The organism is Pedobacter sp. GW822-FHT03F06 (assembly GCF_058801365.1).
This window is the reverse complement of the sequence record NZ_JBXANE010000010.1, coordinates 230,687-275,243: the sequence shown is the minus strand read 5'-3', so window position 1 is coordinate 275,243 and position 44,557 is coordinate 230,687. Positions and strand designations below refer to the sequence as shown.

Below are 44,557 nucleotides of genomic sequence, written 5' to 3'. Positions count from 1 at the left end.
CGCTTACCAAGCTTTCTTCTTGTAATACTATTTGAAAGAAGAAAAATCAGTTTGATAAACCAAAGGAGATGACGACTAGCGTATTTTAATTAATTTCAGGGTTCTACTTCAAAAACTCTACATTCCATATTTTCTCTGCTTTTCTGCCTATTAGCCAAAAAGACGCTGCCAGGACCGAAAAAAACAAAGCTTTATGCCAACTGTCCCAGAAGTATTCGAAATAGCGTGTGTAGAGGTTAATAAAGAGAAAAGTAATGCCAAATTCGCGGGCAATGTCATCACGGTATTTTAAACCAAATAAAGTACTCGCTACACAAATGGCTCCTGAAATTAATGCCCAATAAAATAGGCTTAGCTGCCTAACCTTATACCATTCTTCCAAACTGGCAAAATTGCCAAATACGGATAAGGCCCAAAGAGATACAAACAAATAAACCATTCCTGCGATATAAGTAACCTGGAAGAAGTTTTGTGTTTTGGGGAAAGCTTTCATAATGAAAGATGCTGCGGTTAATGCAGCTCCAAAAACCACAAAGCGCAAAGGGTAATTCATGCCAAGGAAGTAATAATTCCATCGGCTTAAATAACCTGTTTCAGTACCAAACCAGGCACCTAAAGATATCAACGCAAAAACCCAGATTAAACGCGAATTGAAGATATAACCTAAGGCACCATAAATAAAAACAGATATTAAAATCAGGATAGAGAAGTTACCAGATCCATTGTCCATCGCCTTTCCGAAATAAGCAATAGCATTCGCCGTGAGTAAAATTGCAGAAAAAACGATAGCCTCATTGCTAAACTTTAAATGGGCCAGCTTCTTCTTCCGATTAAAACCCAGGATGTAAAGCCACGCAGCCAATCCGCCAGAAACAATAGCGATAACAATATTAGGTGTATTGTAAACCCGTTTTAAATAGTTTAAGATCGAATTATCGATGAGGAGCGATCCAAGCGCAATAAAACCGCAAGCCAAAGCTACCCAAAAAGCATACTGTGCCAGGCGTAACCAGTCGAAGTTTTTGGCTTCATAACTTTTACGGAGTTTATCACCAGTTTCATCATTAATTAAGCCGTCACTTTGCCATTGCTCAATCATATCATCAAGAAACTCACTCTTTTCTCTATCGACTTTCATAGGTTAGGTTATACACGAAGATAGGTTTTTTTAGTCCTTAGTCAAAAGTCCTTAGTTAGAAGTCTAAATTGACTAAAGACTACCGGCTAAAGACTCAGGACTATCTATATAACTTCCTTAATCTTCTTGTTATTGCCTACAATCCAAATTACATCACCGTTGTCGAATACAAAGTCTGAAGAAGGATTCAATATCCGATCCGTACCTCTTTCTATACCAACAATTAAGGCCTGTGCTTTTTCGCGGATGCCTGCATTTCTAATACTAAGTCCATAAACAGGCGATTCTGCATGGACAACTACCTTTTGCAAGGTCATTTCTTTATTCGGGAAATTATTTTCTTCAGCTGTTTCTGGAGCATCAACTTCTAAAAGTGCTTTAACAGCCGCCAATTGATCATCAGCACCAATTAATAGCAGTTTATCGTTTGGATAAAGCCGCTCATCTCTTCCAGGTGTTGGAATGTTATTTCTTCCACGCTCTATTAAAGCAATGTTAACCCCATATTTTTCCCTGATCATTAATTCGGTAAGTGTTTTTCCAACTACTTCCGATTCAGGGGAAACAGTGAGTTCAGTTAAGTGGGTATCCCAGGGTAAAATATCAGGTTTTTGATTTTCACGTGCATTTAAATTCAACATGAAACGTCTTTCCAGTTTATCATAAAACGATTGTAGTTTCCTGGAGAAAATAACCATGCCGATGATGATCAAAACCAATGCGATTACAGCTGCAATCCAGGTATCAAAAAACTCGTACATTAAAAAACCTACAAAGAAAATACCTAAGGCTATTCTGAAAAATTCGATCGCAATTAACGGTCCTCGGGTATACTTTTTGTTCAGCCAAAGGTGAGAATAGGCTGTTCGTTGAATCCTTCTGATCGATAAGGCCCATAAAAACGGCGACATTAAAATAAAGGAAACCACTACACTGATAATAATAGAAGTTAAACTATTGGAAATATTGCTCACAATAAAAGGCTGAACGTACCTGTAGGCTAAAAAGATGATCGCAATGATAATTACGGAGTGGATAATGGTATTAAAAATATAAGACCTCAATAAAACCTTCCAATCGCTTAATGTGGTAATTCCTTCGGTACTGGAGCTGTACCTTTCGATTCCATCTAACCATTTTTTAGGTAAAACACGGTTTAAATACTGGTAAAAAGGTTCAGATAGTTTAATCAGATATGGTGTGGTAAATGTAGTGATCGCTGCTGCTGCTACCGCAATAGGATAAAGGAAATCGCTGGTTACTTTAAGGGTTAAGCCTAATGAGGCAATGATGAATGAAAACTCACCAATTTGCGCCAAACTCATGCCTGATTGTACCGAAGTTTTTAACGGCTGACCGGATAACAACGCACCTAAAATGGTAAATATGATTTTCCCGAAGATAATAACCACAGTAGCGGCTAAAATTGGAACCCAATACTTAACCAGCATAGAAGGATCAATCAGCATACCAACCGAAACAAAGAAAACTGCGGCAAATAAGTCTTTTACCGATTTGGTTAAGTGTTCTATTCTTTCTGCCTGTGTGGTTTCGGCTAAAATAGAGCCCATTATAAACGCACCCAAGGCAGGAGAGAAGCCAACCTTATCGGCCAATAATACCATCACCAAACATAAACCTAATGATACCACGAGCATGGTCTCATCATTCATTAATTTTTTGGTTGCTTTAAGGAACGAGGGAATTAAGAATATTCCACCTAAAAACCAAAGCACTAAAAAGAAAGCCAGTTTTAAGATAGAATACAGCATTTCGGTACCAGCTGATTGCTGACTAACCGCCAGGGTAGAGAATAATACCAATAACAAGATGGCCACCAGATCTTCAACAATTAAAACACCAAAAACCAGACCTGCAAACTTTTTATGTTTTAAACCAAGTTCTTCGAAGGCCTTAATGGTAATCATTGTTGATGAGATGGACAAAATTCCCCCCAGAAATAAACTATCCATGTCCTTCCAGCCCATTGCTTTACCAACTAAGTAGCCCGCCAGAATAATAAAAAGGACTTTTACAATCGCTGTGATGGAGGCGGAACCGCCAACTTTAACCAGTTTTTTGAAACTGAACTCTAAGCCAAGACTGAATAAAAGGAAAATTACACCTATCTCGCCCCAAATATTGATACTTTTTGTATCGGTAACAGAAGGGAAAAAATCTAAATGTGAGCCAACCAGCAGGCCGGCCAGTATGTAACCTAAAACCAGGGGTTGTTTAATTCGTTTAAATATGAGGGTAGTTATCCCTGCTGCAGCAAGGATTAATCCTAAATCGGCAATTAAATCGGGTAAATGCATCTATAAAAATGGGTATTGTGATTAAATAATTTATTTCCAAGTATTATTACTCGGCATTTTATTGAAAGCACCACATTTGTGGTTAAAAATGAAATTACTTACCAAAAAACATGTTTTGGATAGAGCATCTTAAACAAATACCAATAATTATGCTTTAATCTCCTGATTACAACTTTTGTATTGATGGTTTTGTTCTTAAAAAAAAGGAACAGCAAAAAAGTGATCAGTACAAATGCACTGGAAGATATTTTTATAATTGAACTGTTAATGAAATCTTTTTGCAGACTTTCACTGTCCTGATTGAAATCAGAATTGGATTTGAATTTTTTTTTGCTTGAAATGAAACTTATTTTGGTGTTTTTTAATGGCACATCATTTCTTTTTTCCTGCGATGCGAAAGCCGCAAAATTAATGGAGATAGAGAGAAAAAAGATGATGTAAAAAAGCCTCATTGCCGCTAATATAACGAAAATGAGGCTTTTTTGAAAGGAAAATTGGATTTAACAGAAATAAATAGCCTTTTGACTTGGATTACTAAAATTGAGTTTGTAAAATCACTCACATCTCGAATTACCGTCATTTCGAGCGGAGTGCAACGAAGTCGAGAACCACGAAGTGCTCAGCGAAGCTAAATCTGTTTAGATAGATCTCTCCATTTCACTGCGTTCCAGTCGAGATGACGATAGCGTTGGATACGCTAAAAATAATTTTACTTGTTAAAATAAGCTAAAGTAGCCTCCTTGTCTTTTTGTAACTGTACAGTTAAAGCTTCTAATCCGGTGAATTTCACGTCATGACGCAGGAATTTCAAAAAGTTCATCTTAATATCCTGTCCATAAATTTCCTGATTAAAATCGAAGATGTTAACCTCAATGTTTCTGGTCATTCCGTTAATGGTTGGGCGTTGCCCGATGTAGGCCATACCTTTGTAAGGTTGGAGGTTTAAGGTTGAGGGTTTAGGGTTTAGGACATCGGACTCCGGACTTCGGACTTCGGACTCCATTTCTACTGTTACTGCGTAAATGCCGTCGCCGGGGATCAGTTTATAAGTTTCTTCTACAAAGATATTGGCTGTTGGGAAACCTATTGTTCTTCCGATTTTATCACCTTTAATTACCCTTCCAAAAATAGAAAAAGGATAGCCAAGGTAGTCGTTAGCTAAACTTACATCTCCAGCGAGTAATGCCTGACGGATTTTGGTAGAGCTTACCGCAACATCATGAATATCCTGCTCCATAATTTCTTCCACACTAAAACCATAATGTAAACCTGCGGCCTTTAAATCGCTTAAATTTCCAGAACGGTCTTTGCCAAAGCGGTGGTCGTAACCAATAATGATATGCTTGGTGCCAATGTTATTCACCAATGTATTTTTGATATAATCTTCAGGCAGTTGATTAGAGAAATCTCTGGTAAATGGTGTGATGATTAAATGATCTACTCCTAAACTTTTTAAAATTTCGGCTTTTTCATTAATGGTATTAATCATCTTCAAATCCTGGTTTTCAGGATCGATAATCATTCTCGGGTGCGGGAAAAAAGTTAATATTACGCTTTCTCCGTTATCGGCTTTTGCTTTTTGTACCAGTTGTTTAATAATTTTTTGGTGTCCGAAATGTACGCCATCAAAAGTGCCAATGGTTACAATGGCGTTATCTAATTTTTTAAAATCCGAAAGGTTATTGTATATCTTCAATGGAATGGAAAATTAATGTAAGGCATGGCGTTTTACTACCCCGCCTTTTAAATCGGCAATCTGTTGTTGTATTACAAAGGCATCCGAATCAATCTGTCGTATAGCGGTTTGTAATTTGCTCATTTCTAGTTTGGTAACAACGGTAAAAATAATATCGATATCTTTCTTTTCTCCGTAACCACCTTCGCCTTTATAGATGGTCACCCCTCGTTTCATTTCGTTAATAATGAATCCCTTTATGGCTTCCTGATGTTCCGAAATAATGGTAACGCCCGTGTATTGTTCTATGCCGTTTACAATGAAATCGATCGTGCTTGATGCCGATAAATACGTTAGAATGGCATACAGTGCCGTTTCGATATTTAAGAAATAAGCTGCGAAGGCGAAAATAATGATATTTAAAATCAGGATGATATTTCCAACGGTTAAAATGCTGTTTTTACTGATGTAAAGCGCTAAAACCTCAGTTCCATCGATTACACAGCCACCGCGCATGGCCAGTCCGATTCCACCGCCTAAAAATAATCCGCCGAAAAATGCGATGAGCAATTTATCGTGGGTAATGGGTTGAAAGGGAAGAAAAATTAAGGCTAACGAGAGCGCAGCAATGGCAATAGCGGTTTTAAGGGCAAAGCCTTTACCAATCTGCCTGTAACCTAAAATTACAAAGGGAATGTTGATAATTACAATAAGGTACGATAAATTCCAGCCTGTTAAGGTGCTTAACAAAAGGGAAATACCTGTAACACCACCATCGATAAAGTGACTGGGCATTAAAAAGCTTTTTAAGCCAAAACATGCCGAAGTTACACCTGCAATAATTAAAAGAATTTCTTTTATAAACCTGATGTTCTTGTTTTTGATGCGGTTCATGCCTCTGCTTCAGTTTTAGCTTCTTCTTTCTTGCTACGAATATAATTAACAAGTTCTAATACCTCAAACGCATCTTTAAGCAAAAAGTTTCCGCTCCGGGTACGGGTAAGTTTAGAAAGATAAGCCCCGCTATTTAAAGTTTTACCAAAATCGGATATTAACGAGCGGATGTAAGTGCCTTTACTGCATACAATCCTAAAATCGATCTCTGGCAATTCGATCCGTGTAATTTCGAATGCTGGAACATTTACAAAACGTTTACGCAGCTCTACCTCTTCACCTAATCTTGCTTTTACGTATAAACGTTCGCCATTTACCTTTACAGCAGAATGTGCAGGCGGATATTGCGCTATATCGCCAATAAATGGTTTGCATGCCGCATATATATCTTCTTCGGTGATGTTGCTGATGTCGAAAGTTTGATCTACTTCCGTTTCCATATCGAACGATGGGGTAGTAGCACCTAAAATCATGGTGCCAGTATATTCTTTCTCTTCAGCCTGAAAAGTATCTATCTGTTTAGTCAGTTTGCCTGTACAGATGATTAACAGCCCTGTAGCAAGTGGGTCTAAAGTGCCGGCATGACCAACCTTAAGCTTTAATGGTTTTAAAGAATTACGGATTTTGCCCACCACATCAAATGAAGTCCACTTGTATGGTTTGTTGATTAAAAGCAATTCGCCTTCAGCAAAATTGAAATCTTTGAATTTTGAATTTTCGGTACTCACAAATCTTTTTTGCGCAAAGATACGGATTCAATGTCGGTTGCTTAAGTTTTTTTTAACCACAGATACAAAGTATAAGGTTATGTCATAATTATAGATTTGTCATCCTGAGCTTGTCGAAGGACTTATTTAAATACCTTTTAAGGTGTTTCGACAGGCTCAACATGACATAATCTTAGAAGGAATTGTTTTTATGATACAACATCATCCGTGTAAATCTGTGGTTAATATTCCTGGACTATATAATCTGTAAGTTGTGTCCGCTCAGCAATAAGATGATAATAATTAAACCAGCAGCAATTCTATACCATCCAAAAACCTTGAAACCATTTTTGTTTAAGTATCCGATAAAACTTTTTATCGCCAAAAGTGCCACTACAAAAGCAACAACATTACCGATAATTAAAAGGTTAGTCTGCTCATGGGTAATAGCGTGCCCTTCTTTATAAAAATCGTAAAGTTTTTTTGCTGTTGCAGCAAACATGGTAGGTACAGCCAAAAAGAATGAAAATTCTGCTGCAACTTTTCTGCTTAATTTCTGACTCATACCACCAACTATAGTGGCTCCCGAGCGCGATACACCCGGTAACATGGCAATACACTGAAAGAAGCCTATTTTCAGTGCCGTTAAATAAGTTACTTCCTCCTCTTCATTAATGGTTGGTTTATTAAACCATTTGTCTACAAATAATAAGATAATACCACCAGCTAATAGCGAAATACCAACAGCCATTGGGCTTTCTAATAATTCGTCTATCTTTTTGCTTAATAACAGACCAAATATGGCAGCTGGGATAAATGCAACCAGTAATTTAATGTAGAAATTTATCGATTTGAAAAATCTTTTGAAATAGAGTACAACCACTGAAAGTATTGCACCCAATTGTATCACAATAGTGAAAAGCTTTACAAATGGTTCTGATGCAATGCCCATAAAAGACGAGGCTATAATCATGTGTCCGGTGCTCGATACAGGCAAAAATTCAGTTAATCCTTCAACAATCGCAAGGACAATGGCTTCAAAAGAGTTCATATTTTTAGAAAAGATAAGAAATAAAGAAAACGCTTAACCAATAAATTAAGCGTTTTAAGTATAGTCCTTTATGATAAAATTATTTTTTTAGGATAGCATAAATGCCAAAAGCAAAACCCGCCAACACCACTATCGGTGCCAATAAGGTTCTTCTGAAGTCATAAATATCACCAGTGGTACCCATCATTAATATAAAACCAACGGCTACAATTGCAATGCTGATTAACAATAACTGATAGTTTTTTTTGGTGAAAACCAATTCGCTTTTAACGTCCTTTACAACCGGACCTGTTTTTTTTTCTGCCATTATCTATAAAGATGATAAGATTTTAAACGTAAATATCTGCTTACTGCAAACCATGTACTAATGCCTGTTATAAAAATACCCACAATTAAAAGGCCTATAAATACGAAGCCAAATTCCTGGTAGTTATTTAAAATAATAATCTCAGGTACCTCTTTGCGGGCATAAATTAAAGTTGCCAATAAAATTATGATGGCAATAAATGCAGCAATTAAGCCATGCAAAGCAGCATACAGTAAGAAAGGACGTCGAATAAAGTTTTTCGTTGCACCAACCAGCTGCATACTTTTAATTAAAAAGCGCTGTGAGTAGATTGCTAGTCTTATTGTGTTGTTAATCAGTGCGATAGAGATGATTAGTAGTAGTGCGGCAAAGGCTAAAATAATTAAGCCAATGGTGCTGATATTTTTGTTCACCATATCAATTAAAGAGCTTTGGTAAACTACTTCTTTAACAACAGGATTTTTAGAAATACTTGCTTTTAAGGCATCGATGCTTTTATTGTTCGCGTATTCTGCTTTTAAATACACATCGAAGGTAGAAGTTAGCGGGTTGTAACCTAAAAAGTTAACAAAATCTTCACCTAAATCCTGTGTTAAATTTCTGGCTGCAAGCTCTTTATTTACATATTGCGTTTGTTTTACAGCAGGGTTGGCATTTAACTCTTTCTGAAACGCTAAAACATCGGCTTCTTTGGCACCTTCATCAACAATAATGTTTAAAACAATGTTTTCTTTAACGTAGTTAGACAGGTTTTTGGCATGTACAAGTACCAAACCAAGCAGCCCCAGCATTAATAAAACCAATGCAATACTGATTATAGTAGAGATATAAACGGTTTTGGTTTTCTTAGATGCATCACTTACTTCGAATTCTTCCATGTATTTCATTTTTGTTTCTGCGAAAATATAAATTATACCTGATAAACACCAATTAATGATTACTAAATGAATATTAACGGAAAGCTTTTGCTTTTAGTTTGAGTATTAATTCTTTAATTAAATTTACTTTTTCTGAAAACGCGGTACGAAATTTGTTGAAACGGCGTTAATTATGGATATCTTAAAACTAAATTTAACTATGAAAAGACAAATTACTATTCTGAGCCTATTCTTACTTATCGCCTCTACAATTATTTCTTGTAAGAAAGATGATACTTCTTTAAAAGCCCAGATGTTAGGGAGATGGACGTTAAATAAAATCGTAACTTCTGGCTACACTGCTGAAGAAACATTGAAAGATCCGAAAAAAATTAATGGAACTGTTACCTATGGTACAACAAGTGATTATGTTGACTACAAATCAAATAACGATGATCAGGTAGAGTTGAGTTTATCTGGTAACAGAACAATCGGAACTTATGTGATCATTTACTCTGATCAGTTCAGTATGGATATTAACGACGGATTGAATTATTGTAAAGTAAATAGCATTACTGCAAATAAATTAGAGTTTACTGCTAAAATTGATAAAACAAACGTTACTAAAGTATATTCTTTATCAAGATAAGATCTTAATCCCCCGATTATTTGCTGCGCCATTGGTTTTTAACATCAATGGCGCATTTTTTTTGTGGTGATGTGGGCGGCTAAATGTGGTGTCAGTTGTTTCCAACTGACACTAAAAAAACATATTCTAAGTATTCCCTTATTTTAAAATAATCGATAGTCAGATGGTAACACCTGACTGCACTATGCATAATCGGAGATAAGAAATTACCAGTAAATCATTTTCGATGGAATAAATTCGCATACAACGATCTCTGTATCCAATTCGATGAAAACAATAATATATTTTTTCTTGTAAGAAATGCATTTAAAGCCCATCAAAATTCTTTGTGGTTCCCTGCAAGTTCTGTATCTTTTTCTGCTGTCTCCTAATTTTTCAATGAAATCATAGATGTCGTCAGCAAATTTTCTGCTGTGGCAGGAAGATCCTCAGATTCTAAATACCAAGAAACTTCTGCAATACTTTCTACAGCAGATTGCTTAATTGTTATTTTTCTGCTGCCCATTTCCTGATTAACTTTTTACTATGAGCCCGCGCTTCATTAATAGAAAATGTTTTTTCAGGATGATGTTTTAAAGCCGCATTTTTTTGTAACTCTTGGTAACTTTCTTCTGGGATGAGTACGTATTTCTTATTTTCAATTGTAAGATGTGTCATAACACTCATTTTTGGTATACGAAGATACTAAATAATAAATTAATGCATTTACTTGGATTTAGTTTCTTTGTGCAGTCAGATGGTAACACCTGACTGCACAAAAAACACCAAATTTTATTCCTAACCTCTTCTGATTCTGTATTTCTGTTGGTAAAATATTATCTTGAATCTGCTTTTTTAAGCCCCTTAATTTCCGTATTTTCGCCCCTTTAAAAATTTAAAACTGGCAATGGATTACCAATTCAAAGAAATAGAACAAAAGTGGCAGAAATTTTGGGCAGATCATCAAACGTTTAAAGCCGAAAGCAATTCTGAAAAACCAAAATATTATGTGTTAGATATGTTTCCTTATCCATCAGGAGCAGGTCTGCACGTTGGTCACCCACTGGGTTACATTGCATCAGATATTTTTTCAAGATATAAACGCCTTAAAGGCTTCAACGTACTGCATCCAATGGGATACGATTCGTTTGGGTTACCTGCAGAGCAATACGCTATACAAACCGGACAGCACCCTGCCATTACCACCGAGGCAAATATTGCAACCTACCGCCGCCAGTTAGACCAAATTGGTTTTTCTTTCGATTGGAGCAGAGAGGTACGCACCAGCGAGCCATCTTATTATAAATGGACACAGTGGATTTTTATGCAATTGTTCAACTCGTGGTACAATATCGAAAACGATAGGGCAGAAGATATTACCACTTTGATCGAAAAATTCAATGCCTCTGGTACAGCTGATGTTAAAGCAGTTTGTGATGAAGATATTAAAGAATTTATGCCGAGCGATTGGGCAACCTTTACCGATGAAGAGAAACAAGTCGAATTGTTAAAATACCGCTTAACTTATCTTCGCGAGAGTACTGTAAACTGGTGTCCGGCTTTAGGAACCGTTTTAGCGAATGATGAGGTAAAAGATGGTTTCTCGGAACGTGGCGGTTTTCCTGTTGAGCAAAAGAAAATGATGCAATGGAGCATGCGGATTACCGCTTATTCTGACAGGCTTTTGCAAGGTTTGGATACCATCGATTGGCCAGAGCCGATTAAAGAAATGCAGCGCAACTGGATCGGTAAAAGTGTTGGAGCATCAGTGAAGTTTGCAGTTGACAATTCACAGTTGACAGTTGAAGAAACTGAAAACTCAAAACTGAAAACTGAAAAATATATAGAAGTTTTTACTACCCGTGTAGATACCATTTTTGGGGTTTCTTACCTGGTTTTGGCTCCGGAGCACGAGTGGGTTGCAGAATTAACTACTCCTGAACAAAAACAGGACATTGCAAACTACATCGCTTTAACTAAAAAGAAATCAGAATTAGACCGTATGGCCGATACCAAAACGGTGTCTGGCGCTTTTACAGGTACCTACGTAATTAATCCTGTAAGTGGCGAACGCGTACAGTTATGGATTGCCGATTATGTGTTGGCAGGTTACGGAACTGGCGCCGTAATGGGGGTTCCGAGTGGCGATCAACGCGATTGGTTATTCGCGAAGCATTTTAATTTGCCAATAATCCAGATTTTGGACGGACAAAAGGATATTGATGTTCAGGCAGATCCAACCAAAGAAGGGAAATACATTAATTCTGGTTTCATAAACGGAATGACTTATAAAGAAGCTGTTCCATTTTTGAACAACTGGTTGGAAGAAGAGAAAGTAGGGAAAGCAAAAGTAAACTTCCGTCAGCGTGATGCGATTTTTGGTCGCCAGCGTTATTGGGGTGAGCCGATTCCGGTTTACTTTAAAGATGGATTGCCTTATTTGGTAAAAGAAGAAGAATTGCCATTGTTACTTCCAGAAATTGATAAATATTTGCCTACCGAAACAGGTGAACCACCTTTGGCCAGGGCTGAAGACTGGGTTCCAAAAGATGGCGGACATTATGAGTTAAGCACCATGCCGGGTTGGGCTGGAAGCAGCTGGTACTGGTACCGTTATATGGATGCCAATAACAATAACGATTTTGCTTCAAAGGAAGCTGTTGAATATTGGAAAGATGTGGATTTGTACATTGGTGGCTCAGAGCATGCAACCGGTCACTTATTGTACAGCCGTTTCTGGAATAAATTTTTGAAAGATTTGGGTTACACCAAGGAAGAAGAACCTTTCAAAAAACTGATTAATCAGGGTATGATCCAGGGGAGAAGTAATTTTGTTTATCGCATTAACGATGAGAACGGAAAACCTACTAATACCTACGTATCAGCTGGATTAAGAAAAGAATACAAAACTTCAGCATTGCACGTTGATGTGAACATTGTTGAAAACGATACTTTAGACATCGCTAAGTTCAAAGCCTGGCGAGAAGAATATGCCAACGTAGAATTTATTCTTGAAGGCGGGAAATACATTTGCGGTGTTGAAGTAGAAAAAATGTCAAAATCAAAATTCAACGTGGTTAATCCCGATGATTTGATTGAACGTTATGGTGCTGATACTTTGCGGATGTACGAAATGTTCTTAGGTCCGTTGGAGCAGAGTAAACCCTGGAATACGAACGGTATTGAAGGTGTATTTAAGTTCTTGCGTAAATTCTGGCGTTTGTTCCATAACGAAGAATGGACTTTCCACGTAAACGATACTGTGCCTACAAAAGCCGAGTTAAAATCGCTGCATAAAATCATAAAAAAGGTGCAGGACGATATCGAGCGTTTCTCGTTCAATACTTCTGTATCGAGTTTCATGATTGCAGTAAACGAGTTAACCGATCTGAAATGCAAAAACCGTCAGATTTTGGAAGATATGGTGATTATTCTTTCGCCTTATGCGCCACATATCTGCGAAGAGCTTTGGGTATTGTTAGGTAACGAAGCCGGAACTTTATCGTATACGGCTTTCCCAACATTTAAACCAGAGTATCTCGTAGAAGATGAGTTCGCCTATCCGGTTTCAATCAACGGTAAAATGAAAATGAACCTGAACTTGAGCTTAACTTTAGCGCAGCCGGAGGTAGAAAGCATTTTATTGGCCGATGAGCAATTCCAGAAATTCTTAGATGGAAAACCAACCAAAAAGATCATTTTCGTTAAAGGAAAGATCATTAATGTAGTGGTGTAGAGCGGTAGAAGGCAGAAGGTAATAGGGTGGAGGGTTTTCCTTGCGCTTGCCTAAGCTAGAAATATAAAAACCCGGGTTACATTTCGTAATCCGGGTTTTTTGTGTTTCTGGGACAGATCCAATAGAACGGTCGTCATCTCGACTGAAACGCAGTGAAATGGAGAGGTCTACTTCGCAGATTTAGCTTCGCTGAGCCTCTTCGGGTTCTCGGCTGCGCTCGAAATGACGAGTGCGTGGATATTATTTTGTAAATAAAATGCTTATTCAGCTATATAATCGTTCAGGATTTTATTGTTAAAGATAAATTAAGCCTCAACCTTCCAGCCCTCAACCTCAAAATCCTATCTTTCTCCCCTTTTTCTGTTCCCGCCAAATCTTCTGTTGTTGCTGGCATTGCGTGGCTTGCCGCTCATATTGCCATCACCACCTTTTTTAGCACCGCCACCGCCTTTAGATTGGGCTTGTGGTTTGCGTTTAACCTGGTTTTTAGCCAGCATACTTTCCCAGCTTAATGGATAAGGATGGTCATCAACAACCGGAAGTGTAATTTTAATCAGTTTTTGAATATCCAATAAATATTCGTTTTCTTCCGCATCACAGAAAGAAATGGCAATCCCGTTTGCACCAGCACGCCCTGTACGGCCAATCCGGTGTACATAAGATTCAGGTATATTTGGCAGTTCGAAATTGAAAACGTGCGATAACTGATCAATATCAATACCACGTGCAGCAATATCGGTAGCTACCAAAACGCGGATTTTCCTGTCCTTAAAATCAGTTAATGCCCTTTGTCTGGCATTTTGCGATTTATTGCCGTGAATGGCAGCGGCCTTAATACCAGCATGGGCCAAATCCTTAACAATGCGGTCTGCACCATGTTTGGTCCGGGTAAAAACCAGCGCCGTTTGGATATTTTTATCTTCTAAAAGATGGATCAATAATTTCTTTTTATCCGGTTTATCAACAAAATAAACCGATTGAACAATTGTTTCGGCAGTAGAAGAAATAGGGGTAACCTCTACTTTTGTCGGACTAGATAAAATCGTATTTGCCAGCTTCTGGATTTCGTCAGGCATGGTTGCCGAGAAAAATAAAGTCTGGCGTTTTGCAGGCAATTTAGCTACAACTCTTTTCACATCGTGAATAAAGCCCATATCGAGCATACGATCGGCCTCATCCAATACGAACAATTCGATGGTATTTAAGCTAATGAAACCCTGGTTCATTAAATCTAATAAACGGCCGGGTGTTGCAACCAAAATATCAACACCTTTTCTTAAAGCTTCTACCTGCGAGTGTTGATTTACACCACCAAAAATTACTAAGTGGCGTAAATTTAAATGACGGCCATAAGCCTTAAAACTCTCTTCAATCTGGATGGCAAGCTCGCGTGTTGGCGTTAAAATTAAAGCCTTTATGTTTTTGGTTGCTTTAGTGTTGACGTGTTTTTCGTGCAATAGCTGCAACATGGGGATGGCAAAGGCAGCGGTTTTTCCGGTGCCGGTTTGTGCGCAGCCTAATAAATCTTTACCTTTTAATATCGTTGGGATGGATTGCTCCTGTATTGGTGTAGGTTGTGTATAACCTTCGGTCTCAAGGGCCTTTAAAATTGGCTCAATGAGGTTTAATTCTTTGAATAACATGTATGTTTCTGTGTAATATTTATCGAAGAAGCTAGAACAATCAATTGTTGAAGGACTAACTTGCGGAGAGAATATGCCATTCAGAATGGCAAGCCCTTATTCCTGCTTCGGCGGCAAAGATACAAAAAATGTATGAGAATTTACTAATTGATAAATGTAACCTCAAATCATTATCTATTATTCATATCTGCTACTGGTCTAATGTATTAATCATTTTAGTTAGTATTTTGTAGTCTGTTTATTTATGTGTTTTTTGTAGTATTATTATTTTTATATGTATATTTAATTTTAATAAAGTGTATGTTATACACTAATTCATTATTTATTTAAAAAATATCATTATGTAAATCATCAATCAAATACCAGCAACCATCTAACCACTTACTTATGAGAAAAAAACTACTACTCTTCGGGAGGAATCCATTCTTCTTGCATGCCTGCCTTTTTTGGTACACTGGCATAATCCGGCAAAAAACTAAACCACTTAACCACGCCGTCATGACTGACGGATATAAACTGAATACTGCTAGTTTATTGACCTAGAAGTACATCAGCCATATTGAGTACGCATTATTTCACCTAATCATTTATAACCTATGAAACAAAATCTATCTTGTATCAAGAGGAGCTTTCTTCTCTTGTGTTTGGGGATGTTATTTGCCCTCGGTGCAATGGCCCAATCAAAAATTACTGGTAAAGTTATCGCCAGTGATGATAAACTGCCTGTAGTTGGCGCCACAATCAAAATTAAAAATGGTAGTGGTGGTACCTCTACTGATGCAAATGGAGCCTTCTCACTGAGCGTAAAACCTACCGATGTGTTGGTTATTTCTTTTGTTGGCTACGGCAGTAAAGAAGTAACCGTGGGTACCCAAACGAACATTTCAATTGTATTACAAGCCAACAATAATAACCTTACAGAGGTTGTAGTGACTGGTTATTCTGCTCAACGGAAGAAAGATTTAACCGGCGCAGTGGCTGTGGTAAGCATGGAACTGTTAAAGGCCCAGCCGGCAGCAAGTGCTGTGGAAGCACTGCAAGGAAAAGCAACAGGTGTACAAATTGTAAATGACGGGGCTCCAGGTTCAACACCACAGATCAGAATCCGGGGTTTTAGTACCATTAATAACAACGATCCACTTTATGTTATCGATGGCGTTCCTTTTGAAGGTAAATTATCATGGCTTAACCAGAATGATATCGAAAGTATGCAGGTATTGAAAGATGCATCTTCGGCTTCTATCTACGGTTCAAGAGCAAATAATGGTGTGGTAATCATTACCACTAAAAAAGGCTCAGCCGGAGTACCAAAAATTACGCTCGATTCTTACTATGGCACGCAATCGCCAAGAAAAAATAGCTTCCCGAAAATGATGAACCCCCAACAGTATGCACAATATGTATTTAATGGGTATACTAATGCCGGAAAGCCTATTGCTGCCGGAGATAACTATGGTTCGGGCTCAGTACCAGTATTGCCTGAATATTTGGTGGCAGGTTTAAAACTTGGTCAGAATGTTACTGCCGCAGATGCGGATCCTTCTAAGTACAATTATAGCCGTGATCCAAATCTGTTTTATCAAATTACAAAAGCAAATAAACAAGGTACCAATTGGTTTGATGAGATAACCGGATCTGCACCAGTTCAGAATTATAATATTAGTGCGCTGGGTGGTTCAGACAATGCAACCTATTCTATTAGTGCCGGATACTTGAACCAAAAAGGAACGATAAAATACACTGGTTTTAAACGTTATAGTTTTAGATCGAATACGGCCATATCTGCTTTTAATAAAAGGGTGCGTTTTGGAGAAAATGCGCAATACAGTTATTCTGAAGGTGTTGGATTTGGCGTTAACCCGAATACTCCCGGTGGTTATCAGGATCAGGGAAGTGCTTTAGGATGGGCATACCGGATCCCAACAATTATCCCTGTTTACGACATTGCCGGAAACTTTGCCGGTAGCCGTGGTAGCCAGTTGGGAAATGCAGAGAATCCACTCGCATTTCTATTCAGGGCAAAGGATAATGTTAATAAAAACAACTTCTTTTTTGGAAATATCTTCGGTGAGGGTGATATTATTCCAGGTTTAGTATTAAAAACCAATTTTGGGATACGTTACGAGAACTACAATAGTTTATCTATGCGTTATCCAAATTTGGAATTCTCTGAAGGCAATAACTCAAATAATTTAAGCGAAACTCAGGGATATAATACGGAATGGACCTGGACTAATACTTTAAATTATAACAAAAAATTTGCTGAAAAACATAGTTTAAATGCATTAATCGGTACTGAAGCGATCAGATCCAGAACCAGACAATTAACTGGAGGAAGAAATGATTTCTTTCTTTTGGGTAATCCGGATTATTATTATTTAAATACAGGTTCTTCAAACATTAGCAATGCCAGTACCGGAGCAATAGGCTCACTATTTTCCGTGTTTGCAAAGCTCGATTATTCCTTTAATGATCGTTATCTCGCCAGTTTTACCATCCGTAGGGATGGTTCATCAAACTTCGGTTCTGCTAATAAGTATGGTAATTTTCCGGCAGCAAGTGTGGCTTGGAGGTTATCGGAAGAGGAGTTTATGAAAAGTCTCAATTGGGTTAGCGATTTGAAACTTCGTGTTGGATACGGGCAAACCGGAAACCAACGGATACCGGGGTATCAGTATATCAATAGATTTCAAAGTTCTATTGTTAATTCAGCTTATGCGCTTGGTGGCGGTAATGGTCTTACCACTGGTGTGCGACAAAATGCCTATCAAAACCCTGACATAAAATGGGAAGCTGTAAATTCTTTAAATATTGGTCTTGATTTTACTTTGTTAGGTGGGGCTGTTGATGGATCGGTAGATTGGTACAACAAGAAAACGACTGATATGCTTTACCCGGTACCGCTACCAGCAAGTATTGTGGGAATGGGAAGCTCACCTTTTGTAAATATTGGCGATATGAGCAATAAAGGGGTCGAATTTAATGTCGCTTACCATTATGGAAGAAGCGCTGATAGCCCTTTTAAATTTGATATTGGTGCAAACTTCTCCAAAAATAACAATAAAATCGTAAGGTTGGCACCAGGTATTCTCAATCAGGTTTATGGCAATTATAGGAGCTTACAAACCAGTGTTTTACAAGAGGGTGCGCCACTGGGTTCATTTTTTGGATATAAAACCGCAGGAATTTATCAAAGTACTGCCGATATTCAGAATAACCCTTCTTACTCAGGTGCCAGGGTTGGTGGATTACGTTATCAGGATATTAATGGTGATGGTATTATTGATCCAAAAGATCGGACCATTATCGGAAGTCCACATCCTGATTTTACGTATGGTATAAATTTGAACGCATCTTACAAGAATTTTGATATTTCAGCTTTCTTATATGGTGTAAAAGGAAATGATATATTCGAAGCTACGCGCTATTTTACGGATTTCCCTTCTTTTGATGGAGCTAAAAGTGTTAGATTACTTGATGCCTGGAGCCCAAGCAATACATCAAGTCTGATTCCTTCGGCTTATGCCGGGGCCTCAGATCTGGAGTTTGCTTCTTCAAGTTATTACATTCAAAATGGAAGTTTTCTAAGGTTGAAAAATTTGCAGATCGGCTACTCCATCCCTACAGCTAAGGCTTTTGGGCCAAATGCTGGCATCAATAAGATTAGGGTGTATGTTAGTGCAACCAATGTATTTACCATCACTAAATACACAGGATTGGATCCAGAGATCAGTCAAATTGTAGATGGCTTCTCGGCGCCAGGAGTAGATCAGGGTGTTTACCCATCACCACGTCAGTTTTTAATCGGTATTAATGTTGGATTTTAATTAAAAGTTATCAAAATGAAACATATAAAATATATTCTTCTTTCCTTATTAATTTGCAGTACGTATTCCTGCAAGAAGGAATTTTTAGCATTGCAACCGCAGGGCGAACTCACCGAGGAACAGTTAATGAGCCAAGAGGGGGTTGAAGGACTTTTAATAGGCTCCTATAGTTTACTTAATGGCAATTTAGACGGAACATGGGGTAATTATGGTGCGGCACCAAGCCAATGGCTATTTGGCGAGGTTGCATCTGATAATGCCCATAAAGGGAGTAGCACAGGAGATCAGCCGCCCATGAATGCCATTGAACAGCATTCGCCAACCAGTACAAATGATAATTTATCGAATATTTGGAACAGGTGTTTTGAAGGAATTCAACGCTGTAACCGTACGCTAAAAGTCCTTGCCAGCTTACAGGCAGGTTCGGGATCGGCCAAATTTGATGATGCCCGTGCAAAAGAAATTCAAGGTGAAGCCAGATTGTTACGTGGACATTATTATTTCTTTTTGGTTCGTATATTTAAAGTTGTGCCTTATGTTACCGAGGCCAATAGTGGTGCTTTTGTTCCAAATGATAAAGATATTTATCCAAATATTGTAGATGATCTTCAGTTTGCCGTTGCCAACTTAAGCACAACCAAACCAAAAAATCAAAAAGGTAGGGTTGATAAATATGCTGCTCAGGCTTATCTTGGAAAGGTACTTTTATATCAAAAGAAATATACAGAGGCTTATGATCTGTTAAATGCGGTAATATTGGCAAAACCAAGTTTGATCGATATGCCCTATTCAGACAACTTTGATATCACCAAAGAAGACGGACCTGAAACCATTATGTCTGTTCAACATTCAGTTGGAACAGATGGTACCGGCGGAGATAACGGCAATGTGGGCGATATGCTCAACTTTCCATATGGTAATGCACCGATTAACTGTTGCGGTTTCTTCCAGCCAACTATCGATCTGGCCAACTCCTTTAAGGTAAACGCCCTTGGCTTACCGCTACTGGATGGCAGCTATCGTACTAATCCCTATAAATCTGATTATGGATTAACCGGAACGGATAAAACAAACTACACCGTAGATAAGACTTTACCTTTAGATCCACGAATTGAATCGACAATAGGTAGACGTGGCGTTCCTTATCGCGATTGGGGTTTAATGCCTGGTGATACCTGGATTCGCGACGCCAGCAACGGCGGCCCTTTTCTGGCTGTTAAGAATACCATTGATGCGGCTCAGATTTCGAGTGGAACAGCCCCGGGAAGTTCCAACGTAACCGGATTAAACGTAAACCTGATCCGCTTAGCTGATGTTTATCTGATGGCGGCAGAATGTGCAGTAGAAAAAGGCGATTTGGGCAGAGCTTTAATACTGGTTAATACAGTTAGAGCCCGTGCGGCTAAAATAACCCCTCGGGATATCAATGGGACTCCGGCGGCGGCTTACAAAGTTAGCCAGTATACCTCATTTCCAAATGATACCTATGCAAGAAATGCGGTGCGTTTCGAACGCAGGTTAGAGTTGGCATTAGAAGGTCACCGCTTCTTTGATTTGGTACGTTGGGGCATAGCCAAACAAACACTGGAAAGTTATTTTTCTTTTGAAGGTGGATACTTTAATTACTTAAAAGGCATTACCATCGAAACCAGAGATGATTATTTCCCTTTACCGCAAGATCAGATTGATAGAAGTAATGGTACCCTAAAACAAAGCCCGGGGTATTAATTCTGATTTGTTTTAATGAAAACGCATGGAGTAAGCATTAGCCTTCCATGCGTTTTTTTTATAGTTATTTTACAGATGGATTATTTCTCCTCCTTAAACCTGCTAAAAAATAATAGGGCAATTAAACAGAGCCCGAAACCTACAATTCCATTTAGGCGTAGTCCGAAATCGTTGCCAGGATCCTTGCCGTAAATGGTAAGCATGGCGAAAATGGCGATGCCTAAGGTTTGTCCGAGTTTTACAAAAAGATATTTGACGGCGAAGAACATACCTTCGTGGTTTTCTCCGGTTTCTAAAGTATCTCTTTGCGCAATATCAGCTAAAATCGCTGTAGGTAAAATGCCAAGTGCCGCTAATGGAAACGAAGCGGATAGTACCAGGATGTAAATCTGTGTGTGTGGGCCAAATGGTAATTTGCCTAAAAAGAAAATGGTAACGAAAATTAAGCACAACACGCCAAAGGCAAGTAATACAAAAGGTTTTTTGCCGATTTTAGCTGAACCAAAATTAACCAGCGGGTAAAATAGCAAGGAAGCAAAAACCATTGCACCCATAAATTTTCCGCCTTCTGATTCTGGTAAGCCCAACAAAACCGTACAAAAAAACAATAAACCGCTTGAAATAATACTCAGGGCCGTATAAAAAGCAAAATCAGATATCAGGTAATATTTAAAATTGCTGTTTTTAAAGGTACTCTTAATTGCTGGCCATAAAGGGATATGAGTAGGCTTTGCAACCGAAAATTCCTTTTCGTTGATGAAAGAAATTGGCAATAACATTACCAGTCCGGATAAGATACACAAACCCCATATTGCAATCTGGATGGCTTCGCTGCGGTTGGCTACATGAAAATGAGCCTCAACCAGATCGGCAAAGTTGTTGGTACAGGCCGATAGAATGATTCCGATTACAAAACCAACCTGTTGATAACTGGATAACTTAACTTTTTGCCTTGGTGTATTGGTTACTTCGGCCAGCAGCGCGTTGTAAGGAATAATATAAGTGGTAACTGATACAAAAAACAAACAAAGTGTGATGGTTAACCACCAGGCATTATGCAGGCTCTCCATTTTTTGGATCGGGTAGAAAACCAGTCCGCAAAAAAGCATAGCAGGAACAATTGCCCATTTCATAAAAGGCATCCTTCGACCATTTTTATTGGTGCATGCATCACTTTTAGCGGCAATAAACGGATCGTAAATGGCATCCACCAACCGTCCTGAAGCAGCAATAATTGAAAGGATATTAAATGCACCCAATAAAACGAGCTGTGGTACCAAAGGCGGCAGGCCAGCGTTGCTTGGAGGAAGATAGAAATAGGGAAGCATTACGATGATAATGTTTGTCATCGTGCTCCATCCAATCATACCAGCAGCGTAAGCAATTTCTTGTTTTAAGGAGAGTGTTTTGTTCATTAATTATTTTAAAGTTGTTTCTAAACCTCACAGGTTTCAAAAACCTGTGAGGTTTGAATACCCAGTTTGCTATTTTTTCTTAAACCACCTGCTCACAAAATAGATGACCAGAAAGCCTACAAAAATATATAATCCGTTCAATGCCGCGTTCGGGTCATCAGCATAAATGCTAAAGGCCACGAAAGTATAAGCGGCAATAAATATGATAGGCAATATAGGATATAAAGGAACAGTATAGATGGTTTTTTTATCAAGATCTGCCGTTCTTTTTCTAAGAATGAAAATCGTTGCTGCCGAACTGGCCATGCTAATACTTTCTAAAAAGATAGTATAGTTTAAAATTTTGTCGAAGGTTTTGGCATAGAAAATAATTACCACGGCAATTAACGTAAAAACCGTTAAACTAGTGGTAATTACCTCTGTTTTATTGTTCATCCTGCTGAATATTTTTGGCAGAGCGCCTTCTTCGCCCATGGCAAACATGGCTCTTGGGTTACTCAATAGATTTACGTTTACATAACCCATTACCGAAAAAAAGATAATTATGGAAAGTGCGTTAAATCCGGCAGGACCAAATATCTTCGAAGCCAATATCGCGGCTATGCTTTCCGCTGATTTTAATTCTTCAAAACCGATGACCTTTACATACACATAGTTGATGGCCAGATAAAGGATTACAATAATGGTTAAGCCGATAATAATTGAACGTGGAATTACTTTTTTGGCTTCTTTAACTTCCCCACCAAAGTTGATGGTTTGCGCATAACCTGCGTAAGAAAAAGAAACCGCAATTAAACACAGGCCCAAGGCTTTCCCGTAATCAGGCCAGGTTGGTAAGGCACCGGTTGCTGTTTTAAAGATTGGGGTAACGGTTTGTGTTTGTCCGCCGAAAAATACAGCGCAGATGAGCGTTAAAATCATCCCAATTTTAATTACCGTTAACACATTCTGTGTTTTAGAACTCGCTTTTAAGCCTAACAGGTTAATGAAATAAAACACCAAAATGGTGGTAATGGCAATAGCAACGCGGTAGGTTTCATTCTGCTTATCGATAGGTAAAATAATTTTACTCAGGTATTCTGCCCCAATAATCGAAATGGCCGCTACAGATGCTGCACTCGAAATGATTACAATACAATTAATGGCAAAGGCAATGGATGGGTGATAAGCGGCTGAAAATATTTTATAGTACCCTCCTGTTACCGGAAAGCGGGAACCAATTTCGGCATAAGTTAATGCACCACAAAAGGCTACAAAACCACCGATAAACCAGGCCAAATAAAACAGTTCGGGAATTTGTGCCTTAGCTGCTACGTTTACAGGCGTACGGAAAACGCCCATGCCAATAACCAAACTCACCACAATCATGGATAAATCGAATAGCGAAAGTTGCTTCTTTTGTTGCATTAAATAGAATTATGAATATTGGGTTGAAGATAGGCAAATTTGAATGATTGAGTGAGGAATGATTGAAGAGGGCTATTGAATTAGGTGTAATTGGTTTCTCAGGATGTGGAAAAATGGTTCATAGTTTGATCGCTCATGGTTGATGGGCCCATAAGCCTATTGACCATGAGCCATCGATTATCAGGCTATTGACAAAAAGACTATGAACCATCACCCTATACAACTCACTGTTCACATGTGGAAATTTTCTTTTGCGAGCCTCACAGAATAAATCTATTATTGTATAATAATTCTGAAGAACGTATTTGAAATTATTTTTATTTCAATCATCAGGGTTATTTCTACAAATTCTTCATCGCTTTGCAAACCAAAAAATGCAGGGTTTTTCATTGAAGAACAGATAAAAACAGTATGGCAGAAGTAATTTATAACGACGATAGTATCCGTTCATTAGATTGGAAAGAGCACATCAGGCTTCGTCCGGGGATGTACATTGGTAAACTTGGCGATGGTTCTGCGCAGGACGACGGTATTTACGTTTTGTTAAAAGAAATTGTAGATAACTCTATCGATGAGTTTGTAATGGGTACCGGAAAAACCATCGAAATTACTGTTTCTGAGCAAAAGGTAAATATACGTGATTACGGTCGTGGCATTCCACTGGGCAAGGTAATCGATTGTGTAAGCAAGATTAATACCGGTGGTAAATACGATAGCAATGCTTTCCAGAAATCTGTTGGTTTAAATGGGGTAGGTACTAAGGCTGTAAATGCACTTTCTACTAGTTTTACGGTGCAATCGTACCGTGATGGAAAAACAAAAAAAGTAGAATTTTCTAAAGGAGAAATTGTAAATGAGCAGCCAATTATTGATACTACTCAGCGTAATGGTACGGCGATTACTTTTTACCCAGATGAAACCATTTTCAGAAACTACCATTACATCCCTGATTTTGTAGAGAGTATGGTGTGGAACTATGTGTTCTTAAATACAGGTTTAACCGTAAATTTTAATAACCAGAAATATTTTTCAGAAAGAGGTCTTTACGATCTGCTTTCTAAATTTAATAAGCCAGAAGAAATCCGTTATCCAATTATCCATATGATTGGGCCGGATATTGAAATAGCGATGACCCACGGCCAACAATATGGCGAAGATTACCATTCGTTTGTAAACGGACAGCACACCACACAAGGCGGAACGCACCAAGCGGCTTTCAGGGCAGCGGTGGTGAAAACCGTTAGAGAGTTTTTCAAAAAAGAGTTTGATGCAGCCGATGTTCGTTCATCCATTATTGCAGCTATTTCTGTGCGTGTACAGGAGCCCGTGTTCGAATCGCAGACCAAAACAAAACTGGGTTCGCAGAATATGGGACCAGAAGGCCCATCGGTAGCCACTTTTATCAACGATTTTGTTAAAAAAGAATTGGATGATTATCTGCATAAAAATCCAGATGTTGCTGATGCCTTGTTAAAAAGAATTATGCAATCGGAGCGCGAGCGTAAAGATATTGCAGGCATTAAGAAGCTGGCAAACGATAGAGCGAAAAAGGCATCGTTACACAATAAAAAACTGCGCGATTGTAAGGTGCATTTTAATACTACGCACGAGAAACGTTACGAAACTACTTTGTTTATTACCGAGGGAGATTCAGCATCGGGTTCGATCACAAAATCGCGCGATGTGGATTGTCAGGCGGTGTTTAGTTTAAAGGGTAAACCACTAAACTGTTACGAACTAACCAAAAAGGTAGTTTACGAAAATGAAGAATTTAATCTGCTACAGCATGCTTTAAATATTGAAGATGGTTTGGAAGGATTACATTATAACAATATTGTAATTGCAACTGATGCCGATGTGGATGGGATGCACATCCGTTTGTTGATGATGACCTTCTTTCTTCAGTTTTTTCCCGATCTGGTAAAAGCAGGGCATGTGTATATTCTACAAACGCCGCTTTTCAGGGTTCGGAACAAAAAAGAAACGATTTATTGCTATAGTGATGAAGAACGTAAAAACGCCATCGAAAAACTGGGCAATAAACCAGAAATTACCCGATTTAAAGGTTTAGGAGAAATTTCTCCTGATGAATTTGGTTTGTTTATTGGAAAGGATATCAGGTTAGATCCGGTTATTTTGAAAGATCAGACGATTAAAAGTTTGCTGGAATATTACATGGGTAAAAATACGCCTGATAGGCAGCAGCACATTATCCGTAACCTACGGATAGAAAAGGATGAGGTAACTGAAGAACCTAAAGTAATTACTGAAGAAGTAGCATAAAAGAGAAAGTCAAGTTTGAAAAGAACTTGACTTTTTGTTTAATGCGTTGCGTTGAAAAGATCCTTCGACTCCGCTCAGGATGACAATCGCGTTTGAATGCTTGCGGTTAAATCAATCGTGGCGTCCTGCTGAACTCGTTTCAGCATCTATCTTGTTATGCCGTGGTTCGTGGCTTCACGAACCAGCTTTCAATCATCGTTTCTTGAAGACACGAACCGAGGCGGTGGAATTCATTTCAGTATCTATTTTACTGGAAAGATGCTGATCCCAAAGCTTCGGGACAGCATGACGACCGCGTGTTGGAAAGATCCTGAAACAAGTTCAGGATGACGACCGTCTTATTCTTTAGGTACATTCACCGTATCTTCCGGGTGTTGTGGCGGCAATACATCTACCTTTTTCTCTACGATGGTAATTTTTGTAAATACGGCATATTTACTAGGTGAGATTCCATTATCGTACTTTTCTGCATAGGCCTGTGTAAACTCGGCACCGAAGTAGAGTATTATCGAGGTATAATAAATCCATAATAAAATCACAATGATGGAACTGGCTGCGCCAAAGGCCGATCCCGGATTACCTTTTTCGATATAAATCCCGATCAGGTATTTACCTAAACTAAAGAGAACAGCAGTAAATAAAGCACCGATTATGGCCGATTTCCATCGGATGATCACATCGGGTAATACCTTAAATATAACAGCAAATACAGCTGTAACGGCAGCAAGGGTTATTACATTGTTTAAAATGTAAATTAGAATAGCCATTGTATCGTTTGCAACGGGGATTACTTCATCTATCTTACTTTGCGAAAGCAGGTTGGCCAATTTAGAACCCAAACCAACTACTACAGTGTTAACTACTAGTGAAACAAGCAACAGAAAGCCCATCGAAACAATTAAAGAGAAAGACAATAACCTGTTAGAAAGCATTTTTATCCAGCCTTTTTTGGGCACAGCCTTTACTTTCCAGATCATGTTGATACTATCTTGTATCTCAATAAAAATAGCAGTTGAACCAATAATCAGTGTACAAATCCCAATAATTAAACCAATGGTAGATTGCCCGGATTTGTTTGCATGCTCTACAAAACCTTGGATTTGTGTAGCTGCCTCTTTGCCAACCATTTTGGTAACCTGCCCATAAAACTGACCTCTTGTTTCCTCATTTCTTTTGTCGCCAAAAAATAGGGTAGCGGCAGATAGCATGATAATGATGAGTGGAGTAAGTGAAAAAATGGTGTAGTAAGCAAGCGAAGCACTTAATTTAGTTACCCTATCTTCCATAAAACCTTTCCCGGCAGCAACGAAAAGATGATATAGCGCAATGAAGAAATGTTTGATCTTATGGATAACTCTCATAGAAAAATTAAAACGGATATCCTATCCCAATGTTAAAAATTAAGTTCTGTTTACGCCAGTCTTTATTGCCGAAGGCGATATCATCGAATACCCATCTCTGTCCTTCCGGCAGGTAAGGTTTACGTACGGGGAAGGCCACATCTAAGCGGACTACGAAGATGCTTACATCTACCCGTAAGCCTGCACCAGTACCCACGGCCAGCTCGCTAAAGGCATTTTTTAGCTTAAAACCAGATCCAAGTCTTGCCGTCTCAGGTTTGCCGGGTTCTCCAAGATCTTCTTTTCTTAGCCAGATATTTCCGGCATCTACAAATAATGCACCGTAAAGTACGCTCACTATTTTAAAACGCAGCTCTGAGTTAAGCATTAACTTAATATCACCACCCTGATCGGCAAAAATGGCATCATCTGGAACTTTATAAGTCCCAGGGCCTAAAGTTCTGGCCGGAAAAGCCCTGATGTCGTTACTGCCACCAGCAAAAAATTGCTTAACAAATGGGAGTGAGGTAGAGTTACCGTAAGCATAACCATAACCCAGGTTTAACCTGTTTGCCCAGATTAAGTTTCTGGTGATTTTATAATAATCCCTTAAATCGGCTTCTGCCCTGATAAACTGCGTTAATGGTCTGTTAAAAATAGATCGTTGGCCATTTTCATCTTTTGGGGTAAACAGCCCCCAAACATTACCACCCGTTTCTAACCCGCCAAAGAAATAGGTATTATTTCTGCGGCTATCCTCCATCTGGTTGGTATAGGTGAAGTTATAGTTACTGCCAATAATAAACTGGCTTTCTAAAGTGGTTCTTAATAATGGATTCTGTTCGTATATGTTTTTTTCTGTGAGTGAATCAGGAAAACTTGTTGAAACATAACTAATCGATATGGGGTTGAAATTATGCTCTTTGTATAAATTCTCTTTAAAGTTGTACCCATATTGCCCTTTAAAAGCATGTAATGTATATTCAGAACCACGGTTAAGCATCTGGTAAGAAAGCGAGGCAATGGTTTTCGGGATGAAAGCATTGGTACTATTCGGCTTGTAAAAGGGAACAATAAACCTCGGGAAGGTCAGTTTTCCTTCGGCAGTTAACGATAAAGAGTTTTTGCCTAGCGAAGTTCCCTTGGTTTGCGTTTCAAAACCACCACTAACACTCAAATCTAATTGTTCTGCATTTCTAAACAGGTTTCTGGTGGTTTGCGTTACTTTTACCTCTGAGCCAACGAAATTGTTCGATTTACTCGTTCCTACAACCGAAAAGGTAAGTGAGTTTTTCTTTAAAGGCGTTAAATAGATATTTAAATCGAGCTGATTGTTTTTGAAACTATCAACGGGTAAAAATTCGGCCCTTACATCCTGAAAAGCACCTACATTTACCATTCGGTTTAACGATTGGTTATGATCTTTACGGTTATAGGGCTCGCCTTTTTGAAAAAACACTAAACGATCGAAAAGCCTTGGTTTAAAGGTATTTCGGTCATCGTATATATTGAAATCGTTATACTGCAACGGTTTCAGTTTTCTCAGTGTGCTATCTCGCCTTAACGAATAATTAGGGTATATATTGATGTTTTTAATGGTATAGGGTTTTAATGCCGCATCGGGCGCAATATCTTTTACCTTAACCGAAACATTAACCAGGTTTTTACCTATAGTACTATCTACCTGCATAATTAAATAATCAGGACTGAAATAGAAATAGCCACTTTCCTTTAAGTCGTTATCGATCCTGATCCGTTCATTTTTGTAGGTATCGATGTCATAATAATCGCCAACTTTTAGCAAGGTTTTGTCTTTGTTGGCATTGATGATCTTGGTCAGTACCCCGGTATCCGGAGGGAAATTAATCTTGTTGATTTTATAGCGTTGTCCGGTAACTGCAGTATAGATGGCCTTACCCTTTTTTTCCTTGATAACGGTATCGCCGGTAACAGTTGCCTGTAAATAGCCTTCACTAATGAGGTAACTGGATAATACATCATTGTTGTATTTCAGCTTTACATCGTTCAATAACACGGGTGGTTCTCCTTGTCTGCGTAACCAGTTTCTAAAACCTTTTGGTTTTTTTGGTTGGCCAGCAAGATTGTAAATGCCCAGTTTATATTTAATGCCAAGTATAGACTTATTGGGGCGTGGTCTTGTTTTAGCTTCCAGATCGGTTTTAACCTGTTTTTCATTGTCAATTTTCCCTGATGAGTCTGGATTGATTTTTACTTCAGCACCGGTATACAAAATCTGTCCTGGTTTTAACGATTTGGTACTGCTGCAGGCCGCCCAAACTAAACAGGCCAATAAAAATAAAAGCGGTCTAGTTAGTTTTCTCATCTTGTGCTTTCTGTTCAATGTTTCTTATTCTTCTGATTCTTTTCTTTTGAAAAATCTCTCTAAACTTATTGTAATCTACTACCAGGGTAAAGCCTAAGCCTGTTTCAACAATCTGTCCCTGTATAATCATATCGTTCTGGTTTCTGCGGTAAGCCCTTAAACGGTACCGCCCATCGGCAGAAAGTGCATATTCTACGTTTACGTTTCCGGCAATATTGGTCGATTTTTCTCCTGGTGCCTGTGGCCCTTCTAAAGCAAAAGAGCTTCCTACGCTAACGGTTAACCTATCGTTTAGTAGTTTTTTAGATAAGCCAACCTCCAGATCTGTTTTTTGCTGCATCGAACCTGTTGAATAATCTTCAGATGAATTTACACCGAAGTTAAGATCAACACCCTGAATTAAATCGGAGGTTAAATTATTCAATTGTTCGGTTAACAGTTTGCTTACACTCGAACGGGCAAGGGTAGAAACACCGCCACCACCGCCGGCCAGACTTTGGAAAGGATTATTGGCAATAAACCGGTTTAGGGCAAGTAAAGAAAGCACCTGTTTGTTCAACTCACTTTCATCGCGGTTTACATTAATTAATTTGGTATAAACCTGGCCATTTAAAGCGCCACGCTCATTTTCTGGCAGATCGAGCTTAAATGAAATGGTTGGCTTTAACAATTCGCCTTTTATCATCAGATAAACCTGGAAAGGCAATTTTGTTCTCGCCTCGTAGAGATCCGGCTGGTTTAACAGATCGATGGGAGCAGCGTTAACTTCGTATAAAGCCGTAATATTGGCCGTAGCAGAAGTAGGCTCACCTGTCCACACAATGGTACTGCCTTTAACCAGTTTAAATTCTTTTTTTACAACAGCCAGCGTTAAATTGTATGAACCATCAACTATTTCATAGCGACCTGTCATGCTGATTTTACCGCTTGGGTCCATCGTTACATTTAAGTCTGCATCACCTCTAACTTTTAAATTATCGCCAGTAGATGGATCTACAACAACATTCAGTTCCGCTTCCGGATCTACTTTAACTGTTGCCACCAGGTTTAATCCCTTAATCGGAGATTTACTGATGCTATCAACTTTAAGTGCTTTTTGTCCGTTAAAAGGTGGTGCATCGGCATCAATAAACTGTACTATACCTTCCTGGTCAATAATCGCAGGGTCACTTGAAGGCAAAGCGAAGAAAAATTTTGTACCCTTATTCACATTAACGTTCATGTTCACATCAGGTTGGTTTAAATCTCCGCGTACTTTAATATTGCTTGTTAAGAATACCGTTCCGTAAATCATATCATTATCAACTGCGGTCGAATTAATTGCCCTGAAATTGTTTGTTCGGATGTCTAAACCGAAACGGTAATTTTTAAAATCGGTGGTATAAATTTTTCCGTTTACGGTTGCCTTCTGATTTAAGGAATCAAGGAGTGTAAAATTGTTAAAACTGATGCCTTCGTTTGTGAATGAAATCTTTTCGTTAGGCATGCGGAAATATGAATTTACATAAGCCACATTAAATCCTGCATTATTGAAAGTTAAATCGCCCAGTATTTTCGGAGCTGTTAGCGCGCCTTTAACCGTTAATGCGCCCGTTAAGGTTCCGGTACCACGTTTAAGCTGACCAGCAGATAAACTTTCTATATTTTTCATTTCAATCTTATCGATGTTTACCTTAAGATCTAAAGCGCTTTCTGGTGCAGTATAATAGAAGCCGTTAACCCTTAACTCGTGCACGCCTGTTAAAGCAACATTTACCTCGAAAGCATTTTCGGTATTGTTGTTTACGGCCAGACGTAAAGTGCCCAGTTGATCTTTTTGATAACGCAGCTGATCGACGGTTAAATTTGCTTCAAATTTTGGCGTGCCGGCCAAATCTTTAACGGTTGCGGTTCCATTTAAACGGCCACCAACCAAAGTAGTATCGGTTTCTGCAAATTTGGTTAAAGTTTCTAGCTGGAAATCTTTAAATTCTACAGCCAGGGGGGCATTTGGTTCGGTGGGATTACTATTGATGGAAAGCGATTGACCGCTGTTACTAATCTGGAACTGGTTAACCAATATGCCTGATGCGCCAAATTGAATATAGTTATCTTGCGAAACCACCCATTTTTGATAATCGAGCAATAGTTTTTGCGGATCTAAAGTGAATTTGAAATCCTTATTAATCGATTGGAAAGTACCACCAATAACGTATTTGTTTTTAAGCTGCCTATCGCGAAGGAAGATGTTAACGCCTAAATTATTATTCGAAGCATCGCCACTTACTTCTGTATTAAAGAGTGCAATGGCCGGGCTTTGGAGACTTTTAACGGTTAAACTATAAGCCAGTTTATTGTTATCGTTATTGATGTTTAAAACCGTAGTATCTACCTTAAAATCGCCATAAACCACCTGTGGGAAATTCCCTTTAATCTGTAAGCTGTCTTTTTGTGTATCGATCAATCCATAAAACTGCGATTGTTTAAATACCGTTAACTCTGGTACAAACTCCTTCAATAATTTAGAATCGTAAACCTGAACGAAGAACCTTAGCCTTTGGTCGGGAACTTTAGCAACGGTACCAAAGGCATAGTATTTATTAATTTCGTTGATAATGGCATCGCCAACCTTGGTAAGCTGGTATTTGCCATCAATTTTTGCTGATAGTATTTCAGATTTTAAGGTCAGTTCATTTTCGGTAGCGGTCGATTTTGCACGGATGGAAATCGTATCAACATTAATTCTTTGTTTATCCTTTACCAATTGTAAGCCTGTAACGTCAACCGATCCATTTAAATAATCAGCATCGGCGGTAGTGAGGTTTACTTTAACTATACCTGCCGCACTTAATACCGTTGGACTAAAGTTTAATGCCTGTAAGTTTACCTGCTTTAAGTTTAAGTCAGCTTTCACCGCAGGATATTTTCCTGCCAGATTCACTTTGGCATCTAAATTAAAGTTCGCATTGCTATCGGGCATGCTACTTTTAATGCTGATGTTTTGGTTGCTGTAATTGCCGGCAAGGCTTAAATTACGGTAGGTATATTTGTTATAATAAGCACTAATCACTTTAGCGTTAAACTTGGCGTTAATCTTTTTAGGATCGAGGCCTGTGCCGGCCACATTTGCCTTAACCGAAATCCGACCGAGTTTCGGTTGCATTTTTAAAAGCCTGCCAACGTTAAAGTTGTTTAAGTTAATATTGGCCTTATAACTTTCCTTACCTTTTGGTCCTTTCATACCTGCTACCAAAATTGCTCCACCCATATCGGTGTTAATGTTCAGGTTAGTGTTAAAATCGGTCATTGAACCCTTAAATGTGCCTTTCGCATCAATTACATTAGGCAATTCGATCGTAGGCGGCAGCGATTTTTTGGGTACAACCACCAAAATATCTCCTTTGGTTAGATGTAACTTTTTAATATTTAAATCGAGATAAGTTTTTTTGATGTCAGGTAGACCTTTCGCTTTTCCACTGATATCTATCTGCGTATTTTTTAGCCCACTGATCTGCAGTTTTGGGATATTCAGGTTATTCAGATAGCCATTAACATCAGCAGTCAGTTTTATTTTTTCGTTGCGGTAATTGGCTGGTATGGCATCGCTGAAAAAGCCAGCATCTTTTAAGCCGATGGTGGTGTTCTTAAAGGCCAAATTCAATTTTACGCGTTCAGGATGTTTGGTTAAATCCTCCATCGAGGTAAAATTTAATTCAGTCGCATTTTCGATTGAAGTATTAGGTGTTTTTAAAATGAAATTGCTCAGTTTGATCTGTTTGTCGTTATACACCGCATCGCCCCTCAGCTGATCCAGTACAAAGCCACTTTTTTCCTTTAATGATCCATTTTTAACATTGGCCTTTATACCTGCAGCGCTATAAGACACATCACTTGCGCCTAAATTGAGCTGGTTAATTTTTAGGTGATTAAAGTCCATGCCCTTGGCAGCAGGTTTTGCCCCAACATTATCGAACTGTACATTGTTATCGGCTAAACTGATGTTTTTGATGATCAGGCCTAAATTAGATTTCTCAGGTACTACGGTATCTTTAACTTTTTTTAAATCGTTACTTGGCGCTGGTTTAAAAGCAAAAAGAATATTTGATTTATTTAAATGGGCATCATCAACCGAATATTTACTAATGGTTAAATCTACTTTAAGGTTTACCAAACCCAGGTCGTTTACATCGGCAACGGCTTTTGTAGTGGATAACTGATCGTCGTAATTTACCTTTACCTTACTGAAAATGAGGTTCTGCACTTCTATTAATGGCAGTTTGCCCTGTTCTTTCTCGGTGCTATCAACACTGTTTGTAATGTGCTGCACCAGGTGAACTAGTGGTTTTTGTTGCAGGTAACGTAAAGAAGTGTTTACTAAACTTAATTCTTTAATTACATAATGCTGGTTGGCTAAATCGAAATCTTTGATTTTAGTTTTAAAGGCACCGAGATATAATTTCACGTCATTACCTGCCACATCATCACGATAGTTAATGCCTATATCTTCAAATGAAACTTTATCGACAGAGAATTTAAGAGTAGAGGTGGTGTCTTTATCTACTTTTTCTTCAGGCTTTTTCTGATCGCTCATAAAAGCATCAACCAGGAACGAAAAGTTGAATGTTGTATCGGGACTAATACGCTTAACATTTGCGCGTATGTTTTTCAGCTCAATATTGTTAACCTCAATGGTATTTTTTAAGAGTTTAAATAAGCTAATATCAACCGCCAGTTTTTCGGCATATAATAAGGTATCGCCTTTGCGATCTTCGATATAGAATTTATTTAAAACCACGTCTTTTGGCAATGCAATTTTAATGCTTTCTAACCTTACCTCAGTTTTGGTTTTGTTTTTAAGGTAATTTATGGCTTTGTCTTTAACAAAATTCTGAACTGCCGGAATATTTAAAGACAAGGCTAAACCAACAACCAGGATGATGATGGAAGCAATTACCCACAATAAAATTTTTAGACTTTTACGTACGTATTTATTCAAAGCTAAGCGTGTTTGGTGTTTGATAAATGCCAAAAGCATGCCATTAAAATTAATTTTAAGGCAGTTTTTATTAAATAATACAAAAAATAACTTAAATTGTTCGCCCGCTATAAAAATTTAACATTGGCGGTTTCCTAATTAGTTACAAATGAATTCAATAAATCTAAATATATCTTTTGAACAATACGAAAGTATTACAGAATTAACATTGGCAGATAGAACGCTTTGCGAGCTTGCCGAGAAGGCTTTAAATACTTCATATTCTCCTTATTCTAAATTTAGGGTTGGAACGGCCATCCGTTTGGCTTCTGGCGAAACGGTATTGGGTAGCAATCAAGAAAATTTAGCCTACCCATCTGGACTTTGTGCAGAGCGCGTTGCCCTTTTTACTATTGGCGCTACCTATCCAAATGCAGTTATTGAAAGTATGGCTATTACTGCCCAAACTGATAATTTTGAGATTTTAAAGCCCGTTACTTCTTGCGGAGGCTGTTTGCAGGTGATGGCAGAGTTTGAACGCAAGCAAAATACGCCGATTGAGGTGATTTTTTATTGCTTAAACGGTGAGGTTTTAAAAGTACCCAGTGTAAAGAGTTTACTGCCTTTTGCTTTTGTAGAGGATCGGTTGGAGCGATAGGGCCGGCCGTCATTTCGAGCGGACCCCGATAGCTATCGGGTGCAACGTAGTCGAGAACCCGAAGGCTCAGCGAAGCTAAATCTATCGAGGTAGATCTCTCTCCCGAAGGTTTGGGACTATGCTTCAGTCGAAATGACGACTTTTATCTTTAAATGGGGCTAAAATAATATTCTTGTCTTATTCCCTATATTTGGTTTTTTTAAACCACAATGAAACACCTCTACATCCTAATTTTATCGCTTTTTATTTCTTCTGGCGCAAATGCCCAAACCGTTCTTAAAAGTAATGTAGTTTATAAAATAGTTTACTTCCGTTCTGCTGATGGGAAGCCGAAAGAAGACCGTAATGCCACTGTGGTAATCGCTTCAGCAAATCAGAATTTAATCAGCAATGTGGCTGTTCTCGATCATAAAGCAAAGTATCCTTACGAACAGAGCATTGTTGCTAAGCCAGCGCAGATTTTATTTCAGGTTGCTGATTTAGGCACAGATAAGCAGATTGCAACGGCCGATAGCCTTGCAATTGGTAAGCAAACCTTTGAGTTGAGCAACGAAACCAAAGTGATTTTGGGTTATACCTGCAAAAAGGCCACCACGGTTGTCAATTCCAATAGAATAGATTTATGGTATACAAGCGATGCTGGTATTAAAGCTGCACCCACCAGTTTGGGCCAGAACCTTGGTTTGGTTTTAGAACAGGTGCGTAACGGTAGTAGCTTTGTAACGGCTACAAAAATTGAGGAAGTTAAAAATTCGAAACCGATCGATCTGCAAAAAATAAGTGCTAAGCTAAGCGATGGATTAACATATAAAGATTTGCTTTGGAAAAGCAGGTTTACCACGCTAGGGGTTTTTAATAACGAAACAATTAATTTTATAGATAAACCACAATCAAACGATTCTGTATTCCGCTTTGCGGGAGGAACGGTGATTGCCAGGAAAGTTAAATTCCCCGAACTTCAGTCCGGCCCCAATGTTTTTGTCGATTTAACGGAGCAATCGAACGGCGATGCCTACGATCGAACAGGATCGGTATTTATCATCCCGACCGATAAACAGATCAGTTTAATGGATGCACTTAAAAATTCTGTTAAAAACCTACCGGTTTATGATAATGGTAATGGAAAGAAATACCAGGGGGTTGTGGCCACAGCAAATTATAATCCCGTTATAGAGTTAATGCGCTTTTTTACCCCTTTTGGTGTTGGTAAATACAATAATTTAAAATTGAAGGATAAGAATTGGGCTGAAAAAGTTTACTATAGACAGGATGTTTCTGAATTATTTCCGCTGGTAAATGGAAAAGAAGTTTGGGTAGCCGTTTTTATTGGCAACTATGATAAAGGTGGCCATAAAGTTTCTTTAAATATAACCCTGCATAATGGAGGAAGAGAGAAAGAAGCTAAAGAAGTGATTTTGCCTTTGTTTAATTCAACAAATGTGATGGAGATGGCTGGACAGGAGTATGCAACCATGTTTAGCAGCGATAAGGGATTGGAAGTTTCCTTTGCCTTAGCAAAAGACCTTAAAGATGCAAAACTGCGCTACATTACAACCGGCCATGGTGGCTGGGGAAATGGCGATGAGTTTGTACCCCGGAAAAACACCATCTGGCTGGATGAAAAAGAAACATTCACTTTTACGCCATGGCGCCAGGATTGTGGTTCGTACCGGTTATCGAATCCTGCCTCCGGAAATTTCGAAACGGGTCTTTCCTCCTCAGATTTAAGCCGTTCTAACTGGTGCCCGGGCACGGTTACCAATCCCGAATGGATCAGTTTAGGCGATTTAAAAGCTGGTGCACATACCATCAAAGTAACCATCCCGATGGGAAAACCTGAGGGCTCGAGTTCGAGCGCATGGAATGTTTCGGGGGTGTTATTAGGTGTAGAATAGTTATAATATTTTTTTTACAATCGTCATTTCGACCGCAGTGGAGAAATCTATGATTAGAGCTTTTATTTTGCAGATCACCCTACCGATTCGGCTTCCTACCGCATTGACACAGATAATATAAAGTTTTTTCTGCTCTATGCCGCAGGGGCATGCTACTTTGGAGCGCCAAAGTAGCCAAAGCGCTTCGTCAATCCGGCAAGGTGGCTTCTCACTGCCTCAGGCTCATCAAAAAAACAGCGGCACTTCGTTTTGTGTTCAATACCCTTTAAACGCTGGGAATCATGATTATTGAACACAAAACCACTGCGTTTCAGGTTTGGTAGTGCTAAATATATTATTGTGCACCTGTTTTTTTGATTCTCCTGCCACTTGGGATTGACAGCGTTCTTCGGTAAAACCTATGGGCTATTAAAGTTAGCTTAGCATAACGCCCTGTAAAATCTACGATATAAAGATGTGTCCACACGTTAGGCCTGCGCGGGAATGACGAGTGTACTAAACTTATCACATAATCCAGCTCCTCTCCTTATTTTCAAGGAGGGGCTGGAGGTGACCCTATGCACCCTGCAACCCTCAATAGCAGCACGAAACTATTTTTCTAAACCGGATTGAAGAGGAGATCCTTTTTTGCTGCCTTAGGCGGGGCTTGGAGCAAAAAAGATCGTATCGGAAAGCCGGAAGAAACACTAAACAAACCCTACCGGCCTCTGCTTTCCAAATCAACACAAACAAATTTAGATTTCGACAGGCCGCCAATGCCTGCCCATAGAGGCGAGGAGAGATCTTCGAATCAAATTATTTAAATTAAATATTAAAGATCTCTCCTCCAAAGGAGTTCCATTGGAACACTAGGGCCGAGATGACGAAATATACTCCGTGATTTCCGTGCCTCAGTGGCCAATACATAAATCGTCAGGTCATTAAAAACAAATTTCCCATTCCGAAATGTGAATAACCTCTCTTCATTCTATGAAATCATTTTTATTATATTTACGGCTGCCAATTTTTGTAAATAAATGAGTGAAGAATTAGATCAAAACGTAAACGAAGAGCACAAACATACCATAACCCCAATCAACGGTTTATACGAAAACTGGTTTCTCGATTATGCGTCTTATGTAATTCTCGATAGGGCAGTTCCGCACATTAACGATGGACTAAAGCCTGTTCAACGGCGCATTATGCACTCACTTAAAGAGATGGATGATGGACGTTTTAATAAGGCGGCGAATGTAATCGGTAATACCATGAAATATCACCCGCATGGTGATGCATCTATTGGCGATGCGATGGTGCAGATCGGTCAAAAAGATTTATTGATCGATATGCAGGGTAACTGGGGCGATCCGGTTACGGGCGATAGTGCTGCGGCACCACGTTATATCGAGGCACGTTTATCAAAATTTGCCAACGATGTGGTGTTTAACCCTGATACTACCGAGTGGCAGTTAAGTTATGACGGGCGTAATAACGAGCCAATAACTTTACCGGTTAAATTCCCTTTGTTATTGGCGCAAGGGGCTGAAGGTATTGCTGTGGGCTTAGCGACCAAAGTAATGCCACACAATTTTATCGAATTGCTGGATGCCTCGATAGAAGCGCTGAAAGGTGTGCGCCCAAATATATTGCCCGATTTCTTTACGGGCGGTATGGCCGATTTCTCGAATTATAATGAAGGGCAGCGTGGAGGTAAAATCCGCGTGCGTGCGAAAATTACCGAGAAGGATAAAAAGACTTTGGTGATTACCGAAGTGCCGTTTAGCACCACAACGGGTTCTGTTATCGATAGCATTTTATCGGCCAATGATAAAGGCAAAATCAAGATTAAAAAGATTGAGGATAACACGGCGGCCAGCGTAGAAATTGTAGTGCACCTGGCACCGGGTATTTCGCCTGATGTAACCATTGATGCACTGTATGCCTTTACAGCCTGCGAGGTATCGATTTCGCCAAATACCTGTATTATTCAAGGCGATAAGCCACTCTTTTTGAGTGTAAACGATATCCTGATTGAAAATACAAAACACACTAAAAATTTACTAAAAAGAGAACTGGAGATTCGCTTGCACGAGTTGCAGGAAAAGATTTTCTTTAGTTCTTTACTTAAAATATTTATTCAGGAGGGCATGTATAAAAATCCTGAATATGAAAACTCAACCAATTTTGATACCGTAGTTGAGGTATTACACATTTTATTTGATCCGTTTAAGCCGTCGCTTTACCGCGAAATTTTGCCTGAGGATTTTAAGAAGCTGATTGATAAGCCAATGAGTAGCATCACCCGTTTTGATGTGAAAAAGGCCGATGAACAGATGAAAAATCTGGAAGATGAAATTAAGGTGGTTAAAAATCATTTAAAACATCTTACCGATTATGCTATTGCCTGGTACCAGAAACTGAAGGATAAATACGGAAAGGGAAGAGAACGTAAAACCGAAATCCGTTTGTTCGATCGGGTAGAAGCATCGAAAGTAGCATTGGCGAACGTGAAACTGTATATGAACCGTGAGGATGGATTTATCGGATCGGGTTTACGTAAAGATGAATTCGTAGCAGACTGTTCGGATATAGACGAAGTAATTGTTTTCCGTGAAGATGGCAAATGCATCATTACCAAGGTGGCCGATAAAACCTTTGTAGGCAAAGGCATTATTCACGCCCAGGTATTTAAGAAAAACGACGAGCGTACCATTTACAACATGATTTATAAAGATGGTGCAAGTGGTACTTCATATATTAAAAGGTTTGCCGTAGTTGGGGTAACACGCGATAAGGAATACGATTTAACCAAGGGATCGAAAGGCTCAAAGGTTTTATATTTTACCGCGAACCCGAATGGTGAGGCTGAAGTAGTGAATGTTGCGCTGAAACCGCATTCTAAATTGCGCAAGCTTCAGTTCGATCAGGATTTTGCAGAAGTGGCCATTAAGGGGCGTGGATCGCAGGGGAATATCATTTCGAAATATCCGGTCAAAAAGATCATTTTGAAGAGCAAAGGCGTTTCTACCTTATCAGGACTAAAAATTTGGTATGATGATTTGTTAAAACGCTTAAATGTTGATGGCCGTGGAAAATACCTGGGCGAATTTGATGGCGACGACCGCATTTTACAGGTACACAAAGATGGCTTTTACGAGTTAAGTTCTTTCGAATTGAGTAACCATTTTGATGATGGCCTGATCTTGATCCAGAAGTTTGATCCGGAGAAGATTTTTGCTGCAGTCCATTTTGAAGGTAAGGCACAAAATTATTTTATTAAACGTTTTACATTCGAACTGCAAGCTAATGGCAGGAAAACCATTTTTATTAGTGAAGAGCAAAAATCGAGGTTGTTGTTCCTTACTTCAAATCCGGCAGCGAAAATTATTGTTGATGTTTTAAAGGGTAAAACCCAAATTCCGGAAACATTGGATTTAACCTTAGCAGAACTGATTGATGTTAAAGGACTAAAGGCAAATGGCAATCGATTATCGCCGCATGACGTACAGAAAGTGGTGTTAGAAGAGCCTGAGGTAGCCGTTGAGGAACCAGAGGAAATCAGCATCGAAGAAATTGAGGGTAAGGAGTTAACGGCTGATGAAGAAGTGAACAATGAAGAAACAGTAAGCGATGTTGAAGGGCCTGAAGCAAAAGTAACTGATGAACCTGTTGTAGCGCAACCAAAACCAAAATTCGAGCGTGCAGAAGTTCCTGTGGTTAAGCCTGATAAACCAGAGGTAAAAGAAAAACCTGTTACTGTAGAAAAGCCATTGATAGAAAAACCTAAGCCAGAAGCCGAACCTGTTAAAAAAGAAGAAGTTAAAACTGGAGATAAACCCGAAGTAGAAGAAAAACCCGTTAAAAAGATAGATTTCGAAATCACCAATCCGGATGATATAGATATTGACGATAAGGGGCAGTTGGGGCTTTTTTAAATATTATTAAGATTGTTATCCCGACCTTAGTGTTCTGAAGGGACTGCTTTGGAGGTGCGCTCTTAAGTGAACGCAGTTCAATAACAGTTAGGAGATAGTAAAAGCCAATATAGCATCAGCAATCGTGTGATTGATGGTGCTATATCGGCTAAACTTATTTTAATGAAGCGGTACTATTTTATCGCTTTTTCAAATGCACTAATCCCACCTACTACAGGTAAAGTAAGTGTGGTTGCATTTAAATCAATGGTTAGCTGAGTTCCGGCTTTTGGCCAAAGCGTAAATTCTTTATCGCTCGAGAAAATCATCAGGGCAATTTTCTTACCTGCAGGTATAATTTGATCATCTGGCTGAAGATTAAATTTGAGTTCGTAAAATTTACCAGGAATTAAAGGCGCACTTTCAGTTAACGATTTATTGTTTTGAGGATCGGCCCATCCGCGTGTAATTACGTTATCCATTAATTTTGTGCCATTTCCCTCTGTCCAGGGTAAAGCAACTAACCAAACAGAGAAATTGGCTGCTGGTTTATTGCTTGCCAACTTAACTGTAAATTGTGTTAGGCCCGATAAATGAACTGCTTCTTTTAATGTAGGACTTACATAAAGCAAGCGGTGTTCTGAATTTTCAGCTTTTGCCAGGTCACTGCCCGAAAAAGAAACATCATCTACTAAAGTTTCTGCAGATTGTTTCTGTGGTTTAGCGGTATATAGGCTTCCTTGGTTCTTTCCTCCAGTTCCAAGGTAAAGTTTTACATTACTGGCATCTGGGTTTGGGTAATCGGCGTAGGGTGTTGGGTTCGAGTTGGGTTGATTTTCTCTCACAATCCAGGCTTTGGGATCTTTTTCCACACCGTTTTCAATTCCAAACAAAAAACGCGTAAACCACCTGTTCATCATTTTCATTGGAGGTGGGCCACCGTGCCCTTGCTGATGATAAAAAATCTGTACGGGTAAACCTTTGGCTTCAGCCGCTTTATAAATTCGATAGCTATGTTCGGGCATTACATTCCAGTCATTAAAGCCGTGCGACATTAGTAAGGCCGCTTTCATCGGTTTCATGGCATTTAAATAGTCTCTACCTGCCCAAAATTTATTGTAATCACCAGTTACACGATCCATTCCCTGGGCCATTTCTTCATCTCTTATTGTTTTATTCGCATAGGCTCTTTTATCTTCTGCGCCACTGTGTATGTAATCGTATAAAACATCAACATCTTCTCCTAAATAACCTCCAGGACTTCTTACTAAGCCATTTGAACGATAATAATGATAGTAAGAGGTATTTGGTGCGATAGGTATGATGGCCTTTAGTCCCTCAACGCCGGTAGTGGCCGCTGCAAGCGGGATGGTACCATTATAAGAAGTTCCTGTCATTCCAACATTTCCCGTACTCCAGTAAGCTTTAACTTTTTCATTTCCATCAGGGCTAGTGTAACCATTATCTTTCCCTCCAAGCCATTCGATCACTGCTTTTGGAGCCAGCGATTCATTTATTCCACCCACCGTTGGAGATCCTTGTGAAAGTCCGGTGCCGGGTGAAGAAGAGTGCACGATAATAAAACCCCTTTTAACCCATTCTCTGATTAAAGAGTTCGATATAATTGGTCTTTTGCCGGTACGTATTACCTCAGGGTGTACACGGGCTATAGATGATTTTTCACCAATTTCGTGCTTTACATCCCAAAATACATCTTTATCATTTCCGGCTGTTCCTGCGTAATATGGACTTGATTCATAAATAACAGGTAGTTTTAATCCTTCGGTTTCGGTTTGGTAAGGCCTTGTAACATCAACATGCATACGGTCAGGCTTTCCATCGCCATCGGTATCAAATGTTGTTTCTACCCATAAATCGGTGCGGATCCACTTGTCGGGAGTGTCAAACAAATTTACAATCTGTGCCTCGCCATCTTTAAATATAGGAAGGGTTTTAGCCGCTTCAGTTTTTTCTTGTGCAAAAGCAGAAAAAGCCACTGAAAATAATAAAAAAGGAAGTTTAAATAATTTACCTTTTTTTAAATTAAGGTTTATCATGGTTTTTAGATTTAAAATAGTTTATGGTTGTTTCCTTTGTGTTGTAAACAAAAAACAAGTTTTTTTTGAGATTTGCTGCTTCGAAATTAATTAATTATGGTTACATAATGCTATTTTTAAAATACATGTGGTGATATTAATAATCTGGATGAAACAGAACAGATAGGTGGCCACTGATTATTATTTCTTATATTTGCTTTGCTCAAAGGGGTGCTTTTGATGTTGCAATGCCTGTTGCCATCAATTTGCTGAGATTATACCCATTTTAAGGCAAAAGGTAGAAAGGTAAAAGGCAGAGGGTTTCCCCTCAAGCTTAAAGCCCTCCCGCCCTCAACCTTAAATGAACCTGATGCGGGTAATGCCGCCGTAGGAAGAGGTTAAAATTTACAAAACTGTTTCGCCCCGAAAACGGTATCTAATTATTTTTACCGGCCGCAGGGCAAATTATTGTAAATGAATTTTCAAGATTGGTTTAAGCTTTTTCAGGAGCAGATTTTACACACCTCATTAATCGAATGGTTGGCTGTGGGGTTCGGGGTCTCCGAAGTTTTATTGGCAAAAAAGAACAGCATTTGGTTATATCCAACAGGAATAATTTCTGTTCTATTGTGGATGTTTTTATTGCTAGGCGTTAAATTATATGCTGAGGTGCTTTTAAATATTTATTATCTGGTGATGAGCGTTTACGGATGGATAATCTGGAAGAAAAGAAAACAGGAGGGAGAAAACCAGGTTTCATGGTCGGGCAATAAAGAATTAACCATTGCGATTTTAATTTCTGTGATTGGTTTCGGGGTGCTTTACCTTGTATTGAGGCATTATACCGATTCGGATGTGCCTGTTTTTGATGCCTTTGTTTCTGCTACTGCATGGGCAGGTATGTGGCTATTGGCCAAGCGTAAAATAGAAAACTGGATATTCTTGAACATTTCTAATATTGTGGCCATTCCTTTGCTATTTCATAAAAAGCTTCCACTAATGGCCTGTTTAACTACGTTTTTGTTCACTGTAGCCATATTTGGATTTTTAGACTGGAAGAAAATCATTAACAAAAGCCGCGTCAAATTAGCTCAATTACCTTCCTAGGCAAAGCAAAAAAATAATTATGCAAGAAACATTAAGCATCACCTGGCAGGAAAAAGTAAAAGCTTATGCAGCGCTTTCTGAAGAAATGGGTAAACTTCATCCCGAAATTTTAGAACTGGCCTATCAGGAAAACTGGTTTAAGCTTTTTGTACCCGAAATTTATGGTGGACCGAATAAAAAACTTCCTGAAATTTTAAGATTGGAAGAAGAATTGGCAGAGGCCGATGGGAGTTTAGGCTGGACCATTACACTTTGTGCTGGTGCAGGGTGGTTTGCAGGGTTTTTAAATCCAGAATTGGCTGCAGAGATTTTTGCCGATCGTAAAGTTTGTTTTGCCGGGAGCGGTGCTATTGGTGGCGTAGCCATTAAAACGCAAAGGGGGTATCTGCTCAATGGAAAATGGAGTTATGCCAGTGGTGCATTACACGCTACTATATTTACAGCCAACTGTACGCTTAAGAACGAAAATGGCGATGATGTTTTGGATGAAAACGGAGAACCTGAAATTAAATCATTCATCCTTAAGAAAGAGGAAGTAAATATTTTACCCGGTTGGTCTTACTTTGGTTTAATGGCAACAGGCAGTCATGCTTTTGAAGTTTGCGATTTAAACGTTGACGAAAATAGAACCTTTAAAATTAACCAGCATATCGAAGTAGCAGATTCTGGCTTTGATTATCCCTTTTTACAACTCGCAGAAACTACGTTAACGGTAA

26 protein-coding genes (1 of these 26 only partly in view) are annotated in these 44,557 nt (G+C 38.9%); 10 read left to right on the top strand and 16 right to left on the bottom strand.

Annotation, left to right across the window (positions count from 1 at the left end):
* Positions 1–103: 103 nt before the first annotated feature.
* The 8 genes from AC1RJ8_RS18510 to AC1RJ8_RS18475 all read right to left on the bottom strand — a co-directional run bounded on the left by AC1RJ8_RS18510 (position 104) and on the right by AC1RJ8_RS18475 (position 8,968).
* Positions 104–1,138, bottom strand: a complete 1,035-nt coding sequence (locus AC1RJ8_RS18510) for a DUF2157 domain-containing protein (protein ID WP_492954745.1) — start codon at positions 1,136–1,138, stop codon at positions 104–106.
* 104 nt (positions 1,139–1,242) lie between these two features.
* The gene (locus AC1RJ8_RS18505; protein WP_492954746.1) at positions 1,243–3,456 is read right to left on the bottom strand and encodes a monovalent cation:proton antiporter family protein; all 2,214 of its coding nucleotides are present in this window, start codon (positions 3,454–3,456) and stop codon (positions 1,243–1,245) included.
* Between the two features lie 709 nt (positions 3,457–4,165).
* Positions 4,166–5,152 (bottom strand): bifunctional riboflavin kinase/FAD synthetase, encoded by a 987-nt coding sequence (locus AC1RJ8_RS18500; RefSeq protein ID WP_492954747.1) that lies wholly within the window; start codon positions 5,150–5,152, stop codon positions 4,166–4,168.
* Between the two features lie 12 nt (positions 5,153–5,164).
* Positions 5,165–6,025 carry a YitT family protein gene (locus AC1RJ8_RS18495; RefSeq protein WP_426325829.1) on the bottom strand — a complete coding sequence of 287 codons (861 nt, stop codon included), beginning with the start codon at positions 6,023–6,025 and terminating at the stop codon, positions 5,165–5,167.
* Positions 6,022–6,753, bottom strand: a complete 732-nt coding sequence (gene truB, locus AC1RJ8_RS18490) for a tRNA pseudouridine(55) synthase TruB (RefSeq protein ID WP_492954748.1) — start codon at positions 6,751–6,753, stop codon at positions 6,022–6,024. The genes AC1RJ8_RS18495 and truB overlap by 4 nt, the downstream gene beginning before the upstream one ends.
* A gap of 235 nt (positions 6,754–6,988) precedes the next feature.
* A complete protein-coding gene (locus AC1RJ8_RS18485) occupies positions 6,989–7,783 on the bottom strand; it encodes an undecaprenyl-diphosphate phosphatase (RefSeq protein WP_492954749.1) in 795 nt (264 codons plus the stop codon).
* A gap of 79 nt (positions 7,784–7,862) precedes the next feature.
* On the bottom strand, positions 7,863–8,090 hold the full coding sequence (locus tag AC1RJ8_RS18480) for a DUF3098 domain-containing protein (protein WP_029275801.1): 228 nt from the start codon (positions 8,088–8,090) through the stop codon (positions 7,863–7,865).
* Positions 8,090–8,968, bottom strand: coding sequence for a cell division protein FtsX (locus tag AC1RJ8_RS18475; RefSeq protein ID WP_029275800.1), 879 nt, complete (start codon positions 8,966–8,968; stop codon positions 8,090–8,092). The genes AC1RJ8_RS18480 and AC1RJ8_RS18475 overlap by 1 nt, the downstream gene beginning before the upstream one ends.
* Positions 8,969–9,167: 199 nt before the next feature.
* Here AC1RJ8_RS18475 and AC1RJ8_RS18470 point away from each other — a divergent pair, with 199 nt between their 5' ends.
* The gene (locus AC1RJ8_RS18470) at positions 9,168–9,596 is read left to right on the top strand and encodes a lipocalin family protein (protein ID WP_492954750.1); all 429 of its coding nucleotides are present in this window, start codon (positions 9,168–9,170) and stop codon (positions 9,594–9,596) included.
* A 486-nt stretch (positions 9,597–10,082) separates the two neighbouring features.
* Here AC1RJ8_RS18470 and AC1RJ8_RS18465 read toward each other — a convergent pair whose 3' ends face one another.
* Positions 10,083–10,253, bottom strand: coding sequence for a hypothetical protein (locus AC1RJ8_RS18465; RefSeq protein WP_492954751.1), 171 nt, complete (start codon positions 10,251–10,253; stop codon positions 10,083–10,085).
* Between the two features lie 229 nt (positions 10,254–10,482).
* Between AC1RJ8_RS18465 and leuS the strand changes: the two genes are divergently transcribed.
* A complete protein-coding gene (gene leuS / locus AC1RJ8_RS18460; RefSeq protein ID WP_492954752.1) occupies positions 10,483–13,311 on the top strand; it encodes a leucine--tRNA ligase in 2,829 nt (942 codons plus the stop codon).
* Positions 13,312–13,652: 341 nt separating this feature from the next.
* Here leuS and AC1RJ8_RS18455 read toward each other — a convergent pair whose 3' ends face one another.
* Positions 13,653–14,954, bottom strand: a complete 1,302-nt coding sequence (locus AC1RJ8_RS18455; RefSeq protein WP_492954753.1) for a DEAD/DEAH box helicase — start codon at positions 14,952–14,954, stop codon at positions 13,653–13,655.
* 596 nt (positions 14,955–15,550) lie between these two features.
* Here AC1RJ8_RS18455 and AC1RJ8_RS18450 point away from each other — a divergent pair.
* Both AC1RJ8_RS18450 and AC1RJ8_RS18445 read left to right on the top strand, forming a co-directional pair.
* A complete protein-coding gene (locus AC1RJ8_RS18450) occupies positions 15,551–18,781 on the top strand; it encodes a SusC/RagA family TonB-linked outer membrane protein (protein WP_492954754.1) in 3,231 nt (1,076 codons plus the stop codon).
* Between the two features lie 15 nt (positions 18,782–18,796).
* Complete coding sequence (locus AC1RJ8_RS18445; protein ID WP_492954755.1) at positions 18,797–20,509, top strand: RagB/SusD family nutrient uptake outer membrane protein; 1,713 nt, start codon at positions 18,797–18,799, stop codon at positions 20,507–20,509.
* An 80-nt stretch (positions 20,510–20,589) separates the two neighbouring features.
* On the opposite strand, the gene AC1RJ8_RS18440 is transcribed toward AC1RJ8_RS18445, so the two are convergent.
* Together AC1RJ8_RS18440 and AC1RJ8_RS18435 are read right to left on the bottom strand one after the other, a co-directional pair.
* On the bottom strand, positions 20,590–21,924 hold the full coding sequence (locus tag AC1RJ8_RS18440) for an MFS transporter (protein ID WP_492954756.1): 1,335 nt from the start codon (positions 21,922–21,924) through the stop codon (positions 20,590–20,592).
* Positions 21,925–21,993: 69 nt separating this feature from the next.
* Positions 21,994–23,331, bottom strand: coding sequence for an APC family permease (locus tag AC1RJ8_RS18435; RefSeq protein WP_492954757.1), 1,338 nt, complete (start codon positions 23,329–23,331; stop codon positions 21,994–21,996).
* A 411-nt stretch (positions 23,332–23,742) separates the two neighbouring features.
* Here AC1RJ8_RS18435 and AC1RJ8_RS18430 point away from each other — a divergent pair, with 411 nt between their 5' ends.
* Complete coding sequence (locus tag AC1RJ8_RS18430; RefSeq protein ID WP_492954758.1) at positions 23,743–25,614, top strand: DNA topoisomerase IV subunit B; 1,872 nt, start codon at positions 23,743–23,745, stop codon at positions 25,612–25,614.
* A 338-nt stretch (positions 25,615–25,952) separates the two neighbouring features.
* Here the strand turns inward: AC1RJ8_RS18430 and AC1RJ8_RS18425 are convergent, their stop codons facing one another.
* From AC1RJ8_RS18425 to AC1RJ8_RS18415, 3 genes are read right to left on the bottom strand one after another with little or no spacing between them, the layout of a single operon-like run.
* Positions 25,953–26,975, bottom strand: coding sequence for a YihY/virulence factor BrkB family protein (locus AC1RJ8_RS18425; protein WP_057932033.1), 1,023 nt, complete (start codon positions 26,973–26,975; stop codon positions 25,953–25,955).
* A gap of 7 nt (positions 26,976–26,982) precedes the next feature.
* A complete protein-coding gene (tamL, locus tag AC1RJ8_RS18420; RefSeq protein WP_492954759.1) occupies positions 26,983–29,298 on the bottom strand; it encodes a translocation and assembly module lipoprotein TamL in 2,316 nt (771 codons plus the stop codon).
* Entirely contained in the window at positions 29,282–34,312 is a 5,031-nt protein-coding gene (locus AC1RJ8_RS18415; protein WP_492954760.1) for a translocation/assembly module TamB domain-containing protein, read from the bottom strand. Before AC1RJ8_RS18415 ends, tamL begins: the two co-directional genes overlap by 17 nt.
* Positions 34,313–34,421: 109 nt before the next feature.
* Here AC1RJ8_RS18415 and AC1RJ8_RS18410 point away from each other — a divergent pair, with 109 nt between their 5' ends.
* The 3 genes from AC1RJ8_RS18410 (at position 34,422) to AC1RJ8_RS18400 (ending at position 40,719) form a co-directional block, all read left to right on the top strand.
* Entirely contained in the window at positions 34,422–34,910 is a 489-nt protein-coding gene (locus AC1RJ8_RS18410; RefSeq protein ID WP_492954761.1) for a cytidine deaminase, read from the top strand.
* Positions 34,911–35,119: 209 nt separating this feature from the next.
* Entirely contained in the window at positions 35,120–36,805 is a 1,686-nt protein-coding gene (locus tag AC1RJ8_RS18405) for a PNGase F N-terminal domain-containing protein (RefSeq protein WP_492954762.1), read from the top strand.
* 1,016 nt (positions 36,806–37,821) lie between these two features.
* Positions 37,822–40,719: a DNA gyrase/topoisomerase IV subunit A gene (locus AC1RJ8_RS18400; RefSeq protein ID WP_492954763.1), complete on the top strand. Its 2,898-nt coding sequence runs from the start codon at positions 37,822–37,824 to the stop codon at positions 40,717–40,719.
* Positions 40,720–40,892: 173 nt separating this feature from the next.
* On the opposite strand, the gene AC1RJ8_RS18395 is transcribed toward AC1RJ8_RS18400, so the two are convergent.
* Positions 40,893–42,755: a Xaa-Pro dipeptidyl-peptidase gene (locus tag AC1RJ8_RS18395; RefSeq protein WP_492954764.1), complete on the bottom strand. Its 1,863-nt coding sequence runs from the start codon at positions 42,753–42,755 to the stop codon at positions 40,893–40,895.
* Between the two features lie 453 nt (positions 42,756–43,208).
* Between AC1RJ8_RS18395 and pnuC the strand changes: the two genes are divergently transcribed.
* Both pnuC and AC1RJ8_RS18385 read left to right on the top strand, forming a co-directional pair.
* Positions 43,209–43,841: a nicotinamide riboside transporter PnuC gene (gene pnuC / locus AC1RJ8_RS18390; protein WP_492954765.1), complete on the top strand. Its 633-nt coding sequence runs from the start codon at positions 43,209–43,211 to the stop codon at positions 43,839–43,841.
* Positions 43,842–43,860: 19 nt separating this feature from the next.
* A protein-coding gene (locus AC1RJ8_RS18385) for an acyl-CoA dehydrogenase family protein (RefSeq protein ID WP_492954766.1) crosses the window boundary here: on the top strand, positions 43,861–44,557 show its 5' portion. It continues 392 nt past the right edge of the window; the window shows 697 of its 1,089 coding nt (coding positions 1–697); it begins with the start codon at positions 43,861–43,863; its stop codon lies beyond the right edge, outside the window.

Coding starts and splice junctions, on each gene's coding strand:
- AC1RJ8_RS18510 (WP_492954745.1), bottom strand. CDS start 1,138: ATGAAAGTCGATAGAGAAAAGAGTGAGTTTCTTGATGATATGATTGAG.
- AC1RJ8_RS18505 (WP_492954746.1), bottom strand. CDS start 3,456: ATGCATTTACCCGATTTAATTGCCGATTTAGGATTAATCCTTGCTGCA.
- AC1RJ8_RS18495 (WP_426325829.1), bottom strand. CDS start 6,025: ATGAACCGCATCAAAAACAAGAACATCAGGTTTATAAAAGAAATTCTT.
- AC1RJ8_RS18485 (WP_492954749.1), bottom strand. CDS start 7,783: ATGAACTCTTTTGAAGCCATTGTCCTTGCGATTGTTGAAGGATTAACT.
- AC1RJ8_RS18480 (WP_029275801.1), bottom strand. CDS start 8,090: ATGGCAGAAAAAAAAACAGGTCCGGTTGTAAAGGACGTTAAAAGCGAA.
- AC1RJ8_RS18475 (WP_029275800.1), bottom strand. CDS start 8,968: ATGGAAGAATTCGAAGTAAGTGATGCATCTAAGAAAACCAAAACCGTT.
- AC1RJ8_RS18470 (WP_492954750.1), top strand. CDS start 9,168: ATGAAAAGACAAATTACTATTCTGAGCCTATTCTTACTTATCGCCTCT.
- AC1RJ8_RS18465 (WP_492954751.1), bottom strand. CDS start 10,253: ATGACACATCTTACAATTGAAAATAAGAAATACGTACTCATCCCAGAA.
- leuS (WP_492954752.1), top strand. CDS start 10,483: ATGGATTACCAATTCAAAGAAATAGAACAAAAGTGGCAGAAATTTTGG.
- AC1RJ8_RS18455 (WP_492954753.1), bottom strand. CDS start 14,954: ATGTTATTCAAAGAATTAAACCTCATTGAGCCAATTTTAAAGGCCCTT.
- AC1RJ8_RS18450 (WP_492954754.1), top strand. CDS start 15,551: ATGAAACAAAATCTATCTTGTATCAAGAGGAGCTTTCTTCTCTTGTGT.
- AC1RJ8_RS18445 (WP_492954755.1), top strand. CDS start 18,797: ATGAAACATATAAAATATATTCTTCTTTCCTTATTAATTTGCAGTACG.
- AC1RJ8_RS18440 (WP_492954756.1), bottom strand. CDS start 21,924: ATGAACAAAACACTCTCCTTAAAACAAGAAATTGCTTACGCTGCTGGT.
- AC1RJ8_RS18435 (WP_492954757.1), bottom strand. CDS start 23,331: ATGCAACAAAAGAAGCAACTTTCGCTATTCGATTTATCCATGATTGTG.
- AC1RJ8_RS18430 (WP_492954758.1), top strand. CDS start 23,743: ATGGCAGAAGTAATTTATAACGACGATAGTATCCGTTCATTAGATTGG.
- AC1RJ8_RS18425 (WP_057932033.1), bottom strand. CDS start 26,975: ATGAGAGTTATCCATAAGATCAAACATTTCTTCATTGCGCTATATCAT.
- tamL (WP_492954759.1), bottom strand. CDS start 29,298: ATGAGAAAACTAACTAGACCGCTTTTATTTTTATTGGCCTGTTTAGTT.
- AC1RJ8_RS18415 (WP_492954760.1), bottom strand. CDS start 34,312: ATGCTTTTGGCATTTATCAAACACCAAACACGCTTAGCTTTGAATAAA.
- AC1RJ8_RS18410 (WP_492954761.1), top strand. CDS start 34,422: ATGAATTCAATAAATCTAAATATATCTTTTGAACAATACGAAAGTATT.
- AC1RJ8_RS18405 (WP_492954762.1), top strand. CDS start 35,120: ATGAAACACCTCTACATCCTAATTTTATCGCTTTTTATTTCTTCTGGC.
- AC1RJ8_RS18400 (WP_492954763.1), top strand. CDS start 37,822: ATGAGTGAAGAATTAGATCAAAACGTAAACGAAGAGCACAAACATACC.
- AC1RJ8_RS18395 (WP_492954764.1), bottom strand. CDS start 42,755: ATGATAAACCTTAATTTAAAAAAAGGTAAATTATTTAAACTTCCTTTT.
- pnuC (WP_492954765.1), top strand. CDS start 43,209: ATGAATTTTCAAGATTGGTTTAAGCTTTTTCAGGAGCAGATTTTACAC.